General features: G+C 65.7%; 55 protein-coding genes (1 of these 55 running past the window's edge). 20 read left to right on the forward strand and 35 right to left on the reverse strand.

What is annotated here, in order from left to right; genetic code table 11:
• Positions 1–339: the 3' end of an MBL fold metallo-hydrolase gene (locus tag P2G67_RS13395; RefSeq protein ID WP_275823742.1), read on the forward strand. Its footprint begins 417 nt before the window's first position; 339 of the gene's 756 nt are visible here — the last part of the coding sequence; its start codon lies off the left edge, out of view; its stop codon occupies positions 337–339.
• Here the strand turns inward: P2G67_RS13395 and P2G67_RS13400 are convergent.
• The 3 genes from P2G67_RS13400 to P2G67_RS13410 all read right to left on the reverse strand — a co-directional run bounded on the left by P2G67_RS13400 (position 284) and on the right by P2G67_RS13410 (position 3,046).
• Positions 284–1,204 carry a DMT family transporter gene (locus P2G67_RS13400; protein ID WP_275823743.1) on the reverse strand — a complete coding sequence of 307 codons (921 nt, stop codon included), beginning with the start codon at positions 1,202–1,204 and terminating at the stop codon, positions 284–286. The two genes, P2G67_RS13395 and P2G67_RS13400, sit on opposite strands and share 56 nt — an antisense overlap.
• Positions 1,204–1,653: a GNAT family N-acetyltransferase gene (locus P2G67_RS13405; protein WP_275823744.1), complete on the reverse strand. Its 450-nt coding sequence runs from the start codon at positions 1,651–1,653 to the stop codon at positions 1,204–1,206. The genes P2G67_RS13400 and P2G67_RS13405 overlap by 1 nt, the downstream gene beginning before the upstream one ends.
• A 160-nt stretch (positions 1,654–1,813) precedes the next feature.
• Entirely contained in the window at positions 1,814–3,046 is a 1,233-nt protein-coding gene (locus tag P2G67_RS13410; RefSeq protein WP_275823746.1) for a threonine synthase, read from the reverse strand.
• Positions 3,047–3,172: 126 nt separating this feature from the next.
• Here P2G67_RS13410 and P2G67_RS13415 point away from each other — a divergent pair, with 126 nt between their 5' ends.
• Positions 3,173–4,555: an MBL fold metallo-hydrolase gene (locus P2G67_RS13415; protein WP_275823747.1), complete on the forward strand. Its 1,383-nt coding sequence runs from the start codon at positions 3,173–3,175 to the stop codon at positions 4,553–4,555.
• On the opposite strand, the gene P2G67_RS13420 is transcribed toward P2G67_RS13415, so the two are convergent.
• The 11 genes from P2G67_RS13420 to glpD all read right to left on the reverse strand — a co-directional run bounded on the left by P2G67_RS13420 (position 4,500) and on the right by glpD (position 16,386).
• Positions 4,500–5,438, reverse strand: coding sequence for a DMT family transporter (locus P2G67_RS13420; protein ID WP_275823748.1), 939 nt, complete (start codon positions 5,436–5,438; stop codon positions 4,500–4,502). The two genes, P2G67_RS13415 and P2G67_RS13420, sit on opposite strands and share 56 nt — an antisense overlap.
• Positions 5,435–6,424: a tRNA dihydrouridine(20/20a) synthase DusA gene (gene dusA / locus P2G67_RS13425; protein WP_275823749.1), complete on the reverse strand. Its 990-nt coding sequence runs from the start codon at positions 6,422–6,424 to the stop codon at positions 5,435–5,437. Before dusA ends, P2G67_RS13420 begins: the two co-directional genes overlap by 4 nt.
• A gap of 160 nt (positions 6,425–6,584) precedes the next feature.
• A complete protein-coding gene (locus tag P2G67_RS13430; RefSeq protein ID WP_322099710.1) occupies positions 6,585–7,244 on the reverse strand; it encodes an RES family NAD+ phosphorylase in 660 nt (219 codons plus the stop codon).
• 26 nt (positions 7,245–7,270) lie between these two features.
• Positions 7,271–7,660, reverse strand: a complete 390-nt coding sequence (locus P2G67_RS13435; RefSeq protein ID WP_275823751.1) for an MbcA/ParS/Xre antitoxin family protein — start codon at positions 7,658–7,660, stop codon at positions 7,271–7,273.
• Positions 7,661–7,811: 151 nt separating this feature from the next.
• Complete coding sequence (locus tag P2G67_RS13440) at positions 7,812–8,603, reverse strand: ABC transporter ATP-binding protein (RefSeq protein ID WP_275823752.1); 792 nt, start codon at positions 8,601–8,603, stop codon at positions 7,812–7,814.
• Positions 8,604–8,605: 2 nt separating this feature from the next.
• Positions 8,606–9,853, reverse strand: coding sequence for an ABC transporter substrate-binding protein (locus P2G67_RS13445; RefSeq protein WP_275823753.1), 1,248 nt, complete (start codon positions 9,851–9,853; stop codon positions 8,606–8,608).
• Positions 9,854–9,913: 60 nt separating this feature from the next.
• Complete coding sequence (locus P2G67_RS13450) at positions 9,914–10,987, reverse strand: branched-chain amino acid ABC transporter permease (protein WP_275823754.1); 1,074 nt, start codon at positions 10,985–10,987, stop codon at positions 9,914–9,916.
• A 3-nt stretch (positions 10,988–10,990) separates the two neighbouring features.
• Complete coding sequence (locus P2G67_RS13455) at positions 10,991–11,869, reverse strand: branched-chain amino acid ABC transporter permease (RefSeq protein WP_275823755.1); 879 nt, start codon at positions 11,867–11,869, stop codon at positions 10,991–10,993.
• The gene (locus P2G67_RS13460) at positions 11,869–13,824 is read right to left on the reverse strand and encodes an AMP-dependent synthetase/ligase (protein WP_275823756.1); all 1,956 of its coding nucleotides are present in this window, start codon (positions 13,822–13,824) and stop codon (positions 11,869–11,871) included. Before P2G67_RS13460 ends, P2G67_RS13455 begins: the two co-directional genes overlap by 1 nt.
• A complete protein-coding gene (locus tag P2G67_RS13465; protein WP_275823800.1) occupies positions 13,814–14,602 on the reverse strand; it encodes an ABC transporter ATP-binding protein in 789 nt (262 codons plus the stop codon). The genes P2G67_RS13460 and P2G67_RS13465 overlap by 11 nt, the downstream gene beginning before the upstream one ends.
• Positions 14,603–14,841: 239 nt before the next feature.
• Positions 14,842–16,386, reverse strand: coding sequence for a glycerol-3-phosphate dehydrogenase (gene glpD, locus P2G67_RS13470; RefSeq protein ID WP_275823757.1), 1,545 nt, complete (start codon positions 16,384–16,386; stop codon positions 14,842–14,844).
• 260 nt (positions 16,387–16,646) lie between these two features.
• On the opposite strand from glpD, the gene glpK reads away from it, so the two are divergent.
• Positions 16,647–18,131 carry a glycerol kinase GlpK gene (gene glpK, locus P2G67_RS13475; RefSeq protein WP_275823758.1) on the forward strand — a complete coding sequence of 495 codons (1,485 nt, stop codon included), beginning with the start codon at positions 16,647–16,649 and terminating at the stop codon, positions 18,129–18,131.
• A 35-nt stretch (positions 18,132–18,166) separates the two neighbouring features.
• Here the strand turns inward: glpK and P2G67_RS13480 are convergent, their stop codons facing one another.
• From P2G67_RS13480 to tsaE, 5 genes are all read right to left on the reverse strand, one after another.
• Positions 18,167–18,952 carry a hydroxypyruvate isomerase family protein gene (locus P2G67_RS13480; protein ID WP_275823759.1) on the reverse strand — a complete coding sequence of 262 codons (786 nt, stop codon included), beginning with the start codon at positions 18,950–18,952 and terminating at the stop codon, positions 18,167–18,169.
• 99 nt (positions 18,953–19,051) lie between these two features.
• Positions 19,052–19,261, reverse strand: coding sequence for a DUF3126 family protein (locus P2G67_RS13485; RefSeq protein ID WP_275823760.1), 210 nt, complete (start codon positions 19,259–19,261; stop codon positions 19,052–19,054).
• A gap of 194 nt (positions 19,262–19,455) precedes the next feature.
• The gene (locus P2G67_RS13490; RefSeq protein WP_275823761.1) at positions 19,456–20,196 is read right to left on the reverse strand and encodes a nucleotidyltransferase family protein; all 741 of its coding nucleotides are present in this window, start codon (positions 20,194–20,196) and stop codon (positions 19,456–19,458) included.
• A complete protein-coding gene (locus tag P2G67_RS13495; RefSeq protein ID WP_275823762.1) occupies positions 20,193–21,209 on the reverse strand; it encodes an aminoglycoside phosphotransferase family protein in 1,017 nt (338 codons plus the stop codon). Before P2G67_RS13495 ends, P2G67_RS13490 begins: the two co-directional genes overlap by 4 nt.
• Entirely contained in the window at positions 21,206–21,691 is a 486-nt protein-coding gene (tsaE, locus tag P2G67_RS13500) for a tRNA (adenosine(37)-N6)-threonylcarbamoyltransferase complex ATPase subunit type 1 TsaE (RefSeq protein WP_275823763.1), read from the reverse strand. Before tsaE ends, P2G67_RS13495 begins: the two co-directional genes overlap by 4 nt.
• A 185-nt stretch (positions 21,692–21,876) precedes the next feature.
• On the opposite strand from tsaE, the gene P2G67_RS13505 reads away from it, so the two are divergent.
• The 3 genes from P2G67_RS13505 (at position 21,877) to P2G67_RS13515 (ending at position 24,939) form a co-directional block, all read left to right on the forward strand.
• Complete coding sequence (locus P2G67_RS13505; protein ID WP_275823764.1) at positions 21,877–22,899, forward strand: NAD(P)/FAD-dependent oxidoreductase; 1,023 nt, start codon at positions 21,877–21,879, stop codon at positions 22,897–22,899.
• A gap of 205 nt (positions 22,900–23,104) precedes the next feature.
• Positions 23,105–24,331: an acyl-CoA dehydrogenase gene (locus P2G67_RS13510; RefSeq protein ID WP_275823765.1), complete on the forward strand. Its 1,227-nt coding sequence runs from the start codon at positions 23,105–23,107 to the stop codon at positions 24,329–24,331.
• Complete coding sequence (locus tag P2G67_RS13515; RefSeq protein WP_275823766.1) at positions 24,328–24,939, forward strand: pyridoxamine 5'-phosphate oxidase family protein; 612 nt, start codon at positions 24,328–24,330, stop codon at positions 24,937–24,939. The genes P2G67_RS13510 and P2G67_RS13515 overlap by 4 nt, the downstream gene beginning before the upstream one ends.
• 22 nt (positions 24,940–24,961) lie before the next feature.
• Here P2G67_RS13515 and P2G67_RS13520 read toward each other — a convergent pair whose 3' ends face one another.
• The 3 genes from P2G67_RS13520 to P2G67_RS13530 all read right to left on the reverse strand — a co-directional run bounded on the left by P2G67_RS13520 (position 24,962) and on the right by P2G67_RS13530 (position 28,645).
• The gene (locus P2G67_RS13520; protein ID WP_275823767.1) at positions 24,962–25,933 is read right to left on the reverse strand and encodes an OmpA family protein; all 972 of its coding nucleotides are present in this window, start codon (positions 25,931–25,933) and stop codon (positions 24,962–24,964) included.
• A 68-nt stretch (positions 25,934–26,001) separates the two neighbouring features.
• Positions 26,002–26,376 (reverse strand): hypothetical protein, encoded by a 375-nt coding sequence (locus P2G67_RS13525; protein WP_275823768.1) that lies wholly within the window; start codon positions 26,374–26,376, stop codon positions 26,002–26,004.
• Positions 26,377–26,914: 538 nt separating this feature from the next.
• A complete protein-coding gene (locus P2G67_RS13530) occupies positions 26,915–28,645 on the reverse strand; it encodes a hypothetical protein (RefSeq protein WP_275823769.1) in 1,731 nt (576 codons plus the stop codon).
• Positions 28,646–28,770: 125 nt separating this feature from the next.
• Here P2G67_RS13530 and P2G67_RS13535 point away from each other — a divergent pair, with 125 nt between their 5' ends.
• Positions 28,771–29,859 (forward strand): helix-turn-helix transcriptional regulator, encoded by a 1,089-nt coding sequence (locus P2G67_RS13535; RefSeq protein WP_275823770.1) that lies wholly within the window; start codon positions 28,771–28,773, stop codon positions 29,857–29,859.
• A 10-nt stretch (positions 29,860–29,869) separates the two neighbouring features.
• On the opposite strand, the gene P2G67_RS13540 is transcribed toward P2G67_RS13535, so the two are convergent.
• On the reverse strand, positions 29,870–31,039 hold the full coding sequence (locus P2G67_RS13540) for an iron-containing alcohol dehydrogenase (protein ID WP_275823771.1): 1,170 nt from the start codon (positions 31,037–31,039) through the stop codon (positions 29,870–29,872).
• A gap of 191 nt (positions 31,040–31,230) precedes the next feature.
• Between P2G67_RS13540 and P2G67_RS13545 the strand changes: the two genes are divergently transcribed.
• The gene (locus P2G67_RS13545; RefSeq protein ID WP_275823772.1) at positions 31,231–32,340 is read left to right on the forward strand and encodes a mandelate racemase/muconate lactonizing enzyme family protein; all 1,110 of its coding nucleotides are present in this window, start codon (positions 31,231–31,233) and stop codon (positions 32,338–32,340) included.
• A gap of 14 nt (positions 32,341–32,354) precedes the next feature.
• Here the strand turns inward: P2G67_RS13545 and P2G67_RS13550 are convergent, their stop codons facing one another.
• Both P2G67_RS13550 and murA read right to left on the reverse strand, forming a co-directional pair.
• Positions 32,355–32,921 (reverse strand): DUF2948 family protein, encoded by a 567-nt coding sequence (locus tag P2G67_RS13550; RefSeq protein WP_275823773.1) that lies wholly within the window; start codon positions 32,919–32,921, stop codon positions 32,355–32,357.
• Between the two features lie 11 nt (positions 32,922–32,932).
• Positions 32,933–34,213 carry a UDP-N-acetylglucosamine 1-carboxyvinyltransferase gene (gene murA, locus P2G67_RS13555; protein ID WP_275823774.1) on the reverse strand — a complete coding sequence of 427 codons (1,281 nt, stop codon included), beginning with the start codon at positions 34,211–34,213 and terminating at the stop codon, positions 32,933–32,935.
• Between murA and P2G67_RS16390 the strand changes: the two genes are divergently transcribed.
• Positions 34,212–35,225: a DUF6134 family protein gene (locus tag P2G67_RS16390; RefSeq protein WP_322099711.1), complete on the forward strand. Its 1,014-nt coding sequence runs from the start codon at positions 34,212–34,214 to the stop codon at positions 35,223–35,225. The genes murA and P2G67_RS16390 overlap by 2 nt on opposite strands.
• A gap of 23 nt (positions 35,226–35,248) precedes the next feature.
• Here the strand turns inward: P2G67_RS16390 and P2G67_RS13565 are convergent, their stop codons facing one another.
• Positions 35,249–36,469: an aminopeptidase P family protein gene (locus tag P2G67_RS13565; protein ID WP_275823775.1), complete on the reverse strand. Its 1,221-nt coding sequence runs from the start codon at positions 36,467–36,469 to the stop codon at positions 35,249–35,251.
• A gap of 83 nt (positions 36,470–36,552) precedes the next feature.
• Here P2G67_RS13565 and P2G67_RS13570 point away from each other — a divergent pair, with 83 nt between their 5' ends.
• Positions 36,553–37,515, forward strand: coding sequence for a LysR family transcriptional regulator (locus tag P2G67_RS13570; protein WP_275823776.1), 963 nt, complete (start codon positions 36,553–36,555; stop codon positions 37,513–37,515).
• 29 nt (positions 37,516–37,544) lie between these two features.
• Here P2G67_RS13570 and P2G67_RS13575 read toward each other — a convergent pair whose 3' ends face one another.
• The 5 genes from P2G67_RS13575 to P2G67_RS13595 all read right to left on the reverse strand — a co-directional run bounded on the left by P2G67_RS13575 (position 37,545) and on the right by P2G67_RS13595 (position 43,759).
• On the reverse strand, positions 37,545–38,396 hold the full coding sequence (locus P2G67_RS13575) for an ABC transporter permease (protein WP_275823777.1): 852 nt from the start codon (positions 38,394–38,396) through the stop codon (positions 37,545–37,547).
• Between the two features lie 4 nt (positions 38,397–38,400).
• The gene (locus tag P2G67_RS13580) at positions 38,401–39,666 is read right to left on the reverse strand and encodes an ABC transporter permease (protein WP_275823778.1); all 1,266 of its coding nucleotides are present in this window, start codon (positions 39,664–39,666) and stop codon (positions 38,401–38,403) included.
• Between the two features lie 63 nt (positions 39,667–39,729).
• Entirely contained in the window at positions 39,730–40,815 is a 1,086-nt protein-coding gene (locus tag P2G67_RS13585; RefSeq protein ID WP_275823779.1) for an ABC transporter substrate-binding protein, read from the reverse strand.
• A 452-nt stretch (positions 40,816–41,267) separates the two neighbouring features.
• Positions 41,268–41,900, reverse strand: a complete 633-nt coding sequence (locus P2G67_RS13590) for an SGNH/GDSL hydrolase family protein (RefSeq protein ID WP_275823780.1) — start codon at positions 41,898–41,900, stop codon at positions 41,268–41,270.
• A 77-nt stretch (positions 41,901–41,977) separates the two neighbouring features.
• Positions 41,978–43,759, reverse strand: coding sequence for an IlvD/Edd family dehydratase (locus P2G67_RS13595; protein ID WP_275823781.1), 1,782 nt, complete (start codon positions 43,757–43,759; stop codon positions 41,978–41,980).
• Positions 43,760–44,201: 442 nt separating this feature from the next.
• On the opposite strand from P2G67_RS13595, the gene dctP reads away from it, so the two are divergent.
• The 3 genes from dctP to P2G67_RS13610 all read left to right on the forward strand — a co-directional run bounded on the left by dctP (position 44,202) and on the right by P2G67_RS13610 (position 47,230).
• On the forward strand, positions 44,202–45,227 hold the full coding sequence (dctP, locus tag P2G67_RS13600; RefSeq protein ID WP_275823782.1) for a TRAP transporter substrate-binding protein DctP: 1,026 nt from the start codon (positions 44,202–44,204) through the stop codon (positions 45,225–45,227).
• Positions 45,228–45,301: 74 nt separating this feature from the next.
• Entirely contained in the window at positions 45,302–45,901 is a 600-nt protein-coding gene (locus P2G67_RS13605; RefSeq protein WP_275823783.1) for a TRAP transporter small permease subunit, read from the forward strand.
• Positions 45,902–47,230: a TRAP transporter large permease gene (locus P2G67_RS13610; RefSeq protein ID WP_275823785.1), complete on the forward strand. Its 1,329-nt coding sequence runs from the start codon at positions 45,902–45,904 to the stop codon at positions 47,228–47,230. It begins immediately after the preceding gene.
• Here the strand turns inward: P2G67_RS13610 and P2G67_RS13615 are convergent.
• From P2G67_RS13615 to P2G67_RS13630, 4 genes are all read right to left on the reverse strand, one after another.
• Positions 47,227–47,859, reverse strand: coding sequence for a 2-dehydro-3-deoxy-6-phosphogalactonate aldolase (locus P2G67_RS13615; RefSeq protein WP_275823786.1), 633 nt, complete (start codon positions 47,857–47,859; stop codon positions 47,227–47,229). The two genes, P2G67_RS13610 and P2G67_RS13615, sit on opposite strands and share 4 nt — an antisense overlap.
• Complete coding sequence (locus P2G67_RS13620) at positions 47,856–48,806, reverse strand: 2-dehydro-3-deoxygalactonokinase (protein WP_275823787.1); 951 nt, start codon at positions 48,804–48,806, stop codon at positions 47,856–47,858. The genes P2G67_RS13615 and P2G67_RS13620 overlap by 4 nt, the downstream gene beginning before the upstream one ends.
• Positions 48,807–48,888: 82 nt before the next feature.
• Positions 48,889–49,278 (reverse strand): rhodanese-like domain-containing protein, encoded by a 390-nt coding sequence (locus tag P2G67_RS13625; RefSeq protein ID WP_275823788.1) that lies wholly within the window; start codon positions 49,276–49,278, stop codon positions 48,889–48,891.
• A 106-nt stretch (positions 49,279–49,384) separates the two neighbouring features.
• Entirely contained in the window at positions 49,385–49,846 is a 462-nt protein-coding gene (locus P2G67_RS13630; protein WP_275823789.1) for a hypothetical protein, read from the reverse strand.
• Between the two features lie 249 nt (positions 49,847–50,095).
• Between P2G67_RS13630 and P2G67_RS13635 the strand changes: the two genes are divergently transcribed.
• The 7 genes from P2G67_RS13635 to P2G67_RS13665 all read left to right on the forward strand — a co-directional run bounded on the left by P2G67_RS13635 (position 50,096) and on the right by P2G67_RS13665 (position 55,985).
• The gene (locus tag P2G67_RS13635) at positions 50,096–51,391 is read left to right on the forward strand and encodes an NAD(P)/FAD-dependent oxidoreductase (protein ID WP_275823790.1); all 1,296 of its coding nucleotides are present in this window, start codon (positions 50,096–50,098) and stop codon (positions 51,389–51,391) included.
• A gap of 17 nt (positions 51,392–51,408) precedes the next feature.
• Positions 51,409–51,765: a DUF5368 family protein gene (locus P2G67_RS13640; RefSeq protein WP_275823791.1), complete on the forward strand. Its 357-nt coding sequence runs from the start codon at positions 51,409–51,411 to the stop codon at positions 51,763–51,765.
• Between the two features lie 139 nt (positions 51,766–51,904).
• Positions 51,905–52,888, forward strand: coding sequence for a thiamine pyrophosphate-dependent dehydrogenase E1 component subunit alpha (locus P2G67_RS13645; RefSeq protein WP_275823792.1), 984 nt, complete (start codon positions 51,905–51,907; stop codon positions 52,886–52,888).
• Positions 52,889–52,914: 26 nt separating this feature from the next.
• A complete protein-coding gene (locus tag P2G67_RS13650; protein ID WP_275823793.1) occupies positions 52,915–53,934 on the forward strand; it encodes an alpha-ketoacid dehydrogenase subunit beta in 1,020 nt (339 codons plus the stop codon).
• Position 53,935: 1 nt separating this feature from the next.
• The gene (locus tag P2G67_RS13655) at positions 53,936–54,178 is read left to right on the forward strand and encodes a biotin/lipoyl-containing protein (protein WP_275823794.1); all 243 of its coding nucleotides are present in this window, start codon (positions 53,936–53,938) and stop codon (positions 54,176–54,178) included.
• The gene (locus P2G67_RS13660; protein WP_275823795.1) at positions 54,171–54,935 is read left to right on the forward strand and encodes a lipoyl protein ligase domain-containing protein; all 765 of its coding nucleotides are present in this window, start codon (positions 54,171–54,173) and stop codon (positions 54,933–54,935) included. The genes P2G67_RS13655 and P2G67_RS13660 overlap by 8 nt, the downstream gene beginning before the upstream one ends.
• A 69-nt stretch (positions 54,936–55,004) precedes the next feature.
• Positions 55,005–55,985, forward strand: coding sequence for a ferredoxin reductase family protein (locus P2G67_RS13665; protein ID WP_275823796.1), 981 nt, complete (start codon positions 55,005–55,007; stop codon positions 55,983–55,985).
• The last annotated feature ends 94 nt before the right edge of the window (positions 55,986–56,079 follow it).

The following is a 56,079-nucleotide window of genomic DNA, read 5'->3' on the forward strand; positions in this document are numbered from 1 at the left end:
GCGACGCGGCTGCTGGAGGAAGGCAGCGTGGTCGACCTGGGCGATCGCCACTTCGAGGTGCTGCACCTGCCCGGCCACTCGCCCGGCTCCATCGCGCTCTGGGAGGCCGCCAGCGGCATTCTTTTCTCCGGCGACACCATCTACGACGGACCGCTGGTGGACGACTGCCGCGGCGCCGAACTTGCGGCCTACCGCCGCTCCCTGGAGCGCCTGCTGGAGCTGCCGGTGCAGGTAGTCCACGGCGGGCACTTCCCGAGCTTCGGCCGGGAGCGGCTGCGCGCGCTCATCCGCGCCTGGCTTGAGGGGCGGCCACCGCCCGAGGCGGCAGCAGGATCGTAGCCGCCGCGGCCAACACCAGCGCCAGTCCCAGCCAGTCGCCCAGCCCCGGGCGCTCGCCCAGGAAGATCATCGAACCCAGCACACCCACCGCCGGCACCATCAGCGTGCCCATGGAGGCGGCCCCCGCCGGCAGGCGGGGCAGAACGCCGAACCAGATGAAGTAGGCCAGCGCCTGGGCCAGGATCACGTGATAGCCGAAGGCGAACAGCGTCGCGCTCTGCAGCGGCGCCGGGCGCGGCACACCCTCGAAGATCAGCATGCCGACCGTGCCGCAAAGCCCGCCCAGCAGGAGCTGCCAGGCGGCCACGGTCATGGCGGGTGCCGAGACGGGAAAGCGCTTCAGAAGCACGGTGCCCGCGCCCCAGCCGACGCCCGCGATCAGCGCATAGAGCAGGCCGAGCGAGAGCCCGCCGCCGACGATCAGCGGCCAACCCAGCGCGGTCAAGCCCGCCAGTCCGAGGCCCAGGCCCAGCAGGCGCCGCCGGTCCAGTGCTTCACCCAGCACCACCGCGGCCAGCAGCGCAGCCCAGATCGGCATGGTGAAGGTGACGATGACGATGCGCGAGGTGGGCGCCACGAGCTGCGCGAAGGCGAGCAGGATGTTGAAGGCGGCGATGGAGAGCAGGCCGGTGACGATGAGCTGCGGCCATTGGCAGCGCGACACCCGCAGGGATCGCCCGGTGAGCAATGCCAGGACGACCAGGAAGGCGCCGGCACAGAGCATGCCGGCCGCCCGCAGGGTCCAGGGCGCGATCTCGTCCAGCGCAATGCGCACCGCCGGCCAGTTGAAGCCCCAGAGCAAACCCAGCAGCGGCACCAGCGCCAGGGTGGCGCCGGAGGGACGGCTTTCGCTCTCGCCCACCATCAGGGCGTGAGGTCGTAGGTCACCCAGTCCGTGCGCCGGGCCAGCCGGTCATAGACGGCCCGGGCGCGGTAGTTGTCCTCCTTGGTGATCCAGCGCACCAGGTTCCAGCCGCGTTGGCGTGCGATCTCGGCCACCGCCTCGATCAGCGCCTGGGCCGCGCCGGAGCCGCGCGCCGCCGGATCGACGAAGAGATCGTCCAGAAAGCAGCCGGTCGAGGCCATCAGCGGCCGGCTGTAGGGCCGGAAGTGGGTGAGGCCGATGGGCGACCCGGCCGCATCCAGCGCCAGCTGCCCCTCCACCGGATGGTCCGGGTCCTGGATCCAACCCCAGACCCGCGCACGCATCTCCGCGCTCTGCTCCACCTGGTAGAAGGCGGCATAGCCGGCATAGAGCCGCTCCCAGTCCGGCCGGTGCGCCGCTTCCGGCGGCACGATGGTGATCTCGCTCATGCCTCGCTCCCGCAGTTGCAGCGCCCTGGTTAGCCCGGAAGCGGTCCGGCCGAAAGGACCGCTGGAGCCCTTTCTCTGGTGCCAATTATGCCCGGGCTTACGCTGGCTCCGGCGGCATTTCCCGGCCGAGGAGGAAGAGGCGATGTTGACCCGCCTCGCACTACAGGGTCGCGTAGTCGATGGGCGCGTGGCGGTCGAGGCTGCGGGTTACATCGGGCAGCGGATACTTCAAGCCCGTGGCGCAGTTGAAGAGCACGGCGCGTTCGCCCGGCTGCACCCGCCCGTCGGCCCGGGCCTGCTTCCAGGCGGCGTAGGTCGCAGCCCCCTCGGGGCAGAGCAGCAGGCCCTCCGCCTCGGCCACCTCGGCGCGTGCCGCCATGATGTCAGCGTCGTCGAGGGCAATGGCGAAGCCGCCGCTCTCGCGCACGGCGCGCAGGATCAGGAAGTCGCCCACGGCCACGGGCACGCGGATGCCGGCGGCAACCGTGTGGGCATTCTCCCACAGCGGCGCCGTCTCCTCGCCGGCCTCCCAGGCGCGCACGATGGGGGCGCAGCCGCTGGCTTGCACCGCCACCATGCGCGGGCGCTTGGCCCCGATCCAGCCCATGGCCTCCAGTTCGTCGAAGGCCTTCCACATGCCGATCAGGCCGGTGCCGCCGCCGGTGGGATAGAAGATCACGTCCGGGACCTCCCAGCCGAGCTGTTCGGCCAGTTCCAGGCCCATCGTCTTCTTGCCCTCGATGCGATAGGGCTCCTTCAGGGTGGAGACGTCGAACCAGCCGGCCGCAGCCTTGCCCTCACCGACGATCTTGCCGCAGTCGTTGATCAGGCCGTTGACCCGCCACACCCGGGCGCCCTGGGCCGCGATCTCGCGCACATTGATCTCCGGCGTGTCCTCCGGGCAGAAGACCGTGGCGCGCTGTCCGGCGCGTCGGGCATAGGCGGCCAGTGCCGCGCCGGCATTGCCATTGGTCGGCATCGCCAGGTGCTCGAGGCCGAACTCCTTCGCCATGGAGACCGCCAGCGCCAGGCCGCGGGCCTTGAAGCTGCCGGTGGGCAGGTGCCCCTCGTCCTTGACCAGGAGCGTGCCGGCCTCGCCGCCCAGCGTCGGAAGGTCGACCAGCGGCGTCACCACCTCGCCGAGGCTGATGCGGTTTTCGGCCTTCTGTACCGGCAGGAACTCGCGGTAGCGCCAGAAGCCCTCGAAGGGCCGCGCCGCCAGGTCCGCCTTGCGCGCCGCCGCCTTCAAGCGCTCCAGGTCATAGCGCACCAAGAGGGGCTTGCCCGCCTCGGAGAGGTTGTGCGGGCGTCCGGCCTCGTAGCGCTTGCCGGTCCAAGAGCATTCGAGGTGGCTGACGAAGGTCGGCGTTTCGGCCGCGGTGGGGCTGGTCATGGCGTTTCCTCGTGCATTCTTCTTCACCCTTGGTAAGGGCTGCTTGCGTCGGCGGCAAGTGGGGCTTCTTATCCCCCGGCAGCGGCAGTAGGATGCGCCCCGCGTCGCCGGTAAAGGAGTCTGTGGGTGCGGCTTGAGACCATAGGACATGCAACCCTGCTGCTGCAGGATGCGGCCGGCGCGCCGCTGCTGGCCACGGATCCCTGGTTGACCGGCTCCACCTACTGGCGCAGCTGGTGGATCGAGAACTATCCCGGCCCGGCCGAGATCGCGCGGCTGGCGGCCTCCCCCTGGCTCTACATCAGCCACGAGCACCCGGACCACTATCACCCGCCCAGCCTGCGCCTGCTGCGCGACCAGGGCGCGGACCCGCAGGTCCTGCTGCCGCCCTTCCTCTCCATGGGCATGGAGGGGCACCTGCAGGAGTTGGGCTATCGCACCCGACGCCTGCCGGAAGAAGGATGGCTGCGCCTCGCCCCCGACCTGCAGGTCCTGTCGATCGCGCTGTGGAACAACGATTCCATCCTGCTGCTGGACACGCCCGAGGCGCTGATCGTCAATCTGAACGATGCCAAGCCCGATGACCGCAGCCTGCGGCGCCTGGGGGCTCTGCGCGCGGCCCTGGGCAAGCGCTGTGTGCTGCTGCGCAGCTACTCGCCGGCCAGCCCCATGAACTCCTACTGGCAGAACGGCAAGCGGGTCGAGCGCGGTGGCAAGCGCGGCTATGTGCGCGCCGCCGCCAAGGCCTGTCGCCTGATCGGCGCCGACGATTTTGTGCCCTTCGCCAGCCAGGTGGTCTTTCGCCGCGCCGACACCGACTGGGCCAACGATTTCAAGGTGCGCTATGCCGATCTGCGGCGCTTCTGGGGGGCGCCGGCCCGGCTGCACCAGCCCTACAGTTGCCTGGAGTTGGGCGGAGCCGAGGTGACGCGCCAGGATCCGGCGACCTTCGATCCGCATGTAACCGCCCGCACCCGGGCGCTGGTGGCCGAACAGGAAGAGGCCAACCGCCAGGCCCGCTTCACGCCCAAGGATCACGCCAGGCTAGAGCAGAGCCTGCGCCAGCTTCGCAGCCTGCTGCGCGCCTGGCTGCCCAAGGGCTTCTCGATCAAGGCCGACGGGGTGCGGCTTTTCTGGAACAGCCTGCGCGGGCGGCTGGAGCAGCGGGACAAGCATAGCAAGGCCGGGCATTTTACTCTCAGCATGCCGCTGCTGCCGCTGAAGCAGGCCGCCACCTTCGGGCACCTGGGCGACCTCTCCATCCCCATGTTCACCCGCATCGAGCTGCACGGTCCCACCCGGCCGCGCCGCGTGGATGTCTTCTTTATGCTGCTGATCCTGCGCGACTACGGCTATCTCGGCGCGCCCGGGCGCACGCTGCGTTGGCTGCGCTGGGCGGCGAAACTCCGCCTGCAGGCCCGGCGGCCACTGCCGCGACCCGATGCGGCGGCGCCTACTTCCGCAGCCGCGCCGCAGGCAGGCGGCCTCGCACCCGCTCGCGGAAAGTGATGTAGAGCCCGCTGGCAATGATGACCACAATACCCAGCCAGGTGATACGGTCCGGGAAGTCACCGAAAACGAAATAGCCCAGCGCCGTCGCCGCCACGATCTCGGTGTAGCCGAAGGGTGCCAGCAGCGTTGCCGTGCCCTGCTCGAAAGCCTTGATCAGCAGGAAGTGGCCCAGCGCTGCGCAGAAGCCCATGGCGGCAAGATAGAGCCAGTGATGCGGCGCCGGCATGGTCCAGACGAAGGGCTGCAGGAAGGCCAGCACCAGAGCGCCCACCAGCGTGGTCACCGTGAGCGTCGCCAGCGGCGGCCCGGAGCGTGAGAGGCGTCGTGTGACCAGCAGGAAGAACCCGTGCGACACGCCCGCACCGGCGGCCAGCAGCATCGCCAGGTCGATCGATCCGAAGCCCGGCCGGATGATGATCAGCGCCCCGGCAAAGCCGACCCAGACCGCCGCCCAGCGGTGAATGCCGACGCGCTCCTGCAAGACGAAGGGCGAAAGCGCGGTGACCACCAGCGGCGCAATGAAGACCAGGGCCAGTGCGTCAGCGATGGGTGCCATGGAGATGGCGCCAAAAAAGAACAGCGAGGAGGCCGCGGTGAGCAGGCCGCGTAGGAACTGCAGCGCCGGCTGCTTGGGACGAAAGGTGACGCGCGGCCCGTAGCGATAGAGCGCAAAGGGCAGGATGAAGAGCAGCCCGAAGACGAAGCGCGCCCAGGCCACCTGCTCCACCGGCAAGTCCCGGCTCAGCAGCTTTGCGAAAGCGTCCATGAAGGGCACGACGGACATGGCGACGACCATCAGCAGGATGGCCACCGCCGGCCGCTCTTCGCCGCCTGCGTCCCGTCCCCCCGGCCGATCCGTGCGCCCGTCCGCCTCGCTCATGCGGCCCGCCGCAGTGCCGCTGTCTGGATGGCCTCATAGGCCTGGTCCAGCACCTCCGGGCCGGCGCCTGCCGCCGCTCCCTCGCTGAGGCACCTCCGCCAGGCCCGCGCTCCGGCCACGCCGTTGAAGAGGCCGAGAATGTGCCGCGTGACCGCCTTGACCGGCACGCCCTGCTCCTGCAGCGCCCACAGCCAAGGCCGCAGGGCCGCGACCACCTCTTCCCGCTCGGCACAGGGGTCCGGCGTGCCGAAGAAGCGGGAGTCCACCCGGGCCAGCACCCAGGGATCCTGATAGGCGGCCCGGCCCAGCATGACCCCGTCCAGCCCCGGCAGATGCGCAGAGGCACTGTCCAGGTCCTGCAGGCCGCCGTTGAGAATGAACTGGAGCGCGGGAAAGTCCTGCTTCAGCTGCGCCACCACCTCGTAGCGCAGCGGCGGGATCTCGCGGTTCTCCTTGGGGCTGAGGCCCTGCAGCCAGGCCTTGCGGGCGTGGACGATGAAGCGTTCGCAGCCCGCCGCGGCCACCAGATCGACGAAGCGGTGAAGGGCTTCGTAGCTGTCCTGCTCGTCGATGCCGATGCGATGCTTCACCGTCACCGGCAGCCGTGTCGCCGCCTGCATGGCCGCAACGCAGCGCGCCACCAATTCCGGCTCGGCCATGAGGCAGGCGCCAAAGCGCGCATTCTGCACCCGGTCACTGGGGCAGCCGACGTTCAGATTGACCTCGTCATAGCCCCAGTCCTCGGCGATGGCCGCGCATTCCGCCAGCGCGCCCGGATCGGCCCCACCCAGCTGCAGCGCCAAAGGCCTCTCGGCGGGATCGAAGGCCAGAAAACGCTCCCGCTGCCCGCGCAGGATCGCACCCGTCGGCACCATCTCGGTATAGAGCAGCGCCCGACGCGTCAGCAGCCGATGAAACCCTCGGCAATAGCGATCCGTCCAGTCCATCATGGGGGCGATGGAGAGGCGGGGATCCAGTTTTTCCATGCTGTTCAAAGTTCTATCAACGCCTGCCCTTGCCGATTCACTGGTAAACTGGATCAGCTTCGCTCATCGGGCAAGAACAACGGCATCATAGCATGACTGACATCAGGGATTCGCGGTCCACCCCGGCCGCCGTGACAGGGAAGACTGCCTCGGGATCTCTTCATCCCTCGATCAAAAATTCCGGGGAGCCGCGCCAGACGAGTGTCCAACTCGCCCCCGGGCGGACGTTCTGTATGATGCCGGGGTCGAATGCGACGAAGCAGCGCCCGCGGACGTGGCGCACAGACGGGTAGATCAGCCCCCGGTGCCCGTTCCGGCGTAGACCGGCAGCGAACAACTGTCCCGCCGGGTAGCCGATCTCAGGATCGGGGTCGAGCACCGCATGCCCGGCGTCCCCGTGCAGATCGGGGAAGTCGCCGATGAAATCTGCAAGCAATTCCACATAGCGGGCTTCGTGATGGTAACGGCCGATATAGGTGAGTTCGCGCGTTCTATGGAAGCCCACCTCCTGGGCACTCGTCAGCATGTCCCAGGCGCAGTACCAGGCCCCCCGATCACCGCTATTAAAGCGGTTGCCGGTCGGCCGCGTGTAGGTGAAAGCTGCGTTGATGTGGCTTTGGCCGTAGAGTGCAAGATCATGCAACCGCCGGGCAAAGACCAGTTCGCGGCGATCGAGCGTTGGAGTGCCTTCGCGTTCAGCAATCAGGCGTGCACTCGTCTCGCCCTCGAGTTCAGCAAGGGCTGCGGCTTCCTCGTCACTTTCAACAAGTCCGCGCAGCACCGGCGGCTTGTGATGCGTTTCGGGGATCAGTCGAACCAAGGCCCGATCGTTGACCGACGTGAGCCTCACACTCCACCCCGCAGCGCATCCATGTAGGCCCGTACACGCATGATCTTCGGCAGCCCGCCCGCCACCATGGCATCGATCGGCCGCTGACCCTCGAACTCCGGGCCGCGGTTCGGCAGCCTGACCCACTCCCGCGAGAGGGGTTCATCGAAATAGAGCTCCAGAGACTTATACAAGCCGATCAGTGCACTCAGTCGCAGCATCTGGTCTTTTGTCAAATCGCCTGCGTAACTCGGTCTTCTTGCGCGCTTCCAGGTCGACTCCGACATGTCGGCCAACGCTGCCGCCTCCCGAAGACTGAGCGACCAATTCCCCGCGATGCGCGCGAAGGCCTTAAGGGCGACTGCTTGTCGGTCAACGACAGGCCGATCCGCAATGAGATTTTCCATTCGGACGCTCCTTTCGTACGACGGAAGTGTATGACCATATGATCTTGATAACAAGACCATATGGTCGGCCAAGAGGGCGCACGGCGCCTCATGCAGGCCGGTTAGACGGAACAGCGCTCAATCCGAGTCGCAAGGGGCTTATCAAGGTCACTCAGGCCAGCCAGCGCTTGCGGCGGCGGTAGTGCTTCACCGCGTGGTAATCCACCTTGCCACCGCCACCGAGGTAGAATTCCTGCACGTCCGGATTCTGCTTCAGAACCTCGGCAGAGCCGTCCATCACGATCTGGCCGTTCTCGACCAGATAGGCATGGCGCACGATCTCCAGGGCAGCGTTGGCATTCTGCTCCACCAGCAGAACGCTGACGCCCTCCCGTTCGTTGATCTCGCGAATGATGGCAAAGATTTCCTGCACCAGCAGCGGTGACAGCCCCAGGGAGGGTTCGTCCAGCATGATCAAGCGCGGCTCGGTCATCAGCGCACGGCCGATCGCCAGCATCTGCTGTTCGCCGCCGGAAAGGTAACCGGCCTTGGCGCGTCCGCGCTCCTTGAGGCGGGGAAAGTAGGTGTAGACCCGCTCGCGCAGTTCAGTGAAGCGCGCCGAGCTTCTGCCGCTCGGAAAGGCGGCAAGCAGATTCTCCTCCGGTGTGAGGTGGCCGAAGATGCGCCGCCCCTCGAGCACATGGACCAGCCCGGCCTCGACACGCTTGGGCGGGCCGAGCGAGAGCAGGTCGAGGTCACCGAATGCGATCTCGCCGCGAGTGACCGCGCCCCGCTCCGGCCCCAGCAGACCGCTGATCGCTTTCAGAGTGGTGCTCTTGCCTGCGCCGTTGGCGCCCAGGAGGGCGACAATGTCGCCCTCCTCGACCTCCAACGACACGCCCTTGATCGCCAGGAAGACCTTGTCATAGACGACTTCCACATTGGACAGGGCGAGCCGGGGCATGATCAGTTGCCTTGCCGGAAGGCCTCGGCGCCCTCCTCGATCTCGACTTGCACGACATCCTGATAGGCTGCCGTCCAATCGGAGACCGGCTCCCAGCGCTCACCGTTCCACTGGGACACACGCCCGGCACCACCGCCCTGATGATCGCTCGCCGTGATGGTGATGGGCGGCATCAGGCCCTCCGCATCGAAGTCGGAAATCATCTCGAAGCCCGCCTTCAGTTTCGGACCGGTCAGAGGCGCGCCCTCGGATTCCAGTGCCAGCCGCGCGGCCTCCACGGCCACCGCCATGGAGGCGACACCCACGTTGTAGTAGCTGGTGCCCACGTTTGCGGCGTCACCCGCGCCGAGGTCGGCGTCGATCACCTTTTCCTGAATGCGCTGCAGGATCGGGGTGTCGGTGCCGCTGGCCGTGGCCTCGAAGCGCTTGACGCCGGCCATGGTGTCGGCGCCGACATTCTCGGCGTCGGTCTCGGCCAGCCAGACGACGGAGTAAATGTCTTCCGGCGAGATGCCGTTACGGATGGCCTCGCGCACCGAGACCGGCTGGCCTCCGCCGGCTCCCCAGATGAAGACATGGTCCGGGCGGAAGTGGCGCACCTCGGTCCAGGTGGCGGACTGTTCATTACCGGGGCTGGGATAAGGGAAGTTGCGCAGTTCGAAGTCCTCCTCCTCGGCCAGCGCCTCCAGGACCGGGAGCGGCTCCCGGCCGAAGGGGGAGTCGATGTGGACCAGCGCGATCTTCTTGCCTTCGAGTCCGCCCTCATTCTCTTCGATATGGTTGGCCAGCACCGTGGCTTGCGACCAGTAGGTCGCCATCATGGGGAAGACATAGGGGAAGGTTTCCCCGTCGCTGGCGTCGCCGCGCCCGTGCAAGGCGGTGATCAGAACGACCTCGTCTTCCAGCACGCTGTCCACCAGTGCCCGGGATACCGGGGTGGAGAAGAAATCGAAGAGAACGGCCCCTTCCTCCTTCGCCCGGTTGTAGGCCTCGATGCCACGCTGCGGCTCATTGCCGTGGTCGCGTACGATGGCCTCGATCATCGTTCCGTCGAGGCCGCCTTCCTCATTGACCAGGGTCAGGTAATCGCGCTGTCCCTGGTTGTACTCACCCGAAACGAAGGTGTAGACGGCCGTAAAGTCCTGCAGGAGGCCGAACTTGATCGCGTCCTCCTGTGCGGCGGCACTGCCGGCCGTCGCCATCGCTGCAGCCAAACTCGCTGCCATGAGTCCGTTCTTGTATCTATTCATCGGCTTTTCCTCCTCTTGCTGATCCCCATTTTCTTTCGTGGGTTCGGGATTATGGGGTCTTCAACTCCTGGAATGGCGGAAGGGCCAGACCAAGAAGTATTTGCGGATATTGTCATAGATTTTGGCGAGGCCCAGAGGCTCGAACAGCAGAAAACCGATGATCAGGGCCCCATAGATCATCAGGGGTACGTGGGCGATGAGATTGGCCGAGATCGCAATCCAGCCGGCGCCGGCGAGCCATGCCACCAAATTGGTGAGGAAAATGGGGATCAACAGCACGAAGCCGGCCCCCAGGAACCCGCCCACGGCGCTCCCCAGGCCGCCGACGAGTACCATGGCGACCAGTTGGATCGAGACGTTGAAAGAGAACTGCTCCGGCGTGACCGCCCGGTAGTAGGCAAAGGCCAGGATCGCCCCTGATACCCCGCCCATGAAGGACGAAGTAAAGAAGGCCACCAGCTTGGTGCGGAAGGGGTCGACCCCGATCACCGCTGCGGCGAAATCCTTGTCCCGAATGGCGACCAACGCTCGGCCGAATGAGGTGCGCTTCACATTGAGAAAGAAGAGCGTCACCAGCACAACCCAGATCAGCGCCAGGTAGTAGCGGGAAACCAGCGAGTCGACCGGCACTAAAAGGAAGGAGACGGTGGGTGTGCGCAAGGTGGCTTGGGCGCCGCCGGAGATTGCCGGCACATTGATGATGACCCAGTCCACCAGATACTGCATGGCCAGGGTGGCCATGACGAGATAGAGCCCCTTGACCCGCAGTGCCGCCATGCCGAACAGCGAGCCGATGACGGCAGCCGTCACTCCAGCGCCAACAAGGGCAATCTCGAAGGGCACACCAAAGCGCACCAGGTGAATCGAACTGTAGGCGCCGATGGCCATCACAGCGGCAAAGCCGAAGTGGAGCTGGCCCGCGGTTCCCATCAGGAGGGTCAGCGAGAGCGCCGCGGCGCTCCAGATCAGCCAAGGCAGCAGATAGCTGCCCAGATAGAGATTCGAGAGGAAGAAGGGCGCCACGACAGCCAGCGCCAGCAGGAAGAGCACCTGCCAACGGTCGGCCGGGACCGGCCAGAGCCGCCGTGCGCTCTGGTAACGTGTGTGATGGACGCCGGCCAGCCGATAGAACAAGGCTCAGATCCTCTCGATGTCTTCGCGACCGAAGATGCCGTAGGGACGCACCATGATGGTGATCAGGATGATCAGCGAGGTGACCACGTCGCGCGTACCTCCGCCCACGATCTGGTCCACGTAGCCTGGGATGATGCTGCCCAGCATGCCGACGATGAGGCCCCCCACCAGCACCCCCAGGATGGAGTCGATCCCGCCCAGGATGACCACGGCGATTGCCGGAAAGAGCAGCATCGAGAGGGTCCAGTCCACGCCCTGAACGGAGCCCCAGAGCACACCCGCGGCAACGGCAGCGATACCCGCAAGCCCCCAGGAAACGCCGATCGCTCGCTCCACCGAGATGCCCACCGCCCAGCTCGATACGTGGTCATCGGACACCGCGCGCAGTTTGGTCCCAAGGCGCGTGCGGAAGAAGAGCAGTGCAGCACCGATCATCAGAAGCGCCAGTGCGCCGCCGATCAGGTAGGAGCGGTTGATGAAGATGTCGCCCACGATGATGGGAGCAAGCCCGATCCCCAGGTCAAGGGGCTTGGGAGCGGCCCCAAGAAGTCCCGGACCGAGACCGCGCAGCAGGATTTCCAACCCCAGGGTCAGCATCACCACCATGATGATCGGCTGGCCCACCATGCGTCGAAGCAGCAAGCGTTCGATCAGCAGACCGAGCCCGAACATGATCGCCAAGCCGAGAAGGATGCTGACAAACAGCGGCAGCCCGTAGCTGGACAACAGCCAGACCATGTAGGCCCCGATCATGACCAGCGCACCTGCGGCGAGATTGGGGACGCCGGAGGATTTGTAGATGAGCACGAAGCCCAGGGCGACCAGGCTGTACATGAGGCCGGTCAGCGCCCCGTTGATCACGAGCTCGGCGAAGTAGTACATCACCCGCCCCCCTCTGTGGTCCGGATGGCCAGCCTGCGGGCAATGACGCCGGTCTGGCCGGTCTCGTAGGTGATGTGCGCCTCGTAATCGACCTCATCCCGCCCGTCGTAGATGGCGGTGATGATGTCCGCGTAGCGCTCGTCGATCAGCTCCCGGCGCAGCTTGCGGGTGCGCGTCACCTCCCCGTCGTCGGGATCGAATTCCTTGTGGAGATTGACGAAGCGGGCGACGTGAAGGCCCTCGGGCATCTTGCCATTCACATCCTGCGCAACGCCTTGGATCAGGTCATAGACGCGGGGCTTCTGGGAGAGGTCCGCATAGGATGTGTAGGAGATACCATTCTCCTGTGCCCACTGTCCCACGGCTTCGAAATCGATGCACACGATGGCCGAGATGAAGGGCCGAGCGGCACCGATCACGCAGGCATCCTTGATGAACTGGCTGAACTTCAGTCGGTTCTCGATGTAGGTGGGGATGTAGCGGCGTCCGTCTGCGGTATGCACGATCTCAGAAACGCGCCCCAGAACCACCAGCGCGCCGTCTTCTTCGAACTGTCCCGCATCTCCCGTGTGAAGCCAGCCATCGCGTAGCGCCTCGGCGGTCGCGGCCTCGTCCCGGAAATAGCCGTCGAACACATTGTCGGCGCGAATCAGGATCTCGCCTTTATCGTCGATCTTGACCTCGATGCCCGGGAAGGGGCGCCCCACCGAGGTCAGGCTTATGTCTTCGCGCGACTGGGCAACGGCCAGGGCGCAGGTTTCGGTCTGTCCGTAGAACTGCCTCAGATCCAGGCCGAGAGCCCGAAAGAAGAGGAAGACATCTTCACCGATTGCCTCGCCGGCCGTGTAGGGCCGTTCGACGCGGGACAAGCCCAGCTGATCGCGAATGGGACGATAGATCAAAAACTCCCCCAGGCCGCGCCTGAGGCGCGCCATGACCCCCGGCTTTTGCCCCTTAAGACGCGCGCGCTCCAACTCGACCGCGAAGGGCATGAAGACTTGATAGAGCCAGCGCTTGAAGGGAGTTGATTCCGCGATCCCCACCTGGACCCGCGTCAGCATCGACGACCAGGCACGCGGACTGGAGAAGTAGAGGGTCGGTGCGATCTCGCGCAGATCATGCAGTGCGGTTTCCTGGGATTCCGGAATGTTGACGATGAAGCGCAACTCCAGCCCCGCCACCACCGAGAAGGCGAAATCCCCGACCCAGGCGGTCGGCAGATAGGCCATATGCACCTCGCCCTGCCGGAAGTAGCCGGCAGCAGCCGCATTGCGTACGCCCGCGAGCAGATGCCCATGCTTGAGCGGCACCCCCTTGGGCGTGGCGGTGGTGCCGGAGGAGTGCAGCAGAATCGCGACATCATGGACGTTTGGCCGTGCAAGAAGGGCATCCCGCAAGGTCGGTTCCTTCTCGAGACGCTCCCGTCCCGCAGCCGCGATGTCCTCGAAGGCTGCCGTTCCGGGCGGTGGCGACGTCGTCAGGCCGCGCGGGTCGTCGTAAACGATCAGGCGCAGCGCGGGATGCTTCTCACGCGCAAGAAGCAGCTTGTCGACCTGCTCCTGGTCCTCTCCCATGGCCAGCTCAATGTCCTCACGAGCAAGCTGGTCTGCGATCTCACCGGGTGGCGTATCGGGATAGGCCGGCGAAGGGATGGCCCGCAGGACGATGGCGCCCAGCATGGCGAAGTAGAGGTTCGGCCGGTTGTCGCCGATAACCATCATGATGTCGCCGGGTGAGACACCCTCTGCTTCCAGGCCCGCGGCAAAGGCCAGCACGACGTCGAGATAATCGGCCCAGGTGTATTCCTGCCAGATTCCCTGATCGCGTTCCCGCAAGGCCACTTCGTCGGGATGTTCGTGCGCATTGCGGGCGAGTACCGCAATCAGGTGGTCATCCGCCTTCCAGTTCGGATGCAGGCCCGCCGCCGACCCGGTCTGTTCCGCATCAAGCAACATCTCGCGCCTTGCCGATGTAGGCTTCCACCACCTGCGGATCTGCGATCGCCTCCCGTGCAGGACCTTCCGCAATCGCCGCGCCATTGTTCAGCACGAGGATCCGCCCGCAGATCGCCGTCACGACATCCATGTGATGTTCGATGATGAGCACCGTCAGCCCGAGCGCCTCCTGCGCATCGAGGATGAAACGGACCATGTATTCCTTTTCTTCCTGATTCATGCCGGCCATCGGCTCGTCGAGCACCAGGAACCGTGGCTCGGCACAGAGCGCGCGCGCCAGTTCCACACGCTTCTGCAATCCCAGGGGAATGACGTCGACATGCTCGTCGCGCACGCTTTCCAACTGGAGAAGGTCAATCACCTCCTCCACCTTCCGCCGATGCGCGATCTCCTCGCGCTGCGCCCACCACCAGTAGAACAGGGACGCGAGCGGGTTGGGATTCATGAAAATGTGACGGCCCATCAGGATGTTATCGAGCACCGTCATCCCGCGGAAAAGCGCCACATTCTGGAAGGTGCGGGCGATCCCGCAGCGGGCGATGTGGTGGGGCTTCAGATCGTTGAGCCTGCGCCCTTCGAAGGTGATGGAGCCTTCTTGCGGCGGATAGAAGCCGGTGATGGCGTTGACGAGGGTGGTCTTGCCAGACCCATTGGGCCCGACGAGACCGAAGATATCCCCCCTGCCGATTGTCACCGACACGCCCTTCAGGGCATGAAGCCCCCCGAACCAGCGGCTGACATTGCTGCAGACGAGAGCCGGCTCCTGCCCGGACGCCATCGTCAAGCGTCACGCCCGCAGATGCGGCTGCCACCTGAAGCGGTGACAGGAAGTGCAGTCAGCGAGTGCGTCACGCGTGCCCCTCCCAAAGCTTGCATGAAGGTTGGCCAACGCATCTTGCGTGCGTTCCTTTAGGCAGCCCGCCTCATCATAACACGGGAGGAAGTCTACAGCCGCTTCGCGAATCTTGTAAACGGGCAGTTGCAACGCCAGTGCCAAGGCAACAAAAGCCTACGGCGTCAGGACGGCAGCGATGCTCCCTGCACCAACTTCCTCGCAGGAACGTCGGGCGTGCCCTGGAACCAGCGCTCCACCTTCTCAGCCGTCCCCTCGGGCAGGTGCAATCCCAGCTTGGAGCGGCGCCAGAGCACGTCTTCGGCCGTGGTCGCCCATTCCTGGCGCAGCAGGTAATCCAGCTCCGCTTCATAGAGACCGCCGCCGAAGTCCTCACCGAGAGCGGCTGGAGAACTGGCGCCCTGCAGCAGGGCTTCGACGCGGGTACCGTAGGCGCGTGCCCAACGGCGCAGCAGGTCGGGCGAGAAGGCCGGATGGCGGCGCTGCATCGTCTGTAGATAGGCGTCGAAATCAGCGCCGGGCATGTCGCCACCGGGCAGCGGCGCCTGCGCGGTCCAGGCGGCCGCCTCGACGCCCAGCATCGGCTGCAGGCGCTCAAGGGCGTGTTCGGCCAGTTTGCGGTAAGTCGTGATCTTGCCGCCAAAGATCGAGAGCAGCGGCGCCCGCTCTGCGCCGTCGCCATCGAGGTCGAAGACGTAGTCCCGCGTTACGGCCGAGGCATTGGCGTTGCGGTCGTCGTAGAGCGGCCGCACGCCGGAATAGCTCCAAACCACATCGCCCGGACTCACGCTGCTGCGCAGATAGCGGTTCACCGCTTCGCAGAGATAGCGCGTCTCGTCCTCGTCGATCGCCACCGCAGCCGGGTCCCCGTCGTAAGGAATGTCCGTGGTGCCGATCAGGGTGAAGCGCTGCTCGTAAGGGATGGCGAAGACGATGCGCTTGTCGGGGTTCTGGAAGATGTAGGCGCGGTCGTGGTTCTGGATACGCGGCACGACGATGTGGCTGCCCTTGATCAGGCGCACCCCTCCCGGCCGTTCCAGGCCGATGGTCTCGCCGAGAACGCTGTTGACCCAAGGGCCGGCCGCGTTGACCAGCGCACGGGCGAAGACCTGTTGGCGCCCAGCGGGGCCCTCCAGGGTCGCTTCCCAGCCGCCCTCCACCCGACGGGCGTGGGTGCAGCGCGTGCGCACCCGGATTTCGGCGCCGCGCTCAACGGCGTCGCGGGCGTTGAGCACCACAAGGCGCGCATCCTCCACCCAGCAGTCCGAATATTCAAAGGCCTTGCCGAATGCGGGCTTGAGCGCTTCGCCGGCCGCATTGCGTCGGAGGTCTAGGCTGCGCGACGCCGGCAGGCGCTCGCGCCCACCTAGGTGGTCGTAGAGGAAGAGTCCAAGGCGGATCATCCAGGCCGGCCGCTGTCCGGCATCGTGCGGCAGCACGAAGCGCAGCGGCCAAACGATGTGGGGCGCCGCGCGCAGCAGCACCTCGCGCTCGCGCAGGGCCTCACGCACCAGCTTGAACTCGTAGTACTCGAGATAGCGCAAGCCGCCGTGAATCAGTTTGGTGCTGGCCGAAGAGGTGGCGCCGGCCAGATCCCCCTGCTCGCACAGCACCACGCGCAGACCACGGCCGGCGGCATCGCGCGCTATGCCCGCGCCATTGATGCCACCGCCGATCACCAGAAGATCGAAGGTCTGCGCCTCTGCCACTTATTTCGCACCCAACAAGGTTCGCCACGACGCGCCGATTGCGCGCTTCTCTTGCGGAAAATGAAATCTAAGCGAACAAAAGTCTGTTCGAAAGTGAAAACACGATGACAGTCTCATGCCAGCCGGGGCAGGAGTGCGAGCGGACGTGAGGCGGGACCGAGGCGGGAAACCGTAACGGTTGACGCCCGCCTTTCGCTATCGAAGATAACGGCAGGCAAAGACCGCGCTTCAGGCGCCGGCAAGCAAGGGACGAGGGTGGCATGGCGGAAGACTGCATTCTGGCAATCGACCAGGGGACGACCAGCACACGGGCAATCGTGTTCGACCGTGACGGCCGGCCGCGGGCCAGCGCCCAGCGCGAGTTCCGCCAGATCTATCCTGCCGACGGCTGGGTCGAGCACGACCCCGAAGAAATCTGGGCCAGCACCCTGACAGTCAGCCGCGCCGCCCTGCGCGATGCCGAGGCCAAGGGGCTGACCGTCCGGGCCATCGGCATCACCAATCAGCGCGAAACCAGTGTGGTCTGGGAGCGCGACAGCGGCCGGGCGATCCACGACGCCATCGTCTGGCAGGACCGCCGCACCGCCGCCCTCTGCGATAAGCTGCGCAGCCCCGAGGTGGAGCAGATGGTGGCTGAGCGCTCGGGGCTGCGCATCGACCCCTACTTTTCCGCCACCAAGATCGCCTGGATACTGGACAATGTGGACGGCGCCCGGCTCAAGGCTGAGGGCGGCGACCTGGCCTTCGGCACCATCGACAGCTTCCTGCTCTGGCGCCTGACCGGCGGCCGGGTCCACGCCACCGACGCCACCAACGCCTGCCGCACGGGGCTCTACAACATCCACGACATGGCCTGGGACCCGGAGCTGCTGCGCCTCTACCGGGTGCCGGAAGCGCTGCTGCCGCGGGTGGAAGACTGCACCGCCGACTTCGGCACCACAGACCCGGAACTCTTCGGGCGCCCGATCCCCATCCTGGGCATGGCGGGCGACCAGCAGGCGGCTGCCATCGGCCAAACCTGCTTCAGCGAAGGCTCGATCAAGTCGACCTATGGCACCGGCTGCTTCGTCATTCTCAACACCGGGGATCAGCCGGTGCTGTCGCGCAACCGGTTGCTGACCACCATCTGCTACCGCATCGGTGGCAAGACCACCTACGCCATCGAAGGCTCGATCTTCATCTCGGGCGCCACGGTGCAGTGGCTGCGCGACGGCCTGGGCATCATCAAGCGCGCCTCGGACACCGAGGCTTTGGCCCGCAGCACGCAGTCGAATGCCGGAGTCTACCTCGTCCCGGCCTTCACCGGCCTGGGCGCCCCCTACTGGGACTCCGCGGCCCGTGGCGGGCTCTTCGGGCTGACGCGCGATACCGGGCCGGCACAGATCGCCCGCGCGGCGCTGGAATCAGTCTGCTACCAGACCCGCGACCTCTTCGAGGCCATGGCCGAGGACGGGGTGCGCCCCAAGGCGCTGCGGGTCGATGGCGGCATGGTGGCCAATGACTGGATGCTGCAGTTCTTGGCCGACATCCTGGCCATCCCGGTGGACCGGCCGGAGGTGCCGGAAACCACGGCGCTTGGCGCGGCCTACCTGGCCGGCCTGCAGGCCGGGCTCTACGGCTCGCTCGAGGAGATCGCCGGGCAGTGGCGCCACCAAGCCCGCTTCGAGCCGCGCCTGGCCGAGCAGGACCGCAAGCAGCTCCTGCAGGGCTGGGACGCCGCGGTGACGCGGGTGCGCACCGGCTAAGGGGTCACCGCTGCACCAGTCCCCGTTCCGGCGCCTCAGCTGATGGCGCGGGTGAAGTCCGCCATCCAGCCCAGCCCGTCTTCCGTGCGACCGGCAGGCCGATACTCCGCCGCCAGTGCATCGTCATAGCCCGTGGCCCGCAGAGCGGCGATGGCCGAGAGCAGGTCCAATGTGCCCGTCCCCGGCTCATGCCGGCCGGGATTGTCGGCAAACTGCACGTGGCCGATGTGGTGCCCGGCACGGGTGATCGCTTCGTTCAGTGAGGGTTCGGTGATGGCCATGTGGTAGAAATCGAACTGCAGCTGCAGATTCTCACGCTCCGCGCGGGCCAGCGCCTCCAACCCAGAATCGAGGGAGTTCAGGAAGAAGCCCGGCACATCCACCGGGTTGATCGCCTCCACCTGCACGGCCAGACCCGCCTCGCCCAACCGGTCGGCGGCCAGGCGCAGATTGCTGATCAGGGTCTTCCAGATTTCCTCGCGCGGTGCATCGGATGGCGGCTTGCCGGCCAGGACGTTGATCTTGCGCGCGCCCAGGCCGCGGGCGTAGTCGAGACAGGTGTCCACTGCCGCGCGGAAGTCGGCCTCACGGCCGGGCAAGCTGGCCAACCCGGCCTCACCCGCCTCCGGATCGCCGGCCGGCACGTTGATCAGCACAATGTCCACCCCGGCCGCGTCACGCGCACGCTGCAGCTCCTCCAGCGTATGGAAGTGGGGGAACTGGATCTCCACAGTTGAGAAGCCGGCCGCAGCCGCGGCGCCGAAGCGCTCGCTCATGGGCCGGTCGTCGAACAGCATCGACAGGTTGGCTGCCAGGTACACGGAAAACGCCCTCCTCCCCTCTTGTTCACGGCCGGCACCACGCCTGCCATGTGTGTATCGTCCAGGCGCTCAGCCTGGCCGCTCATCAAGGCCGGTGCGTCACTCCAGGTCTTCGGCCAGGATCGAGATGTGCAGGTCGTAGGAGACCTCGCCGTCCTCTTCATCGCGGTGCAGGACGCCGACAAACTCCTCGCCGGAGTAAACTTCGATGGGCGCGCCGGCCTTGGCGGGCGCCTGAATGGAGATGCTGTCGCTCTCGAAGGTGCGGCGCAGATAGCTCTGAACCTTGGCGATCTCATTCGGGGTCATGAATACACTCTCCTGATACCTTTACTCGGATACTTTTGTAGGGAGGTTGGCGAAGCCACTTCTCCCCCATGTTTCGTCTAGGTTCCGTCCAGGATGCTTCTCGCGCGCGATGACGGCATCTCACGCCGGGGTCACGGCCACTGTTTTGGGACTGCAGACTGCCGGACGCAAGACCTGGGACAGTTCTGCAGTCGTCAATCGGCGCGCTCAGGGCGCGGCGCACCCAACTCATAGGTCAGTTCCTGCTCTGCCAGGGCCAGCGCCTCAGGCGTGCCCACATGATACCAGGGCCCCTCATGGCGCAGGCCCCAAAGACGCTCGCTCTCCAGCGCGCGGTCCCAGAGCAGATTGAAGGAAAAGGCGCCGGACGGCGCGTCCCGGAGCAGGCGCGGATGCACCAGTTGCACCCCAGCATAGGCAAAGGGCGCCACCTCGCGCTCAATCCGGCGCCGCACCCGGCCGTCCGGCGTGAGGAAGAAATCTCCCAGCCCCTCGAAACCGAGTGCGGAGACCGTCGGCTGCAACAGCAACAGCGCATCCATCTGCGCTTCATCCCAGGCCTCGCAGAGACGCCGGAGTGCCGGCTTCGCCCCATCGAGCCAGAGCGCATCGCCGTTGACCACGAAGAAGGCTGTATCGCCCAGCAGCGGCAGCGCCTTTGCAACGCCGCCGCCGGTATCGAGCAGGTCCAACTCCTCCGAAAAGATCACCTGAGGCCGATTACGCTCTGCAAGACTGCGGCGCAGCTCTTCACCCAGATGATGCAAATTGACCACCGCTTGCTCCACACCGGCCTCGCCCAGCCGGTCCAGCGCGCGTTCAGCCAGGGAGCGTCCTTGCACGGGCAGCAAAGGCTTGGGGGTCTTGTCCGTGAGCGGGCGCATGCGCTCGCCTCGGCCGGCGGCCAGAAGCATGGCGCGGGTGGGTCGGATCATGCGGCGGCTCCCCTGTCCGGCACCCGGCGCAGCTCGCCGGGCAGATAACGCGCAAACCAGTCGTTGAGCGGTGCCAGCTCCGGCCGCTCCAGGGCCCGATCCAGCAGGCGCCACAGGCGCGGAACGTGCCGGAGATAACCCGGCTTGCCGTCCCGGCGGTCGAGCCGCACGAAGACCCCCAGGATGCGCACCGTGCGCTGGGCGCCGAGGACCCAATACGCGGCCTTCAGGGTCTGCGGATCGATCTCGCCGGCAAAGGCAACGCAGTAGCGTTCAAACATGGCGCGCTCGATCTCCGCCGGCACATCGCGCCGGGCATCCTGCAGCAGGGAGACCAGATCATAGGCCGGCGACCCCAAAATCGCGTCCTGGAAATCCAAGAGCCCGCAGGCCGTCACCCCGGGCCGATCGGGCAACACCATCAGATTGTCCACATGGTAGTCGCGCAGCACCAGGGTGGGCGGCAAAGCAAAAGCCGGCGGCAACACCGCCTCCCAGGCTTCGCGGAAACGTTCGCGCATCAGGGCGTCGACGTCACGGCCGGTCAAGGCGGGCAGCATCCAGTCCAGGAGCAGTTCTGCCTCCAGCGGTAAGGAGCGCGCATCGAAGGCCGACAACCCAGCGCCCAACGACGGGTCCCAACGGCGGTGCAGCACGATGAGCGTGTCGGTAGCCAGTTGATAGAGTGCGCTTTCATCCGCCCCCTCGGCGAGTGCCCGGGTGAAGGTTCGGTCGCCCAGATCTTCCAGCAGCAGAAACCCCTGCTCCAGGTCGGCCGCCAGTACGCGTGGAGGCGAAAGCTCCAGGGCGGCGAGTATCTCCGCCACCTGCCGGAACGCCTCGGGCTTTTCTTGATCCGGGGGCGCATCCATCAGGACGGCACGTCGTGTTCCCACCGTCACCCGATGATAGCTGCGAAAAGAGGCATCGGCGGCGAGCAGCCGGATATCGGCGCCGGTCCATCCAGCCGCAGCGAGAAAGTCTCCGGCCGCGGCCCTGCGCGTGGGTGTCACGCCAGCCCCTCCTGCCATTCGCGCAACCGAGCCTGCCATGCGCCGCTGGCGTAAAGGCTGGCCCGTCGACCCTCCCCCGCGTGCTGAAGGCACACTTCCAGGCGCTCAGCCGGCAGTGCCGCCCCCAGCCGTTCCGGCCATTCAATCAGGCTCACACCCTCGGCCAAGGCCTCCTCCAGTCCCAGTTCCCAGGCTTCATCGGCGGCTTCGAGTCGATAAAGATCGAAATGCCATAGCTCCAGTTCCCCGCGGTGATAGGTCTGCACCAGGGTGAAGGTGGGGCTTGGCACCTCCTCCGCCGGTCCGGGCAAAGCATTCACCAGGGCGCGCACGAAGGCCGTCTTGCCGGCACCCAGGTCCCCGAAGAGCGCGATCACGTCGCCAACGTGCAAAAGTGGCGCCAACCGCTGCGCAAGCGCGGCCGTTGCCGCCTCGTCGGGCAGATCGAAAGTGAGCGGGTCCGGTACTGGCGACTGCGGCATGGGGCGGTTCTACACGGGGCTTCAGCGTCATCGCAACGCCCAAGAACGACCAACGCCTCGGCACGCACCACGCGCCTGCGCGCCGGTGGAGTTGCATCGCCGGCTCCGCCCGGCCATCTTCCGATCCAGCGTGGGCACCCCCCGCGCTCAACCCTTTCCCAGTGCGACCCCGCTTCGGAGTGCTCATGCCCGCGCAGCCCTTGTACAGCGATGTTGCCATCGTCGGTGCCGGTCCAGTCGGACTTTTCGCCGTCTTCGAATGCGGCATGCTGCGCATGCGCTGCCAGGTGATCGATCCCCTGGATGTGATCGGCGGGCAGTGCGCCGCGCTCTATCCCGAAAAGCCCATCTTCGACATCCCCGGCTATCCGCGCATCGGCGCTGGAGAGTTGATCGAGCGCTTGCGCGAACAGGCCGCGCCCTTCGAGCCGGGCTATCACCTTGGGCAGAGCGTGGTTGGGCTCGAGCGGCGGGACGAGGGCTGGCGGCTCACCACCTCCAAGGGCCGGGTCATCCAGGCCAAGGCGGTGATCATCGCTGCCGGCGCCGGCGCCTTCGGGCCCAACCGGCCGCCGCTGGCCGACCTGGAGCACTATGAGGGCCGCTCAGTCTTCTATGCCGTCACTCAACCCGAGAGCCTGCGCGGCAAGCGGGTGGTGATCGCCGGCGGCGGCGATTCGGCGCTCGACTGGTCCATTCTGCTCGCCGACATTGCCGAGAAGGTCTACGTGATCCACCGCCGCGCCAAGTTCCGCGGCGCGCCGGAATCCGTGGCCCGGCTGCACGCTTTGGCCGAGGCGGGCAAAGTCGAGCTTGTGGTGCCCTGCCAGCTTCACCGCCTGGAAGGCGACACCGCGGCGGGACAGCTCTCGGCCGTGGTGGCCCGGGACCTGGACGGGCAGGAGCGGCGCCTGGATGCGGACACGCTGTTGCCCTTCTTCGGACTGTCGATGAACCTGGGACCCATTGCCGAGTGGGGGCTGGCACTGCACAAGGGGCAGGTCGCGGTGGATCCGACCACCTGCGAGACCTCCCTGCCCGGCGTCTTCGCCATCGGCGACATCGCGGACTATCCGCGCAAGCTGAAGCTGATCCTCACCGGCTTTGCCGAGGCTGCGAGCGCCGCCCACGCCATTCATCCCCTGGTCCATCCGGACGAGGAGCTGCACTGGGAGTACTCGACCACCAAGGGTGTGCCCGGCCTCTGACGCCTGCGGTCAAGCGCCGCTGCGGGCTGGGCCGCTTGCTTGCCGGGCCGCGGGCGCTATGCCATTGTGCACTGCCGTTACTGCGGACGAGGTCCGGCGCCGGCAAGCCGCGCGATCGCGAGCCCCGTCTCGCCGATCCGGGCCGCGCTGCGAGCGTCCGGCAGGAACACCCGTTCAAGGTCAATCATCGACGGAGACCCGCGTTATGAGCCCAGCCGCCCAGCCGGCCCAGGACCAGGACAAGATCAAGAGCGACACCGCCACGCCTTTCGTATGGGAAGACCCCCTCCTGCTCGACGAGCAGCTTACGGAAGATGAGCGCATGGTGCGCGATGCAGCCCGCGACTACTGCCGCGATAAGCTGATGCCGCGGGTCCTGGAAGCCAATCGCCATGAGCGCTTCGATCGCGAGATCATGAACGAGATGGGCGAATTGGGCTTCCTGGGGGCGACTCTCCCGGAGAAGTACGGCTGCGCCGGCGTCAACTACGTCTGCTACGGCCTGATCGCCCGCGAGGTGGAGCGGGTGGACAGCGGCTACCGCTCCGCCATGAGCGTGCAGTCCTCCCTCGTCATGCACCCGATCCACACCTACGGCACCGAAGCGCAGCGCGACAAGTACCTGCCGAAGCTGGCCAGTGGTGAATGGGTGGGCTGTTTCGGATTGACCGAGCCCGACGCCGGCTCCGACCCCGGCTCCATGCGCACCACCGCGAAGAAGGTGGACGGCGGCTATGTGCTGAACGGCACAAAGATGTGGATCACCAACTCGCCGATCGCCGATGTCTTCGTGGTCTGGGCCAAGACCGAGGACGGCAAGATCCGCGGTTTCGTGCTGGAGAAGGGCATGAAGGGCCTTTCCGCGCCGAAGATCGAAGGCAAGTTCTCGCTGCGCGCGTCGACCACCGGCGAAATTGTCATGGACAATGTCGAGGTGCCGGAAGACGCCCTGCTGCCCAACGTCTCGGGCCTACGCGGCCCCTTTGGCTGCCTCAATCGGGCGCGCTACGGCATCGCCTGGGGCGCACTGGGCGCCGCCGAGTTCTGCTGGCACGCCGCGCGGCAGTACACCCTGGACCGCCAGATGTTCGGCCGCCCGCTTGCCGCCACGCAGCTCATGCAGAAGAAGCTGGCCGACATGCAGACCGAGATCACCATCGGCCTGCAGACCTGCCTGCGCATCGGCCGGCTGATTGACGAGGGCAAGATGATGCCCGAGGCCATCTCCCTGGCGAAGCGCAACTCCTGCGGCAAGGCCCTCGACATCGCCCGCGTCGCCCGCGACATGCACGGCGGCAACGGCATCGCTGACGAGTTCCATGTCATCCGTCACGTCATGAACCTGGAGGCCGTCAACACCTACGAGGGCACCCATGACGTCCATGCCCTGATCCTGGGGCGGGCGCAGACCGGCATTCAGGCCTTCGGATGAGCGCGATCGACAGCGTTCAGTCGCTGCGCGCGCACTACGGCGAGCCCAGCGAAACAGCCCAACGCAAACAGATCGACCGGCTGGACGAGCACTGCCGCACGCTGATCGCCGCTGCGCCCTTCGTGGTCATCGGCACGGCAAACGCCCGCGGGGAGCAGGATGTCAGCCCCCGCGGCGACCCGCCGGGCTTCGTCAAGGTGTTGGACGACCGGCACCTGCTGATCCCCGACCGGCCCGGCAACCGCCGCGTGGACAGTCTCTCCAACCTGCTGGAAAACCCAGGCATCGGGCTGCTCTTCATGATCCCGGGGATGACCGAGACCCTGCGGATCAACGGCCGCGGGCGCATCGTCACCGACCCGGAGGTGCTGGCCGATCTGGCGGTGCAGGGCAAACCGGCCGTCAGCGCCATCCTGGTGGAGGTCGAGACGGCCTACATGCACTGCGGCAAGGCGCTGATCCGCTCCAAGCTCTGGGCCCAGGAGAGCCAGGTGGACCGCAAATCACTGCCCTCACTCGGACGCATCCTGGCCGACCAGATCCAGGGCCTGAACGCGCGCGAGCAGGAAGAGCGCCTGGAAGAAGCTTACCGCACACGGCTCTACTGAGGGCAGGGCTCAAACAGCTATACTACCGGTCGTCAGCAAGCAGCTCGACGATCTCCACACGCCGGTTTAGCGCCCTGCCCTCTTCGGTCCTGTTTGTCGAGGCGGGGGCGACCATCCCGGCGCCCGCGGGGATGAGGCGTGCGGCGGCGATGCCGTAGCGAGCCACCAGTGCGTCAACAACCGCCTGGGCCCGCCGTTGCGATAGGGCGAGGTTGTAGTCAAAGCCGCCGAAGGAATCGGTGTGGCCGACAATCACGACCTCGAGGCTCGGGTCCTCCTTAAGAAAGCGCACCAGTTCAACAAGCTGTGCATCGGACTCCGGCCGAAGGTCGGCGGAATCGAAGTCGAAATAGATGCCATAAACCGCAATGCGTCCGTCCGCTGCAAAGGCCTCCTCCATGGCAGAGGCCTCCACCAACATGATCTGGTCAGCTTCCATCTCGTCCGTTTCAACAAGCGTCAGTGCCACATGCGGGATCACCGCTGCGCCCGACCCAGTTTCTACCGACAGCATACTGACAAACACTCCGTCCTTGCCCGCCAGAAAATAAATCGACCTGTCCCAGGTGGTCGGCATCCCGATGATGCCGCGGGCGCTGTCCCAGAATGACGAGATGCCGCCGCGCTCGGTACAGTCGTCGCGCACGCAGAAGAGGATCGTTTCAAAGCCGCCGGCTTCCAGCGCCTGCTGGTAGTTGCGCATGACCTCGAGTCCGGACCGCCCCTCGGGACCGTCGTAGCGGATCGAGGTCACCGTGCCGGCAACTTCCATCGTCCAGGCTTCCGGGGTTCGATCTTCACCAGCCGGCACAATCCGGTTAGGCAGCGCGACCTCATCATAGGCACGCTTCTCGTAGAAGCTGATTTCGGAGCCGGTATAGCGGCCGACCAGCGGATGATCGCCCGCTCCGGCCACATCCTGTGCAAGCGCCGCCGAAGCGCAAGAGCCGACAACAGCAGCCACAAGTACCGCCCAGAACCTGACTAACCTCATGATGCCCTCCTCAGACCAACCATTTGATGTAGCCCCGATCACAACTGTTTGGCCGATCTGCAGAGCATCTACTCGACCAGAAGATCAAGGATCGACACCTCGAAGCCGCTGCTCCTTTTTACGATGAGGGCTGTGGCCCTCACCTGAAAGGCGTCGGCCTCTACAAGGCAGACGCCATTCGTTACGTCTGGAAACTGCTCGTAGCTTTTGGTCAGGCAGCGAAATGTCGGACGATCCCAGTGAACGGCGAAAGACTTAAGATTGGCAAAGCCCGTTGCTTCGATCAGCGCCTGCTCGACTTGGCCTGTGAGACTTCGCGCGTCAGCGCCGAACAGGAGTTCCGGTGCAGCTGTTCCGGAGGGCTGGAAGAACTGAATATTGTCAGCATTGCTTGTGTACGCCGACAGGCTGAGAAATAGCGAGGCAAGCAGTATTAATCGCAAGCGCCTCCTCCGTCCCATGGCTATGGCGCGACACACTTTTTGCCATCCTGGCATGCGATAGCGCGCGAGAGCTCGCCTTCTGTCGGACTGAACAAAAGGTCGTCGTTACAGGGAGTGGCGCGGAAGACAAATTGGCCCTCCTCTTGGCGAATGAACATCAGTGCCGGGTCTGGGCCTGTTGGCACGCTTCCACACGCATCGTGGTATATGCACGAGGATCTGACAGTGACCTCGAAAGCCGCCCGGATGTCAAAACCGCTGGGGCGCGCTAGGTGGCCTTCGAAGCGAGCATTAAAAGGGGCGCGACCCTGGGTGTCGTGATCAAATGCGGGCATGGGCTCAGTGGGAACAAGAGTGCCGTAGGCGATGAAGTAGGTTCCGGGTCTCCCATCGTGGGAGGCGAGCATGCGCTCTACGCTGCGCTCCGGATAGGGGCACGTCAGTGCCAGCGCCGGCCCGACAAGAAGCTGGCTCAGCACCGCCAGACAGACTGTTGCCAGTAACCCGCGGTGGAACCAGTTCGCATGGAAAGTATGCCTCATGGCTCGACAAACCCTCCCTCCACTCCCGGAAGATCGCCGGTCCGCCGATACTGCGTTTCCATCGGCGTGGAGACACCCGGGATGGAAAGCCGCGTCTCCAAGGTGGTCTCCGTGCAGATGTAATCCATTGAGACCACCTCTGGCGTAGAGGGTGTGGGAACCGCCGCCGTGATGGTTTGACCATCCGGATAGGTCATCGATATCTCGCCCGCCACGGCGGCGCGATCATGGCACAGGTTGAGTCTGCCCTCGCCAGTCGACCAGCGGCCTGCTGTCTGCCCGTGTACTTCCCCTCCACCCGTCGAGTCATCGAGAGCCTCGAACGTGAGGTCAGCGGTCAATTCCCCCGTCCAGAAGGTGCCATCGGACCCGAATAGTCTGACGACATTACGGCGCTCACCCCGAGGAATGTCGAGACCTTCGAGTTCTCGCTGCATCCAGGCGATTGGCCCGCCACCGCTTTGTGTCCAGGCCCCCACGACGCAGGCATCGGTAACATCGAGGTCGCCACACGACCCGCAGCCCGCTTCCAGTTCTCCCGTGATCCGAAGCTGAAGATTTCTGTTGCCTGCCGCAAATCCCGCGAAGCGAAATCGGCTACTGTCTCCGGCTCGCGACTCGACTCTCTCCGGCAGCGCGCCCCACGTCTCCGCCAGCGAACGTACAGCATGCGCCTGTGCCGGATCAGCACTCGGCCGCCATCGGCCACACTCAAACTCGATCCAGCCCCGCTGCAGCACGAAGGGCTCGAGTATCACAGGTTCAACTCGCGTCTCGGACCAGCGCCAGGTATCGCCCTCGGTCGGGTTGCTCGGCAGCGCACCGCCGTCGGGGTAAGTGATATCCTGGTCCAGGTAGGCCTGTGCGAACGCAAGCCATTCGTCGGCGTCTAGTACCGCCCGCATCGCTGACCGCTGCGCGGAGGCAGCCGGACTGCCGGCCATCTGCTGCAGGAAGGGGAGAATGCCGCTCGAACCGCGTTCTCCGCCGAGCCAGAAGAAAAAGACAGAGGCCGGATATGCCAGCTCGTACAGCGGTGTATCCGCAGACAATCTATCGAAAGCGGCGACAAGGCGCGAAAGCTCCTCGCGATCGGAAACCGCCAAACCGGCAAACCAATCTGCCGATCCTTCGAGCCACCAATCACCGCCCGAACCAGTGCCGGCTCGACCGCTGCTCATCTGGGCGGACGAAAGAGTCGCGAACTGAACGCAATGAAAAATCTCGTGGGCGGTCACCGGCGCGGCTTCAGTAACAGCGGTGCTGCTCGTCAGAAGATGAACGGAGATGCGGCATTCGCCATCGCTGGCGCCAGCGCTTCCGGCAATGTTGCTGAACCCTTCGCTATCTCCCTCCTCGCGTGGCGGAAGGCCGTCGATCAGAAGGATCGTCACGTCATCCATGCGAAACGGACCGATTTCTGCGAGCGCCGCCACAGCTCCGCGAATTCCGCGCTCGTAGTCTGCCAGCGCGCCCGGTGACAAGGCCCACCCCGCATGAAGGTCATGCACAAGGCGAATGTGGCGTATGCCCTCTTCGGTAGCCACCGGCACACGCAGCCGTTCCTCACAAGTAAAACCCGTCCCAGCCAGTCGGTCGTCAAATCGTAACCGATAGGACTCTTGCGTGCAGTCGCCGAATTCCGCCTTTGCGGCACTCGTCATGACGGCCAGGATCACCGATGCGACTATCGTGCTTAGCACCAATCCGCTTGCAGGCTGCACCATTGACTCCTCGGCAGACCATTCTCGAACTTGCTTAGCATCTTTATGACGAGCGATCATCGACCGAACGGTCGATACTGTGCACAATATGTTTGTTGATGGCAGCTATTCGTGTCTTGGCGCTACACATGGCAAATCAGCTCCCAAACCTCATCGGTCTGATTTACGAAACCGTCTTCGATGACGAACTTTGGCCTCAGGTACTCCTTCGCCTGGCAGAACTTGCCGGAGTTGATGTCCCAGCAATCGGGTTCTTCGACCCCCTGACCGGTCGAGTATCCGCCATTGCTCCTCGAACGGACCCGGCCGATCTGCTGAAATTCAGAAACGATTGGGCGGGGCGTACGACACTGTTCTCGGACTTATCCGCTGTTGACGTGGGAGATGTCGTCAGCTTGCAAGATCTCGTCCCTGTTTCGGCATTGAGGCGCTCTGCGGTTTTCAACGAATTGCTCAGGCCGATGGGATTGGGTTCCGCTGCGCTTCTTGCAAACGTGGCCGCATCCGGCGGCGCACAAGCCGTTCTGGGGCTTTATCGAGAAGCGCCCGCGCAGGATCAGCCCTTCGAGCAGCAACAGGTCGAGACCGTAGCGATCGTGGTGCGGCACATCGCGCGGGCGATCGAACTTCGGAAGCAGGCGAGCGCCCTGCGTCTGCGCGAGGCCGCGGCGCTGCGTTCACTCGAGCACCTTCGAAAGGGCTTTGTCCTGCTGGATGCTGCGGGACACGTCCTTTTTGCCAACGGACTCGCCTCCCGGATCGTCGATACCTCTGGCCGAGCTAGCGATGACTTCTTCGAACTGCTGGGCCTGAGGACAAGAAAGGCCGTGGCCGAGCGAACAGGAGAAACCATCAACGTGCCTCGAGACGGGCAACGCTCTGCCTTGAAGCTGGCGCTGCTACCCCTAAGGGAAGGCGCAGCAGCGAGCGCTCAGACCTGCCTGGACCTTCTCGGTCCCGCGGTCATTGCCATCATCACGGATCCCGATCTGGATGCCGATCATCGCTGTGCCGCTCTTCAGGAGCGCTACGGGCTTACGCCGGCGGAGGCGGCTTTTGCCCTTGAAATCCGCAAGGGCGACGGGCGCGAAGCTGCGGCGGGCCGCCGAGGTATTTCAGTGTCCACCGCCCATACGCACCTTCACCGGATTTTCGAGAAGACAGGCGTGACGCGCCAGGCAGAACTTGTGCGCCTGATGCTGGATGAAGATCGTTAGGTTTCGTGCATCAAAGCGGCTCGCTCTGCAGGGCGTATACAAGAGCGCGCAGATCCTCCGGGGTGCAGATGCGGCAATTGGCCTGCAGCATGGGCTGGTTCTCCTCCCGTAAAGCCACCTCCAGCAGTTGCGACGCCTCCAGACCGGGCGGAAGCGCTAGATCCAGTCCCTGTTCCTGGAGAAAAGCTGAGAAGGCAGGGGCGAGACGGCCCGCGAGATCGGTCTCGCTTCCTCCCTCCAGCCCAAACGCCCGGGCTACCTCTGCATGAGCCGCAGGTGCCGCAGCCGCATTGCCGGCGAGCGCAACCCGCAGGCTCATCCCTACCGCGCGGCCATGGTGCACATGTCCCAAAACTCCCAGCGCGTGGCCCAGTGCATGGGCCACTCCAGTCCCTGCCAGATCAATGGCCTGCCCCGCCAGCCAGGAGGCAAGCAGCATCTCCCCGCGAGCTTCCAGGTCCTCGGGCATTGCCAGGGCGCGTGGCAAGGCGCGGCGCACCAGGCGGATGGCCTGCAGGGCCGGGGCGCCCACCAGGGGATGGCTGCGCCGCGAAGTGAAAGCCTCAATGGCATGGACCAGGGCATCGACGCCGGTTGCCGCCGTAAGCGCCGGCGGCAGGGTAAGTGTGAGTTCCGGATCCAACAGCGCGGCACGGGCGCGCAAGCCCTCGCCCCAGGCCCAAACTTTGGCGCCGGACGCGAGTGTGAGGATCGCCGTACGCGTGGCTTCCGAGCCGGTGCCGGCGGTGGTGGGGATCAGCACCATCGGCAGGGCGCCGTCAGGAAAGGCCTGCGCACCAAGGCAGTAGCCGGCGACCCCGTCAGTCGCTGGCGCCATTGCCGCGACCAACTTGGCCATGTCCAGTGCCGAGCCACCGCCCAAGCCGACCACCGCCTGCGCCCCGAAATCCCGCGCTTCGGCTGCAGCAAGATCGATGTCTTCGGCCAGGGGATCGCTGCGCACATTCGTCATCACCGCAACCTGATGACCGGCCTGTCGCAGCGCGTCGGCCGCGCGCTCCCCACTGCGCGCCACACCGGGGTCCACCAGCAACAGCACGCGCGCCACCGCGCCGCAGTCTTGCGCCAGGATGGCAGGCAGACGCACCAGGCTGCCGACGCCGAAGTGTAGGCGGGGAGAAACGGCCTCGATCGACGCGACGGCATTGGCTGCGGGCATGCGCCTGGTCCCTCACAATACTGGCGCGGCTTCACGCGCGTGCCTCGCTCCAGAACACCACGGTGCGACGCCACAAGGCACCTTGTCCAGTGCTGGTGATGCGCGATTTGGTTGAAAGTGCGTTGACCCCTGCCTCGCCACGCCGCAGGCTTCACAAATGCGCGGCGAACCGGGTTGCAAGGGGCGAGGCCATGAAGATCACCCGCATCGAACAGAGTCGCCATCGGCTTGAACTGGATCCACCCTTCCATCCCTCCTGGGACACGCGGGTGCGGCGCCACTTCGACGTTCACCTGGTTCGCATTGAGACCGACGAGGGCTTGGTGGGCGTGGGCTCGGGCGATGCCATGGCGGGCTTCGCCGGCCACGAAGAGCTCTTCATCGGCCGCGACCCACGCGACATGGAACGTCACTTCCGGGTGATCGAGAACCTTTCCTTCCACTACGGCCGCTGCTGGCCGCTCGACATCGCGCTCTGGGATCTCTTCGGGCAGATCACCGAACAGCCGCTCTGGCGGCTGCTGGGGGGGCGCGCCGATGGCGTACACGCCTATGCCTCTTCCGGCAGCCTGCGCGACCCCGAGGAACTGGCCGATCTGGCGCAGTTGGTCGCCGAGGAGGGCTTCACCGCCCTGAAGATCCGCTTTCAGCGCAAGCGCTGGCGCGACGACATCGACGTGCTGGCCGCGGTGCGCGACGCCGTGGGCGATTCCCTGGCCCTCATGGTCGACTGCAATCAGGGCTGGAGGATGCCCTGGGACACGGCACAGCCATGGAGCCTGAAACAGGCCCAAGCGGTGGCCAAGGAACTGGAAGGCCTGGATGTCTACTGGATGGAGGAGCCGCTGCATCGCGGCGACTACGAGGGCATGCGGCGTCTGCGGGAAAGCACCAGCGTACGCATTGCCGGGGGTGAGATGACCCGGGAGCTGCACGAACTACGCGAGCTGGTCGATCGGCGCTGCCTCGACGTGCTGCAGCCCGACGCCGTGGTGACCGGCGGCATCACCGGCTTGCGCCGCATCGCCGAGCAGGCACTGGCGTGCGGCCTGGAGTTCACGCCGCACACCTGGGGCAACGGCATCGGGCTGCTCGCCAACGCTCATCTGGCCGCCGGCTGCGCCGGCTCACGCTATCTGGAGTTTCCCTTTGACCCGCCGGCCTGGACGCCGGAACGGCGCGACTTCCCGCTAGTCGAGCCGCTGATCGCCGGCGAGGACGGCTGGCTACAACTCAGCGAGGAGCCCGGGCTGGGCCTGGAACTGGACGAGGACTATCTGGAGTCCACGCGCATCGCATAGACCGCAGCCTGGGCTCAGTCCGCCTCCGCTGCTTCGCGGTGCTCGGGGACGGACCAGGTGGGCCAGGGCTCGCCCAGGTCGGTGAGGTGGCAACGGATGTCCGCCAGGTCGAGGCGGATGCGCGCGCCCCCGGAGAAGTGCAACGTGATGCACTTAGGCTCACTGGCGATGGTCAGGAGATTGAGGAACTGGTCGCGCGCCGTGAGGTCCACGCCCTGGGTCTGGACGCGGCGCACCTTGTCGAAGACCAGCGCGGCGTTGCTGCGCCAGTTGACCGGCCGGGGGTCGGCATCCTCAAAGCTGGCATCGCCCGCAGCACCACCAGCAGCGTCGGCGCCGCTCTCGCCCTGACTTTGCGTCTGGGCCGTGCCCTCGGCGCCGCCATCCACATCCAGCGCGTCCTTGCCCGCCCGCTCCCACAGGAAGCGGTTCAGCACCATGACGAAGCGCTTCTCCCGCTTCATCCAGCGTATGTCGCGCAAGGGCACAAGCCCATCCTGGACGCAGGCGGCAATCACATCCATGTCCGCCACGCCATGCGCGCGCAGTTTCAAGGGCGCCGGCGGCGCCCCCTCTCCCATCCGCGTGTCAGTCAGCTCGTTAATCGTTCAATCTCCGCCCCGCAAGCGGCCAGCTTGGCCTCGATTCGCTCATAGCCTCGGTCGAGATGATATATTCTGTTGATCACAGTTTCACCCTCTGCGGCCAATCCGGCCAGCACGAGGCACACGGAGGCCCGCAGATCCGTGGCCATCACCTCGGCCCCAGTGAGCCGCCGCTCCCCGCGTACAAGGGCAGAAGCCCCGTGTATCGTGATGTCCGCACCCATGCGAATCAGCTCCGGCACATGCATGAAACGATTCTCGAATATCGTTTCCGTGATCATCGACGCGCCCTCGGCGGTGGTCATCAGCGCCATGAACTGCGCCTGCAGGTCGGTGGCAAAGCCAGGAAAGGCCTCCGTCATCACGTCACTGCCGCGCAGGCGACCATTGCGCCGTCGAGCCAGCAGGGTGCCATCGCTTTCCTCCACCGTGACGCCCGCCTGCCGCAGTACTGCGATCGGCCGCTCCAGGTGCGCCGCCTGGGCGCCGACCAAGCGCAGCTCGCCATCGGTAATCGCTGCGGCCATCAGGAAGGTTCCCGCCTCGATGCGGTCGGCAATCACCGGATGGCTCGCCCCCTGCAAGCTGCCGCAGCCGCGGATGGTGATGATCTCGCTGCCTTCGCCCTCGATTTCAGCCCCCATAGCACGCAGACAAACGGCAAGGTCGCTGATCTCAGGCTCGCGCGCGGCATTGACGAGACGGCTTTCCCCCTGGGCCAGGGCGGCCGCCATCATGGCGTTCTCCGTGGCGCCGACGGAGATGGTGGGAAAGACCACCTCGGCGCCGGTCAGGCCCTTGGGGGCGCTGGCATGGATATAGCCGGACTCAATGGCGATCTCCGCACCCATGGCCTCCATGGCCGAGAGGTGCAGGTCGACCGGCCGGGTGCCGATGGCGCAGCCGCCCGGCAGCGACACCTCGGCTTGCCCGAAGCGGGCCAGCAGCGGCCCCAGCACCAGGACCGAGGCACGCATCTTGCGCACCAGATCGTAGGGCGCGCGCTGGGAGGCCACATGGCTCGCCTGGATCTCGAGCACCTGCCCCTGCTCCCCCGCCGCGGGCTGCACTTCCGCAACCTCCGCCCCAAGGCCAGCGAGCAGCTGGCGCATGGAGGCGATATCCGCCAGGCGCGGCAGGTTGCTCAGGCGCAGCGGCTCGGAGGTGAGCAGGGCAGCCGCCATCAGCGGCAAGGCGGCATTCTTCGATCCACTGATCTGGATCGCGCCGTTGAGCGGACGGCCGCCGCGAATGAGAATTCGGTCCATGAGTTCCGGGCAGGTTGTTAATCGGTGGTGCCGCGCGAGCCGCGGTCAGGATTTCCCCTCGTCCGAGGACGGGGCCCGCTCGACCCGCGCACGGGCCTGCGCCTTGCGCTTGCGCAGGTTCTCGCGCAAGGCGGCGGCCAGCCGCGCCTCGCGCTCCTGCTGCTTTGCGCCCTGCGCCGACGGCTTGGCCTTCACCGGGGAGCTGGTCTCGTCCTTCGACATGGCCGGCAATCTCAACCGGGAATGGGGCGAGGTCAAGGCGCCGGAATGGATGAGCTGGCACAAAGCTGCCCTGCTTGCTCTTGACCTTGGCGCGGGCGAGCCGATCTCATGCAGCATGATCGCACGCAGACCCTTCCTCCTCGGCCTCGCCGCCACCGGACTGTCGGCGCTGATGCCGCCCGCAGCCTGGGGCACGGTGCCCGAGGTGGTGGACGAAACCTATTTCGCCATCCGCCTGGGTAACGCCACCATCGGCCAGCATTTTCTGCGCGTTCGCCGGCAGGGCTCGGAGGTCGTCGCTCAGCAGGAGGGAGAGGCCACGGTGCGGATCGGGCCGGTGCCGGTGACCCGTATTCGACAATCGAGCACCGAAGTCTATCGCGAGGGTCTCCTGCACAGCCTCGAGATCGCCAACGAGAGCGGCTACTATGAGCCGCGCCGACGCAGCATCACCGCGCGCGCCGAGGGCGATGTCATCTATCTGGTGGACAATCAGGGGCGGGATTACGAAATCCCCCGCGACGCCATGCCGGGCAGCGGCTGGCGCAAGGCCTCACTGCAGGCTCCGGTGCTGATCTCGCCGCGCAACGGCAAGCCGCGCGAGCCTGCCGTCCACACCCACGGCACCCAGTCCATCGAGACTCCGGCCACCGGGCCGATAGAAGCCGAGCACTGGAGCCTCGAAGGCGACGACATGGATTCCCGCCTCTGGTACGAACCGGGCAGCGAGCGGCTGCTGCGCATGATCCTGAACTACGAAGGCCGCGACATCGAATACCTGCGCGAGTAGCGCCCCCCAGCCGAGCGACCGCCTTACCCGCCCTTGCCCGGAACGATCAAATGCTCCGGCCCGTAGGGGAAGCCGGTGATGTTGCGGTTGCCCTCCTCGGTAATCACGAGAATGTCGTGCTCGCGATAGCCGCCGGCGCCCGGCTGGGACTCCGGCAGGGTGATCATGGGCTCCATGGAAACGACCATGCCCGGCTCCAGCACCGTCTCGCAGTCCTCGCGCAACTCAAGGCCCGCCTCCCTGCCGTAGTAGTGGCACAGCACGCCGAAGGAGTGCCCGTAGCCGAAGGAGCGATACTGCAGCAGGTCCTCCGAAGCGTAGAGCGCGTTCAATTCCATGGCGATGTCCGAGCATTTCCGGCCCGGGACCAGAAGCTCCTTGCCCCGATCGTGGACCCGGCAGTTGAACTCCCAGAGCCGCAGATGGGCATCGCTCGCCGTTTCGGCGAAGAGCGTGCGCTCCAGGGCCACGTAGTAGCCGGCCACCATGGGAAAGCAGTTGAGCGAGAGGATGTCGCCGCGCTGGATGCGGCGGCTGGTGACCGGATTGTGCGCGCCGTCGGTGTTGATGCCGGACTGGAACCAGGTCCAGGTGTCCATCAGCTCGGCATGGGGCCAGGACCGTGCGATCTCCCGCACCATCGTTGCCGTTGAGTGCAGCGCCACCTCATGCTCCGGCACGCCCACCGCCGTCGCCTCCACGCAGGCCGCCCCACCCAGATCGGCGATGCGCGCCATTTCGGTGATGTGGGCGATCTCCTCCTGGGACTTGATCATGCGCAGGCGCATGGCCGGGGCGGCGATGTCGACGAACTCGACGCCGGGAAACTCCCGCTCAAGCAGCTGCATCAGCTCCAGGTTGACGTGGTCGAACTCGATGCCGATGCGCTTGGCGCCACCCACCAGCTTGCGCACTGCGTGGAAGTAGTTGGCCCGGTTCCAGTCGGTGTAGGTGACATTGTCGCCAAAGCTGCGCCGCCAGGGCTGGCCGCCGTCGATCCCGGCGCTGATCGTCGTGGCCGTCTCATGGTCGATCACCAAGCCATAGCGGCGGCCGAAGTAGCAGTAGAGAAAGTCGGAGTAGTAATTGATGTTGTGATAGGAGGTGAAGAGCGCGGCGTCGATGCCCGCCTCCGCCATGTGCCGCCGGATGGCATCCTGCCGGCGCTGCATCTCCGCGGCCGAGAAGGTCGGCTGCACCTTCTCACCGTTCCCACGATAGTCCTGAAAGCGCTCGCGCTCCATCTCTGCACCCCGTTTGCATCAAGTTTTATTCAAGACTGAGGTAGATCCAGTCGCCTTGTCAAAGGAACCTTTCTCGTGCCAGCATGAGTTTGCTTCATAATGCTGGGGCGATCGAAATGCATCCGCCGCTCACCGCCCTGCGCGCCTTCGAGGTTGCGTCGCGACATGGCAGCTTCTCCGCTGCAGCCGAAGAACTCTGCGTCACCCAATCGGCCGTCAGCCATCAGATCCGCCACCTGGAAGACTGGATGGGCGCGCCGCTTTTCGTTCGCGGCAAGGGCAACCGGCTCAGCCTGCTGCCGCATGGAGCGGCACTGGCGCAAACGCTCACGCACTCTTTCGCCGAGATCGACGCGGCCTGCCGTCGGGCACGCCAGGCCAAGGATCCCCCCAGCCTGGTGATCGCCGCCATCCCCTCGCTGGCCGTCTGCTGGCTGATCCCCCGCCTCACCGACTTTCGCCGGCGGCACCCGGAGGTGCACCTGCGGGTGGTCTATGCCCTGCATGGCCAGGCAATTGATTTCGCCGACGTGGACCTGGCCCTGATATTTTCCAAGGCAGGGCCGCCGCGCCTGGACGGCGCACGCGCCACGCCCTTTCTGCCCGGCGCCAGCGCTCCAGTGTGCAGTCCTGCGCTGGCCGCGACCATGCGGCGCGGCGAGGACTACGACCTGAGCGATGCCCTGCTGTTGCACGATTCTGGCGTGGGCGGCTGGCAGCGCTGGTTCGTCCGGGCCGATCGACCGCTGCCCGGGGCCATCGACGGACCGGTCTTCGAGGACTTCAATCTGCTGCGCGCCGCCGCACTGGCCGGCCAGGGCGTCGCCCTCTGCCCCCTGGCCGTGATCGCCGATGACCTGCGCGACGAGCGGTTGGTGCCGCTCTCCGCGATTACGGTGCACGACGACAGCGGTTACTACCTCTTGGATAGCCCACCGCTGGGCAGCGCCACCCACGCAGCGGCGAAGGCCTTTCGGGAGTGGCTTTTTGCCAACCGGGACAATGCCGATCCCGTGACCGTCCCTTTCGCCTCTGCCGGGAACTGACGGCGACCGCTGTTGCGCCTGCATGGATATCACGACTGGCCGGACCGCAGGCGGGCCGAGCGGCGGCGGAGCCATTCCGCGGTCAACAGCAACAGGACGGACAGGACGATCAGCAACGTTGCGGCGGCCAGGATATCGGGGCTCAACTGTTCCCTGATCCCCGACCACATCTGGATTGGCACGGTGCGCTGATCGAACCCGGCAAGGAAAAGCGCAATGACCGGCTCGTCGAAGGAAATCACGAAGGCGAAGAGCGCGCCGGAGAAGATGCCGGGGCTGATCAGCGGCATCACCACCTTGAAGAAAGTTCTGAATGGAGTCGCGCCCAGACTGGCGGCGGCCCTGAGCAGACCCCGGTCGAAACCCGACAGCGTCGCGGTGACGGTGATCACCACGAAGGGCGTTCCCAGCATGGTGTGCGCGATGATGATGCCGGGCAGGGTCTGCGCCAAACCGATCTGCGAATAGAAGAAATAGGTGCCCGCCGCCACGACAATGAGGGGCACGATCAGCGGGAGCAGCACCACACTGGTGACACTCTTGCGAAAGGGCATGTAGGGACTGCTGAGCCCCAGCGCCGCCAGCGTTCCTAGAAAGGTCGAAAGCGCCGTTGCTGCCAGTGCGATTGCCAGGCTGTTGCCGATGGCAAGGCGCCAATTTGGATTGGTCACGAGCTCCTGATACCAGCGGATCGAGAAGCCGTCGCTCTGGAAGGTCAGCATCTCCCGGGTGAAGGTGAAGTAGGGCTGAGCGTTGAAGGAAAGCGGAATGATCACAAGGATCGGGAGCATCAGGAAGGCATAAACCGACACGCACAGCAGGCGGTAGACGACGCGCCAAACCTTGTAGCGCAGGCCATAGTGGTCGTTCTGATCAGCCATCGCCCTACCCCAGCCGTATGCTGTCGCCGCCAAAAACGCGGCTGTAGAGCAGATAGAGCAGCAACACCGCGACCAGGATGACCCCGGACAGGGCCGCCGCCAGCCCCCAGTTGAGGGACTGCTGAATGTGGTAGGCCACGAAGCTGCTGATGAACTGGCCCGTGCGCCCCCCAACCAGCGCCGGCGTGATGTAGTAGCCGATGCACAGGATGAAAACGAGAATACAGCCGGCGCCGATCCCGGGTTTTGTCTGGGGCAGATAGACCCGCACGAAGGCCAGAAAGGGCGGTGCCCCGAGAGACGCCGCCGCGCGCATGTGCACCGGCGGTATGCTCTTCATCACGCTGTAGAGCGGCAAGACCATGAAGGGCAGCATGATGTGGGTCATGGCAACGATTGTGCCGGTCATGTTGTGCATCATGCGCAGCCGCCCATCATCGGAGATCAGGCCGAGCGCCACCAAAAGGTCGTTGAGCACACCCTGTTGCTGGAGCAGCACGATCCAGGCGGCCGTGCGCACCAGCAAGGCCGTCCAGAACGGCAGCAGCACGAGGATCAGCAAGAGGTTGCCGACGTGTGGCGGGCTGTTGGCAATGTGATAGGCGATCGGGAAGCCGAGCAGCAGGGTCAGGAGCACGATCAGCGCGCTGGCCCAGAGCGTTCGGCCAAAGAGCATCAGGTGAATCTGCTCGTATTCCGGCCGGGCCACGATTTCGCCCATCGCATCGTAGCGATGGTCAAAGGCACCGAGATAGTGGCGGAGCGTGAAGGCCTCCCCCATGATCTTGAGCGTCGACCAGAACTCCTGCTCGCCCCACTGCGGATGGATCGAGATCAAGCGATCCTGAAAGCTGCCGTCCGCCGCCGCGTCGTCGCCATCGAGCTCATTGGCCGTCCGCAGCAGGATGGTGCGCGCGCCGGCGATTTCGTGATTCAACTGCAGGGCAAGAGAACCAAGCGTGCCCGCTTCGTTGAGGTCCAGCAGTTCACCTGCAACGCTCGCATAGGCGGCTTCCGGCGGCAGTCCCTCGAAGTCCCAGGTGTCCAGCACTCTCATGGTTTCCGGCAGGGAATCGGCCACCTTCGGGTCGTAAAAGCTTCTGGCCATCATGTCGACCAGCGGCAGAGCGAAGAATACGACGATAAAGGCCAGCAACGGCATGGTGAGCGCGAAGGCTCGAAGCCTGTGGCGGCGGGTGGTCCGCCGCAACCGGCGCTTCAGCGACGCGTCAAGGACGGGCGCCGCGCCCTCTGTCAAAGTGGTGGACAAGGAAGCCCCCCGCAAGAAGCCGACCCGGGTGGGACGTCAAGCCCCACCCGGCCTCTGCCTAGCTTAGCGCGCAAGCCAACTGGTGAAGCGATTCTCCGTGCGATCTCCGTGATCCGCCCACCAGGACGCATCGAACTTCAAGGCGTTGGCGAAGTTGTCCGGGTGCGTGGGCAAGGTACGCGCGATCTCGTCCGGGATCGTTTCCAGGGCCGACGTGCGCACCGGGGCGTAGGGGATGTACTTCGTCTGTTCAGCCATCCGCTCCGGCTGCGAGGCGAAGCTGATAAAGTCCCGTGCCAGCTCCACATTCTCACCCCCCTTGGGAATGGACCACATGTTCAGCATCCACATCTGGTGGTCCCAGACGATCTTCACCGGCAATTCGTCTTCGTCGATCGCTGACTGGATCCGCCCGTTCCAGGAGACGGTCATGGCCACCTCGCCGTCTGCCAGGATCTGGACACTTTGCGCCCCGGTCTCCCACCAGACCGCGTCGTCCTTCACCTTCTCCAGGACGGCAAAGGCCCGGTTCATCCCTTCCTCGGTGCTGAGGACATCGTAAACATCCTCCGGCGCAACGCCGTCGGCCATAAGCGCGAACTCGAGCGTTCCCTGCGCCTTGCTTTGGATGCCTCGGCGCCCCGGAAACTTCTCGACATCAAAGAAATCGCTCAGAGTCGAGGGCTTCTCGTCCTGCTCAGCGAACTGGCGTTCGTCATAGGCATAGACAGTCGAGAAGATGATCGTGCCGATGGCGCATTCGCTGAAGGTGCCCTCGATAAAGTCGTCCTCGGCCGGCGTGCCGTCCGCCGCCGCCGGCATGGCGGTGACGTCCACTTCCTCGAACAGCCCTTCGGCACAGCCTCGGATGGCCTGGTGCTCCTCCACATCCGCAACATCCCAATGGACATTGCCGGCTTCTACCTGGGCCCGGATCGGACCGAGGTCGAAGTTGTAGTCAGCGGAATTCACGGTCACGCCCGCCTCGTCCATGAAGGGCTTATGATAGGCCTCGACCTGGCTGTTGGAGTAGGCACCCCCACCCGATACCACCGTAATCGACTGGGCACCTGCAGCGCCGGCCGCACCAAGGATCACGGCCATTCCGGCTGCCATGGCCAGGGCAGACCTGAAGTTTCGTCTCGTCATCAGCTTTCTCCCTCCCGTCCTTCTGTCCAGCGCTCCAAGCGCAATCTCTTGACGGCAGCAAAGGTGTTCTAACAACCATTCCCGGCATCGCCTGGCCCTGCTCGTTGTGACAAGGAGAAGAACAGGCGAGATACAATTGAATGATTAACCGATACCCAGCATCAAAACTGCCGTCAGGCCTAAGCTCTATTCCTGCAAATCGGCGTTGTTTTTGGCAACAGCACGACAGCATGAACCTTTCGTCACCTCATCAATCTACCGTTTTTACTTTTATTCTTACGGATAGATTGCTGAAGTATTCAGCGTAGGAGCGCCAATTTCTGCTGTCAAAAGAGCAAATCTCGCCGCATTATGAGATTGCCTCATAAGCTGGAGCGGGCGCGCGCTTTCCCCAGCGGCCAGAAGCCAGTTCATGCGTCACCGGCTGCCCTACCCACTCGAATCCGGGGGATTTAACGGCGGATGGACTCCGCCACGGCCGCGCCCAGCGCCTGGTGGGCCGAGGGTTGCAGGTGGATACCATCAGTCGGGCTTACGGTGGCAACCCAACCGGCATCGAGGAACTTGAGTCCGCGGGCATCCGCCAGGGTGCTGTAGTGGGTGGCCAACTCCCGGCTGACCGCAGTTGCACCCCAGAACTCGCCGGCCAGCACGCCGGTTTCCTCCACCGAAGGCGGGCAAATCAGCAAGATCTCGAACCCGCCGTGCCGCGCCTGAATATCTGGCCAGAGCGCGATGTCCAGCAGGCCGGCAATCCCGGCCGTCACTCGCTCAGGCGTCGGGGCGAAGCGGGTCTTGCAGTCGTTGGTGCCGAGCATCAATGCCAGGAGATCGATGGGACCGTGACTGAGCAGGGCCATGTGCAGGCCGTTACGCCCGTTCATGTGCGCGCCCATCACCGGATCGTCAAACTGGGTGGTACGCCCCGGCAGCCCCTCTTCCACCAGCGACCACTCCGAGCCGAGGGCTGCGGCGCAGACCGTGGGCCAACGCGCCTGCGGGCCATGGCGGGCATAGTCGCCGCGCCGAACAATGGGCTTCAGGCCATGGGTGTTGCTGTCACCAAACGCGAGCAGGCAGGGCATGGCTGGCGTCCCTCTCGCTTCTCTCAAAGCCCAGGCGCAGGGGCGAGATCAACTCCCCTGCGCCCATGAGCCACGAGTCAGTGGTTGTCGCGCGGCAGGTTGCGGGCCACCCGCTGGTAGGCCGTCGCCAGTTCCAGGCAGCCGCCTTCGGCGAGCTGGCCCACATTGGCGCGATAGATCTCCTGCCAGGGAGTATAGTTTTTGATCTCCGGCGGCGTCCAGGCGGCGCGTCGGGCCTCCCACTCGCCGTCGTCCACCAGGGCATCCATGGTCGACCTGTTGAGGTCCAGGCGCACCCGATCGCCCGTCTGTAGCAGTGCGAGCCCGCCGCCCACCACCGATTCCGGCGAGGCATTGAGGATAGAGGGGCTTTCAGAGGTGCCTGACTGGCGCCCGTCCCCCACGGTGGGCAGATGGGTGACGCCCTCGCGCAGCAGCGCATCCGGCGGCTGCATGTTCACCACCTCGGCCGAGCCGGGGTAGCCGACGCAGCCGACGTTGCGGATAAAGAGGATGGTGCGGTCGTCGATCTCGAGCGCGGGGTCGTTGAGGCGATCATGATAGTCCTCCGGCCCCTCGAAGACCACGGCGCGGGCCTCGAAGATATTTTCCTTGCCCGGCTCCGAGAGATAACGCTGGCGGAAGTCCTCCGAGATCACGCAGGTCTTCATCAGCGCCGAGTCGAAAAGGTTGCCCGAGAGCACCAGGAAGCCGGCCTTCTCGCGCAGCGGCTCGGCGCAGGTCTTGATCACCTCTGTGTCCTGGCTCTCCCAGTTGGCCAATGTCTCGCGCATCGGCTTGCCGGCCACCGTCATCGCGTCTTCGCGGATGTAGCCCGCCTTGCGCAGCTCGCCCATCACCGCCGGCACGCCGCCGGCGCGAAAGAAGGATTCGCCCAGATACTCACCCGCCGGCTGCATGTTCACCAGCAGCGGCACCTCGAAACCAATCTTCTGCCAATCGGTGACGTGCAGGTCGATGCCGGCATGGCGCGCCACGGCCTGGAGATGCGGCGGCGCATTGGTGGAGCCGCCGATGGCCGAGTTCACCACGATGGCGTTCTCGAAGGACTGGCGGGAGAGGACGTCGGAGGGCTTAAGGTCCTCGTAGACCATCTCGACGATGCGCCGGCCGGTCTCATAGGCCATGGCCATGCGCTCGCGGAAAGGCGCGGGGATTGCGGAACTTCCCGGCAGCGTCATGCCCAGGGCTTCGGCCATGGCGTTCATGGTGCTGGCGGTGCCCATGGAGTTGCAGTGACCGAGCGAGGGCGCGCTGGCGCAGACGCGGTTCATGAACTCGTCGTAGTCGATCTTGCCTTCGGCCAGCAGGCGTCGGCTTTCCCAAACGATGGTGCCCGAGCCGGCGCGCTTGCCCTTCCACCAGCCGTCGAGCATAGGCCCGCCGTTGAGCGCGATCGCCGGCAGGTCCACCGTCACTGCACCCATCAGCATGGCCGGCGTGGTCTTGTCGCAGCCGGTGGTCAGCACAACGCCGTCGATGGGATAGCCGTAGAGCACCTCGACCAGGCCGAGGTAGGCCAGGTTGCGGTCCAGCGCCGCGGTGGGCCGCTTGCCGGTTTCCTGGATCGGATGGACGGGGAACTCCATGGGGATGCCGCCGGCATCACGAATGCCCGCCTTCACCCGCTCCTTCAAGAAGACGTGGATCTTGTTGCAAGGGGCCAAGTCGCTGCCGGTCTGGGCGATGCCGATGACCGGGCGCTCGCCCTGCAGTTCGTCGCGGGTGTACTCCTGGTTCTGATAGCGCTCGACATAGAGCGCGGTCATCCCTGGATTGTTGGGATTGTCGAACCACTCCTGCGAGCGGAACTTCTTGTGTGCGCGAGTATCTCCCATCGGGTCCTCCATCCGGCGCAAGGCCATTGCTCCATCGCAGCTTAGGGCGCGTTGGAAAGGCTTGGCAAGTAATTGTCCGATGAATGCCTGGAACGCGGTTCTTTGGTAAGCCGCGCAGGCCAGATTGTACCCAGCTTGAGTGCCAAGCCGCACCAGTTCGCCTCACAACCATCACACGCAGAATCGTTGACAGGGCATCAAACTCTTGGCAAGCAATCGTCGGATGAATAGCGCAAAGAGGGAGCGGCCAATCGCTTCCGGAGGCAGTCCACGGCCCTTGGCAGTTCCAGCTGATCTCGACGGATAGACCCATCCAGCCACTCCGATGGCTGGCTTGGCTGCCGATGTGGCGGAACAGGAACGCAAGGGCTAGTATCCGCCGCATGCTTGTGCTGCTCACGCGAGTCACAAAGCGACAACAGAGAATTTGGGAGGAAGACTTATGAAATCCACACTCGGAAAAGGCCTTCTGGCCGGCGCGCTTCTCACCTGCGTCTCCACGGTCGCCATGGCGCAGGACTTCGAATTGCAGATTCAGTCCAGCGATCCGGCGGGCGACCCCAACTACCAGCTCTGGCAGGGCTGGGCCGAAGAGGTGGGCGAGCGCACCGACGGCCGCGTCAAGATCAACATGATGTCGGTGGGCTCGGTCGTCGACTTCCAGGAGACGCTCGACGCCGTGGGCGCGGGCATCCTGGACGGTCATGTCACCGACACCTCCTACTTCGCCGGCAAGGACCCGGCCTTCGGCCTGATCGGCAACCCGACGGGCGCCTGGTCGGACCCGCGCGAGATGCTGAAGTTCTTCAACGAGGGCGGCGGCAAGGAGCTGATGAACGAGTTGGTCGAGCCCTACGGCACCTACTTCGTTGGCGCCACGACGCCGGGCCTCGAAGCCTTCGTTTCGGACGTGCCGCTTGACGGCGTGGATGATCTGGACGGCCTGAAAGTGCGTGCCCCGGCCGGCCTGGTCCAGCGGGTCTTCGGCGCTGCCGGTGCTTCGCCGGTGAACCTGCCCACCTCGGAAGTTTTCACCGCCCTGGATAAGGGCGTGGTGGATGCGGCCGACTACAGCGTGTTCCACGTAAATCAGGACCAGGGGCTGCATGAGATCGCACGGCACCCGGTCTATCCCGGCTTCCACTCGATGCCGCTGATCGAACTCTCGATCAACCGTGGCGTCTGGGAGTCCATGCCCGAGGACATCCAGCAGATCTTCGAGGAGTCGGTCGCCGACCTGGCCCAGCGCCAGATGGAAGCCGTCGATGCCAAGGACGCCGCAGCCATCGAGGAAGCCGAGGCCCAGGGCGCCACGGTACACGACTGGCCGGCCGAGGAGCGTGCCCGCTTCCGCTCGATCGCCATGGGCGAGTGGGAGGAAATCGCCACCGAGTCGGAGAACGCTCAGAAGGTCTATGACACTCTGACCAAGTTCCTCCGCGAGGAAGGGCTGCTCAGCGACGAGTAGGGTCCCCTTTGGCAGGCCCCGGCCGCGCGCGATCGCGTTGGCCGGGGCCTTGCTTTGCAGACGGTGAACGAGACATGGCAGTCGATCCAAGGCCCCCGGAAGAGCTCGACCCAAAGCTCAGCGCGACCAGCGAGGGGGCAGGCAAGACAGCCCCGGAAGCCGGCATCCTCGGCCGGGTCATAGAACGGATCGGCTATGTCTTTGCGGCAGCCATCGTTCTGGCCGCGATCATTCTCGTATTCGAGATCTTCATGCGCTATGCGCTGAACAAGCCCACCCTCTGGGTGCACGAGACGAGCATCTTTCTGTGCGCCGTTTCCTTCGTCTACGGCGGGCTGTTCTGCGCATCGCGCAACAGCCACATCCGCGTCGTGTTGATCTATGACGCGTTGTCACCAGCCTGGCGCAGGCGCTTCGACATCGTCATCTACCTGATCAGCGCCGGCGCGGCGACCTTCTTCGCCTGGGCGGCCTGGCTGATGGTCAAGCAGGCCTTCTGGACCCCTTCGGGATCCTTCCGCATGGAGGGAACCGGCACGGCCTGGAACCCTCCCACTCCGGCCCTGATCAAAGGCTTTCTTTTCCTGGTCCTGATCGGACTGGCGCTGCAGTTCCTGGTCCTGGCCGTCAATCACGCCCGCCGGCATCGCCGCGGCGACAACAGGACCGCCTAGATGCCCGAGTTGCTGGATTTCACGCTCAATCTCAAGGCGCTGGGCATAGGCTATGGCACCCTCTTGATGTTCGTCATGCTGCTGACCCTGCTGCTGACGGGCATGCCGCTGGCGCTGGTGACGCTGCTGGTGGCGCTCTTCTTCGCGGTCGGCTGGTTCGGGCCCATGGCGGTGCCGCTGATCACCAGTCGCGTGTTCAGCTTCGTCACCTCCTTCGTCTTTGTCTCGGTGCCGATGTTCGTGCTGATGGCCGCGGTGCTCGACCGTTCCGGCATCGCGCGCGATCTCTTCGACGCCATGAAGCTGATTTCCAACCGCCTGCGCGGCGGCGTGGCGATCCAAACGATCTTCGTGGCGGTGATCCTGGCGGCGATGAGTGGCATCATCGGCGGCGAGATCGTGCTGCTGGGCCTGCTGGCGCTGCCGCAGATGCTGCGGCTGGGCTACGACCGCAGCCTTGCCATCGGCGTGGTCTGCGCCGGCGGCGCGCTGGGAACCATGATCCCGCCTTCCATCGTGCTGATCATCTATGGTCTCGCGGCCAACGTCTCGGTCGGCGACCTCTTCACCGCATCCTTCCTGCCGGGCCTGATGCTGGCGGGCTTCTATGTCCTCTACGTCCTGGCACGCGCCTACTTCTCGCCCCACACCGTGCCCGACCCCGACCCGGAAGTGATGCCGATGAAGCAGAAGATCGCGCTGCTGCGCGGTCTGATTCTGCCGCTGCTGGTGGTCGCCTTCGTGCTGGGCTCGATCTACGGCGGGCTGGCGTCGGTGACCGAGGCTTCGGCAATCGGCGCGGCCGGGGTGATCCTGGCCACCATCGTGCGCGGCGAGTTCTCCTTCGATCTGCTGCGCGGCGCCGCCATGCAAACCCTCGCCACCGTGGGCATGATTGTCTGGATCGGCATCGGCGCCAGCGCCATCGTCGGCGTCTTCAACCTGATGGGCGGCATCGACTTCGTCAGCTCGTTGATCATCGGCATCTCCGAAAAGCCGCTCTTCGTGCTGCTCTTCATGATGCTGATCCTCTTCGTGCTCGGCATGTTCCTGGACTGGGTCGGCATCGCCCTGCTCACCCTGCCCATCTTCGTGCCGATCATCGTCGAGTTGGGCTACGACCCCGTGTGGTTCGGCGTGCTCTTCTGCATGAACATGCAGGTGTCCTTCTTGTCGCCGCCCTTCGGGCCGGCCGCCTTCTACCTGAAGAGCGTGGCGCCGCCGGAGATTAAGCTGGGCCACATCTTCCAGGCGCTGCTGCCCTTCATTGGGCTGCAGATCGCCGCGCTGGCACTGTTGATCACCTTCCCGGGAATTACGGGGCGTTAGCCAAAGACCTCATCATAGGCCTGGATCGCCCGGCGGGCTCGCTCGCGCACACTGGCTGCGCTGTCGCCGGGCTTGTAGAGGCTGGAGCCCAGGCCGAAGGCGCGGATGCCAACCTTGGCATAGTCGGCAAAGTTCGCTTCCGACACGCCGCCCACGGCACAGAGCGAGGTTTCCGGCGGCAGCACGGCACGGATGGCCGCGATGCCGGCCGGCCCCAGAACGCTGGCCGGGAAAAACTTGAGCGCCGCTGCACCGCTGCGCAGGGCCAGCAGCGCCTCGCTGGGTGTGAAGGCGCCGGGCAGCGCGATCAGTCCCTGAGCACAGGCAGCCTCGATCACGGCCGGGTCGGTGTTCGGGCTGACCATCAGGCGCCCGCCCGCCTCGGCAAGGCGGCGGCAGTCATCGGGCGTCAGCACCGTGCCGGCACCGATCAACGTCTGCCCGCCGAAGCGCCTGGCAACCCGCTCGATCGAGTGGAAGGGCTGCGGCGAATTGAGCGGAATCTCCACCGCCTCGAAGCCCTCTTCGATCAGGGCTTCCACCACCGCTTCCGCCTCGTCGGGTCCGAGGCCGCGCAGGATGGCGACGAGGTCGCGCTGGAAGGCAGGCCAGGGCGGCGTTTTAGTCATGCGCTTGCTCCCTTGAGCCAGAGTTGCGCCGCCGCCTGGGCCAATCCCTGACGCACCGCCACCTCGGCATCGACGCTGCGCACCCTATAGCCGCATTCGGCAAGGGCAGTGGTATAGAGCTCCCCCAGGCGTCCGGAACCGAGCAGGGTGATGTCACCCGGCCCACCATAGAGCGCGCGTGCGGAGGCAATCTCGGCACCCACCAGCAAACCGGAGAGCCGAGCTGCGCCCTCGGCCTGCTGCGCGAAGCCCAGCAGCTGGCCCGCCCGCAGGCCGAAGAGCCTCGCCCAGCCGGCAGTGGGATCAGCCTGCACCGCCGTCACGGCGTTGCGAAATCCGGGATCCTCGCCGGATCCGGCCGGAGCCTCAGGGTCAAGGGCATGGCGCAGGATCGACTGCTGCGCGAGCAGCGCATAGAGCTCGCCGGTCATGAAGGTGGAAAAGGCGACGATCTGACCGGCCTCGATCTGCACCCACTTGCAGTGGGTGCCCGGCAGGCAAACCAGGCCCGAAAAGCGCGCGGCGTCGGCTCCAGCGATGGCGCCCAGCAGCTGGGTCTCCTCGCCGCGCATCACCGAGGGCGCCTGTTCAACGGCATGGGCGATACCGGGCAGGATGCGCACATCACGCCCCTCGACCGGAACCGCAATGGCCTGCCCGGCCAGTTCGGCCAGCGCCGCGGGCGTGGGCAGGTAGGCGGCTTCCACCCAGCCCTGCCGCGCTCCTGCCATACCGCAGATCAGCACCGGGAGGTCAGCCGGCGCCTCGACCGCAGCCAGATGCTTCTGCAGAACGACCGGAAAGCCTGGGCCGGCCGCGCAATGCTGCATGCCTTCCTCGCTGCGCCGCGTGGCCAGGGGCCGGCCGTCGGCCGCCATCAGCCAGAGGCGGAAACTGCTGGTGCCCCAATCCACGCCCACAAAGGCCGCCTCGGCGACTGCACTCACACCCTTCTCCCCAAACGTCTCAGTCCCACACGACGCGACAAACTAGCCGCTCCCCGCGCTGCTGCGCCACGGCAAAGCGGGTTCAGCCCTTGGGTGCCTCGACCGCGCCACCCGCCTCGCGCCAGGCGGTGAAGCCGCCGCCGATGTGCGCCACCGGCGCCAGCCCCATCTCCGCCGCCGTCTTTGTCGCCAGCGCCGAGCGCCAGCCGCTGGCGCAGTAGAAGACGAACTCCTTGGCCTCACCGAAGATCGATTTGTGGTAGGGGCTTTCCGGGTCGATCCAGAACTCCAGCATCCCGCGCGGGCAATGGAACGCGCCGGGGATCCGCCCCTCCCGGGCCAATTCGCGCGGGTCGCGTAGGTCGACGTAGCAGACCCTGTCGTTGCCGTGGCGGGCGATGGCTTCGGCGGCGGATAGCGTGGTGATCTCGCGCTCCGCCTCGGCGAGCAGGTCCTTGTAGCCGCGTTTCATTCTGGATGCCTTTTCGTCTCAGGTCGTGATCCGAAGGGCGACCGTAAAGCAAGCAGGACATTGTGACCACAGGCCCCTACAGCGGTGAAATTCGCTTCCGGAAGGGCTACCGCGTGCAGCGGAACTGATAGGTGATGTCCATGCCCTCGGGAAGGCGATCGAAGGCTGGGCCGTTGCCGGCGCGCAGGTGCTGGGTTCCGCTAGCCCCTTCCAGACCGGCGCTGTATTGGCTCATGTCACCCAGGGAATCGTACATGGCGAACATCGCCTGCTCAAAGGCGTGGTCCTTGGAGAACTGAAGCACTGCCGCACTCAGGGCCGGCAGCTTTCCCTCCTTCGCATCCGCCAATCCGGCAAAGCTCAAAGTCAGGCGCAAACCCTTGCCTTCCGCACGCATCCGGAAGGCGTCCTCGCGCTCGCCGCAGCGCACGTCAGTGAGGGGGACGGACTCCTCTCCCCACTGCAGCGTGCCGGCCACTTTCCTGTCCCTGTCCTGATCGGCCAGCGCCGGCACGGCGGCACACAGGAAGATCGCCGTCACAAGTTTGAGGAGGTGCTTTGCGTTCAACCTGATCTCCTGTTTCTGCGCTCGCCCAGCGACGATGCTTCCCTCGCCCACTTGAACGACATCAGCCAGCCCTATCTTGCCTGCACAGCTGGACATCCGCCCCCTGCGAACGAAGGGGCAGCGCAGCGGCCCGGCTCGGCCGTGGGTCTTTGCGGCAGATCAAGGTGATGGCTCGCTTTGGCTGCAATGGTCAGCTCTACGGCACCATCGGGTGCGCGACTGCGGGCCCGGTCAAAGCGGAGATGCGCCATGCAGCGACGTCAGTTCCTTCTGGGTTCCCTCGGCGCCGCCGCCCTGGCCAGCCTGGGCCGGCCGGCCGCGGCGGCGCCCACCGCCGAGGTGAGCGTTCGCATAGCCATAGCGGGGGCCGGGGCCGCCGGTCTCTCACTGGCCGCGCGATTGCGTCGCCAAGCACCCAACGCCAGCATCACGCTGGTGGACGCGCGGCGTGATCACTACTTTCAGCCCGGCTTTACCTTGGTGGCTGCAGGCCTCTGGCGCCCCGAAGCGGTCATCGAGCGGACCGCCACCTACGTGCCTGCCGGGGTGGACTGGATCCAGGACGCCGTGGCCGCTTTCAAACCGGAAGACAACCGCATCGTCACCGCCTCCGGCCAGGAGATTGACTACGATTTCCTCTTCGTGACCACCGGCCTCGCGCTCGACTACGAGGCCATCGCGGGCATGGAAGAGGCGCTGATCGGGCGCGAAGGCATCGGCAGCGTCTATGCTGGTCCGTCTGCGGCTGCAGCCACCGCGGCGGCCATGGATCGCTTCGTCGAAAACGGCGGCGTCGGCCTCTTTGGTCGGCCGGACGGCGAGATGAAGTGCGCCGGAGCGCCCCTCAAGATGACCTTCATCACCGAGGACAAGGCCCGCCGGGCGGACCGGCGCAGCAGGGTGGAACTGATCTACAACGCCCATTCCGATGTGGTTTTTGCCGTGCCTCCGGTGCACGACAAGGTGTCGCAGCTCTTTGCCGAGCGCGGCATCGCCGTCAACCGCTCCCACTTGCTGACGGCGATCGATCCGGGACGGCGCGAAGCGACCTATGCCACGCCCGACGGTGAGGTCACGCTCGGCTACGACTTCATCCATGTGGTGCCGCCCATGCGCGCGCCAGCGGCCGTGCGCAACAGCCCGCTGCCCTGGCAGGAGGGACCGCTGGCCGGCGACGGCTGGGTCGAAGTTGAACGCCACAGTCTGCGCCACGCTCGCTTTGCCAATGTCTTCGCGCTCGGAGATGTGGCCGGCGTGCCGCGCGGCAAGACGGCCGCCAGCGTCAAATGGCAGGTGCCCGTCGTGGCCGCAAACTTCATCGACGAGTTGAATGGCAGGGAGCCGCAGGCCAGCTACAACGGCTACACCTCCTGCCCCCTGGTCACCCGATACGGCCGCGCCATGCTGATCGAGTTCGACTACGAGGGACAGCTCGTCCCCTCCTTTCCCTTCATCGCACCGCTGGAAGAGCTCTGGGTCTCCTGGCTGATCGAGGAGAAGGGATTGCAGGGCGCCTACCGCGCCATGCTGCGCGGCCTGGCCTGAAGCAGGGAGCGAAGATTATGTCCGACATGCACCCCCTCGTCCTATTCGCCATTGCCCGCGAGAGTCTTGGCGCGCTGTTCTGGCCAGCCGTGGTGCTGATGCTCCTGCTTGCGCTCGGCGTGCTGCTGGCAATCGTTCGCGCCTTACGCCGGGGGCAGGGGCTGCGCGGCGGCCTGCTGATCGCCCTTGTGGTGGGTGCCGTCGTAACCGCCCTGATCACGCCCCTGATCCCAACCTGGACCCACGCAGCGCTCAGCGACCTCCGTTCCCTAGTCGACGTCGCGGTGGCCCTTGGCCTGGCAGCAATCCCGGGTCTTCTGGCGGCCAGCCTGGCCTTCATCGTCGCAACCTTCGTCGGTGCGGCACGCGCATGAATTGCTCGTCTCCGCATCATACGCTTTTTGACCGATATCAACTCCATCCCGTCAAACCGCGTTCATACTGAAAGCGTCCAAGAGCCCGGGCCGCAATGGCGAGAACAGAGGCTCCACCAAGAACCCAAGGAGGAAGCCCATGCCCAGCAAGGCGCAGTTGCTCTGGATGTACGAGGCCATGGAGAAGGCGCGCTACTACGAGGACACCATGGCGACCGTCTACATGGAGGGAAAACAGCCCAAGTTCGACATCGGCGCCGGAACGGTGCCCGGGGAAATGCACCTGGCCGCCGGGCAGGAACCCTGCGCCGCCGGGGTGTGCGTGCATCTCCGCCCCGAGGACACGGTCACCGCCCCCCATCGTCCGCATCATGTCGCGATTGCCAAGGGCGTCGATCTGAACAGGATGACCGCCGAGATCTTCGGCAAGAAGAGCGGCCTGTCCGGCGGCCGCGGCGGGCATATGCACCTCTTTGACCCGGCGGTGAACTTCGCCTGCAGCGGCATCATCGCCGAGGGCACCGGCCCCGCCGTGGGCGCGGCCCTGGCCGCCAAGCTGAAGGGCAGCGACGCGATTTCGGTCAGCTATATCGGCGAAGGTGCCGCCAACCAGGGGGCCACCCACGAAGCCCTCAACCTGGCAGGCTTGTGGAAACTGCCGGTGGTTTTCGTGATCGAGGACAATGCCTGGGGCATCTCGGTGCCCAAGAGCAAGGCCACCGCCATTGCCGACACGAGCCAGCGCGCCGCCGGCTACGGCATGCCGGGCCATCACGTGGCCGACAACGACACCCTCGCGCTCTTCGAGGTGGCCGGGGAAGCCGTGGCGCGGGCGCGCCGCGGCGAGGGGCCGAGCCTGATCGAGGTCGAGACCTACCGCTACTACGGCCACTTCCAGGGCGATCCGGAACTCTACCGCCCGAAGGGCGAGGTCGAGGCCCTGAAGGCCAAGGACCCGATCGAGCGTCTGCGCAAGGCCATGCTGGAGGGCGGTGAGATCACGGCCGAGGAGGCCGACGCCGCTCGCGATCGCGCCAGGCAGGAGGTGGACGAGGCTTACGCCTTCGCCCGGGCCGCCGACTATCCGGCGCCGGAAGAAGCCCTGACCCACGTCTTCGCCTGAGCGGCCAGCCCTTCAAGGAGAGCGTCATGTCGAGCAATCGTCAGTTGACCGTTTCGCGCGCGATGGCCGAAGCCATCGCTCTGGAAATGCGCACGGACCCCAGCGTCTTCGTCATGGGCGAAGACATCGGCACCTACGGCGGAATCTTCGGTGCGACCGCCGGGCTGTTGGACGAATTCGGCGAGGAGCGGGTGCGTGACACCCCCATCTCAGAGACCGGTTTCATCGGCGCCGGCGTCGGCGCCGCCATGGCCGGCATGCGCCCGATCGTCGAGTTGATGTTCGTCGACTTCTTCGGTGTGTGCATGGATTCCATCTACAATCTGGCCGCCAAGAACACCTACTTCTCCGGCGGGAACTGCAAAGTCCCCATGGTGATCATGACCGCCACGGGCGGCGGCTACTCCGATGCCGGCCAGCATTCGCAGACCCTGCACGCCACCTTCGCCCACCTGCCCGGCATGAAGGTGGTGGCCCCCTCCAACGCCTATGACGCCAAGGGCCTGATGGCCGCCGCGATCCGCGACGACAGCCCGGTGGTCTTCATGTTCCACAAGGGCCTGCAGGGCCTGGCCTGGATGGCCTCGCCCGAGGAGGCGGCCACCGCGGTGCCGGAGGAGGCCTACACCCTGCCCTTCGGCGAAGCCCGCGTGGTGCGCGCCGGCAAGGACGTGACCCTGGTCACGCTCAGCATGATGGTCCATCGTGCCATGGACGCGGCCCGCGCCCTGGAAAAGGATGGCATCGATGCGGAGGTGATCGACCTGCGCTCACTGGTGCCACTCGATCGCGAGACCATTCTGCAGTCCGTCGCCAAGACCGGGCGCCTGGTGGTGGTCGACGAGGACTACCGCAGCTACGGCCTGACAGCGGAGGTGATCGCCAGCGTGGTCGAGAAGGATCCCGGCCTGCTGAAGGCGCCGCCGCAACGCCTGGCGGTACCCGACGTGCCGATCCCCTATAGCCGTCCCATGGAGCAGTTCGTCCTGCCCAACGCGGAGACCATTGCGGCAGCGACGCGCATCACCCTGGGGAAGGCTGGCTGAGATGACGGATGTCACCGTTCCCGAAGACCTCTGGGACGCAAACAAGACGCCCGAGGGCATCGTTGCCAACTGGTTCTACAGCGACGGCGCGGAGGTGCCGGAGGGCGCGACCCTGGCCGAGCTGATGGTGGAGAAGTCCAGCTTCGACATCGCGGCACCGGCCGCCGGAACGCTGCGGATTGTCGTGCCCAAGGACGGCACGGTCCGCCCCGGCTCGGTGATCGCCCGGCTGGAGAGTGGTTAAGGGCCATCCACCGCTGCTGCTGAAGGAGCGATTCTCCACGGCAGCAGCGGGCCTGCAGCGTCAGGAGCAATTGGCGGGAGCACTCGGGCCGGAACGCCCGGTGCTCCTCCTGGCCTGGCAGGCGCCGCAGGCCCTGATCCTGGGGCACAGCGATACGCGCCTCCCCGACCTGCCCCGGGCCCGAAGCGCGCTGGAGGCGGCAGGCTGGCCGCTTCTGGTCCGGCGCAGCGGCGGCAGCGCCTGCCCGGTGGGTCCCGGTACGCTGCAACTGGCCCTGGCCCGGGTGGCACCGGCGGACTTCTCGATGGACGCCGGCTACGGCGAACTGGCCGGCCTTCTGGCAGCCGTCGGTGCCAGCTACGGGCTTGCGTTCGAGGTCGGCGAATGCGCCACGGCCTTCTGCCCGGGTCGCTGGGATATCGCCCTTGCGGGCCGCAAGCTGGCCGGGCTGTCGCAGCGCTGGCAGCAGCGCGGAAACCTGCGGCTGGTGACAACTGCGGCCTCGCTCAACGTCTCGGCCGATCCCCACAGCCTCGCGGCCTGCGTCGAAACCTTCTATCGCCATGCCGACGCACCACGACCCTGCTCTCCCACCACGCTGCACAGTCTCGCCCAGGCCGTGCCGGAGCATCAGGTGACCTGCGCCAAGTTCCTGCAGCGGCTGGCTGACAGTCTTGCCGGCGGAAGAACTTCTCTGCCAAGTTCCTGCTCAATTGCAGACCAAACCGGCGCCACACGCCAGGAGATCGCCCTGTGAGTCAGCCCCACAGCACCCAGGCCCGCCGCCCCGGCATTCCCCCCCCTCCTGCTGATCGGGCTTTACGGGGTGCTCGCCCTGACGCCGCTGCTGCTGGCCTGGCTGCAGAGGCTGCCCGCGCGCAGCTTCTGGCGCGAGCTTTCCTCCGGCCTGGTGCTGGTCGGCTTTGCCATGCTGCTGGCGCAGTTCCTGCTGTCCGGGCGCTTCCGCTCCCTGTCCGGGCGGGTCGGCATCGACCTGGTGATGCGCTTTCACCAGCTCATCGCCTTCAGCCTGCTGGCCTTCATCCTTGTGCATCCGCTGCTCTACGCCATGCCGCGCCTGGCCGAGAGCCCCGATGCGGCGCTGGCCAGTCTGGTGCGGATGTTCAGTTCACAGGGGCTGCGCAGCGGGGTGATCGCCTGGGTCCTCCTGCTCCTGCTCGTCCCCCTGGGCATCTTTCGCGACCTGCTGCCCCTGCCCTACGAAGCCTGGCGGTTGAGCCACGGCCTGGGTGCGGCTGCCATTGCGGTGCTGAGCACCCACCACACGCTGCGGGTGGGCACCTACAGCGACAATCCCTGGCTGGCCGGCTTCTGGCTGATCCTGACCGGACTTGCGCTCCTGTCCCTGGTCCAGGTCTATCTGATCAAGCCGCTGGCCCAGCGCGGCACCCCTTGGCGTGTCATCGGCAACCGGCCGGTGGCCGAGCGCATGTGGGAGATCCGGCTCGAGCCCGAGGACGGAAAGGCGCCGCCCTTCGAGGCCGGCCAGTTCGCCTGGCTCAACCTCGGGCACTCCGCCTTCAGTCTCACCGAGCATCCCTTCTCCATCTCCTCGGCGCCGGCGGAGCGCCCCCAAATTGCCTTCACCATCAAGGAGAGCGGCGACTTCACCCGGCAGATCGGCAGCATCCCCGTGGGCACCCGCGCCTACCTCGACGGACCGCACGGCACCTTCTGCCTGCATGGTCGGCCGCAGCGGCCCCTCGTGCTGATCGCCGGCGGCGTGGGATTCGCGCCCATCATCGGCATGCTGCGCCAGCTGAGGACCTCTAACAACCGGGTTTGATGTTCTGAAGCAGCCAAGCCGCGCCGTGCTTCAGTATTGCGCTCGCCTTACCCTGCAGCCTCGGCGGGGCTATGGAGGTCGGCGGTCCTCTCTG

This window comes from Aquibaculum arenosum (assembly GCF_029222965.1).
GTDB lineage: Bacteria > Pseudomonadota > Alphaproteobacteria > Kiloniellales > DSM-21159 > Aquibaculum > Aquibaculum arenosum.

Coding starts and splice junctions, on each gene's coding strand:
- P2G67_RS13400 (WP_275823743.1), bottom strand. CDS start 1,204: ATGGTGGGCGAGAGCGAAAGCCGTCCCTCCGGCGCCACCCTGGCGCTG.
- P2G67_RS13405 (WP_275823744.1), bottom strand. CDS start 1,653: ATGAGCGAGATCACCATCGTGCCGCCGGAAGCGGCGCACCGGCCGGAC.
- P2G67_RS13410 (WP_275823746.1), bottom strand. CDS start 3,046: ATGACCAGCCCCACCGCGGCCGAAACGCCGACCTTCGTCAGCCACCTC.
- P2G67_RS13420 (WP_275823748.1), bottom strand. CDS start 5,438: ATGAGCGAGGCGGACGGGCGCACGGATCGGCCGGGGGGACGGGACGCA.
- dusA (WP_275823749.1), bottom strand. CDS start 6,424: ATGGAAAAACTGGATCCCCGCCTCTCCATCGCCCCCATGATGGACTGG.
- P2G67_RS13435 (WP_275823751.1), bottom strand. CDS start 7,660: ATGGAAAATCTCATTGCGGATCGGCCTGTCGTTGACCGACAAGCAGTC.
- P2G67_RS13440 (WP_275823752.1), bottom strand. CDS start 8,603: ATGCCCCGGCTCGCCCTGTCCAATGTGGAAGTCGTCTATGACAAGGTC.
- P2G67_RS13445 (WP_275823753.1), bottom strand. CDS start 9,853: ATGAATAGATACAAGAACGGACTCATGGCAGCGAGTTTGGCTGCAGCG.
- P2G67_RS13455 (WP_275823755.1), bottom strand. CDS start 11,869: ATGTACTACTTCGCCGAGCTCGTGATCAACGGGGCGCTGACCGGCCTC.
- P2G67_RS13460 (WP_275823756.1), bottom strand. CDS start 13,824: ATGTTGCTTGATGCGGAACAGACCGGGTCGGCGGCGGGCCTGCATCCG.
- P2G67_RS13465 (WP_275823800.1), bottom strand. CDS start 14,602: ATGGCGTCCGGGCAGGAGCCGGCTCTCGTCTGCAGCAATGTCAGCCGC.
- glpK (WP_275823758.1), top strand. CDS start 16,647: ATGGCGGAAGACTGCATTCTGGCAATCGACCAGGGGACGACCAGCACA.
- P2G67_RS13485 (WP_275823760.1), bottom strand. CDS start 19,261: ATGACCCCGAATGAGATCGCCAAGGTTCAGAGCTATCTGCGCCGCACC.
- P2G67_RS13490 (WP_275823761.1), bottom strand. CDS start 20,196: ATGATCCGACCCACCCGCGCCATGCTTCTGGCCGCCGGCCGAGGCGAG.
- tsaE (WP_275823763.1), bottom strand. CDS start 21,691: ATGCCGCAGTCGCCAGTACCGGACCCGCTCACTTTCGATCTGCCCGAC.
- P2G67_RS13505 (WP_275823764.1), top strand. CDS start 21,877: ATGCCCGCGCAGCCCTTGTACAGCGATGTTGCCATCGTCGGTGCCGGT.
- P2G67_RS13510 (WP_275823765.1), top strand. CDS start 23,105: ATGAGCCCAGCCGCCCAGCCGGCCCAGGACCAGGACAAGATCAAGAGC.
- P2G67_RS13515 (WP_275823766.1), top strand. CDS start 24,328: ATGAGCGCGATCGACAGCGTTCAGTCGCTGCGCGCGCACTACGGCGAG.
- P2G67_RS13520 (WP_275823767.1), bottom strand. CDS start 25,933: ATGAGGTTAGTCAGGTTCTGGGCGGTACTTGTGGCTGCTGTTGTCGGC.
- P2G67_RS13530 (WP_275823769.1), bottom strand. CDS start 28,645: ATGGTGCAGCCTGCAAGCGGATTGGTGCTAAGCACGATAGTCGCATCG.
- P2G67_RS13535 (WP_275823770.1), top strand. CDS start 28,771: ATGGCAAATCAGCTCCCAAACCTCATCGGTCTGATTTACGAAACCGTC.
- P2G67_RS13540 (WP_275823771.1), bottom strand. CDS start 31,039: ATGCCCGCAGCCAATGCCGTCGCGTCGATCGAGGCCGTTTCTCCCCGC.
- P2G67_RS13545 (WP_275823772.1), top strand. CDS start 31,231: ATGAAGATCACCCGCATCGAACAGAGTCGCCATCGGCTTGAACTGGAT.
- P2G67_RS13550 (WP_275823773.1), bottom strand. CDS start 32,921: ATGGGAGAGGGGGCGCCGCCGGCGCCCTTGAAACTGCGCGCGCATGGC.
- P2G67_RS16390 (WP_322099711.1), top strand. CDS start 34,212: ATGAGTTCCGGGCAGGTTGTTAATCGGTGGTGCCGCGCGAGCCGCGGT.
- murA (WP_275823774.1), bottom strand. CDS start 34,213: ATGGACCGAATTCTCATTCGCGGCGGCCGTCCGCTCAACGGCGCGATC.
- P2G67_RS13565 (WP_275823775.1), bottom strand. CDS start 36,469: ATGGAGCGCGAGCGCTTTCAGGACTATCGTGGGAACGGTGAGAAGGTG.
- P2G67_RS13570 (WP_275823776.1), top strand. CDS start 36,553: ATGAGTTTGCTTCATAATGCTGGGGCGATCGAAATGCATCCGCCGCTC.
- P2G67_RS13575 (WP_275823777.1), bottom strand. CDS start 38,396: ATGGCTGATCAGAACGACCACTATGGCCTGCGCTACAAGGTTTGGCGC.
- P2G67_RS13585 (WP_275823779.1), bottom strand. CDS start 40,815: ATGACGAGACGAAACTTCAGGTCTGCCCTGGCCATGGCAGCCGGAATG.
- P2G67_RS13590 (WP_275823780.1), bottom strand. CDS start 41,900: ATGCCCTGCCTGCTCGCGTTTGGTGACAGCAACACCCATGGCCTGAAG.
- P2G67_RS13595 (WP_275823781.1), bottom strand. CDS start 43,759: ATGGGAGATACTCGCGCACACAAGAAGTTCCGCTCGCAGGAGTGGTTC.
- dctP (WP_275823782.1), top strand. CDS start 44,202: ATGAAATCCACACTCGGAAAAGGCCTTCTGGCCGGCGCGCTTCTCACC.
- P2G67_RS13605 (WP_275823783.1), top strand. CDS start 45,302: ATGGCAGTCGATCCAAGGCCCCCGGAAGAGCTCGACCCAAAGCTCAGC.
- P2G67_RS13610 (WP_275823785.1), top strand. CDS start 45,902: ATGCCCGAGTTGCTGGATTTCACGCTCAATCTCAAGGCGCTGGGCATA.
- P2G67_RS13615 (WP_275823786.1), bottom strand. CDS start 47,859: ATGACTAAAACGCCGCCCTGGCCTGCCTTCCAGCGCGACCTCGTCGCC.
- P2G67_RS13625 (WP_275823788.1), bottom strand. CDS start 49,278: ATGAAACGCGGCTACAAGGACCTGCTCGCCGAGGCGGAGCGCGAGATC.
- P2G67_RS13635 (WP_275823790.1), top strand. CDS start 50,096: ATGCAGCGACGTCAGTTCCTTCTGGGTTCCCTCGGCGCCGCCGCCCTG.
- P2G67_RS13640 (WP_275823791.1), top strand. CDS start 51,409: ATGTCCGACATGCACCCCCTCGTCCTATTCGCCATTGCCCGCGAGAGT.
- P2G67_RS13645 (WP_275823792.1), top strand. CDS start 51,905: ATGCCCAGCAAGGCGCAGTTGCTCTGGATGTACGAGGCCATGGAGAAG.
- P2G67_RS13650 (WP_275823793.1), top strand. CDS start 52,915: ATGTCGAGCAATCGTCAGTTGACCGTTTCGCGCGCGATGGCCGAAGCC.
- P2G67_RS13655 (WP_275823794.1), top strand. CDS start 53,936: ATGACGGATGTCACCGTTCCCGAAGACCTCTGGGACGCAAACAAGACG.